Here is a 54,526-nt window from a genome sequence, read left to right on the forward strand (position 1 = left end):
GACCGGGACCTCCCACAAAATAACCCCGTGCCCAAAGTCCTCGTCCCCCTTAAAATAACGGCATTCTTCGATTTGCACCGCCTGAGGCCGTTTCTCCATGTCCGTCACCGCCACTCCTGCCAGCCTCGCGCCGGATCATCACGCCCAGTTCATCGACCTGCTGCAAACCAGCCTTGAGCACAATGCGTTCATCAAACTGGTGCTGGCCAAGTACGCGGGCGATGAAGCGGACCTGCAGCGCATCATCATCAAGCCGGTGACCGTCAAGGCGCAGCCTTGCCTGTCTTTCGTCTACCGCTACAAGACCCGCGATATCACCAAGAACCTGCCGCTGGCCGAAGGCGTGGCGAGCATTGCCGGGTTGCTGCCGGCGTCGTTCAAGAATGCGCATTTGTTGTCGTTGACCGATGAAGCCCAGCTCGAATACAGCAAAAAGGGCAAGTCATCGCTGTTCAAGAGCAAACCCCAGCAATTGCGCGAAGTGCCATCGGCCGAGCACAACCGTGAAAAAAACCGCTTTCTTGACCTGAACCGGCCGTTTCTCGCCGACCTGGGCGTGACCAACAAGCAGCATGAACTGATCCCGGCGATGTCGCGCAAGTGGAAGCAGATCAACAAGTTCATCGAAGTGTTCAGCCATGCGCTGACCTCGTCACCCCTGGCGCTGGACAAGCCGGTGCGTGTGGCGGACTTCGGTTCGGGCAAGGGCTACCTGACCTTCGCCATCCACGATTACCTGCGCAACACCCTGAAGGCCGAAGGCGAGGTGACCGGCGTCGAGCTGCGTGAGGACATGGTCACCCTGTGCAACACCGCTGCCGCCAGGCTTGAACACCCCGGCCTGGTGTTCAAGTGCGGTGACGTGCGCAGCGTGGCGCCGAGCGAGCTGGACGTGATGATCGCCCTGCATGCCTGCGATATCGCGACCGACTATGCGATCCATACCGGCATCCGTTCCGGCGCTTCGATCATCATGTGCTCGCCGTGCTGCCACAAGCAGATCCGCCTGCAAATCCAGAGCCCGGCGCTGCTCAAGCCGATGCTGCAATACGGCTTGCACCTGGGCCAGCAGGCGGAGATGGTCACCGACAGTCTGCGCGCGCTGTTCCTTGAGGCCTGCGGCTACGAGACCAAGGTGTTCGAGTTCATCTCGCTGGACCACACCAACAAGAACAAGATGATCCTGGCGGTCAAGCGCGCCGAGCCGGTGGCCCCGGCCCAGTTGCTGGCGAAGATTCAGGAACTGAAGGACTTCTATCACATCAGCGAGCATTGCCTGGAAACCCTTCTGCGCGCGGACGGTTACCTCTGACCTCCCTGTAGGAGCCGGCTTGCTGGCGATGGCGTCCTCAAAATCGCCATCGCCGGCAAGCCGGCTCCTACAGGGTCAGGCAGTAGCGGTTCGTGCCGGGCGCACTGTGGTTTTGCGCCCGAGCATCACAGTGACGATCACCCCGCCAGCAAACAGCCAGGTAATCGGCTCCACATGTTCTCCGAAAAACAACGCCGAAAAGGCGATGGTGAAGAAGATCTGCAGCAACTGGATCTGACTGACCCGGGCTATGCCGCCCATGGCCAGCCCGGCGTACCAGGCGAAGAAGCCGATGAACTGCGAAAACAGCGAGACATAACCGAAGGCCCACCAGGTCTTGGCGGAAATTTCGCCCTGATGTTGCAGCGCCAGGTACACCACTGGGCCGATCAGCAGCGGCGTCGACAGCACCAGCGCCCAGCAGATCACCTGCCAGCCGCCCATCTCCCTGGCCAACCGGCCCCCCTCGGCGTAGCCCAATCCGCCCACGGCAATGGCGCCGAGCATCAGCAAGTCACCGGCCTGAATGCTGCCGGCGCCGCTGATCAGTGCATAACCGAGCATCAGCGCGCTACCCAGTGCGGCGCAGGCCCAGAAGGCTTTCGAAGGCCGTTCATGGGACAGCCATGCGGCGTACAGCGCCACGCACAGCGGCTGCAGACCGTTGACCAGCGCACCGTGAGACGCCGGCAAGGTTTGCATGGCCCAGGCCGACAACACCGGAAAACCGAGGATCACCCCGGCCATCACCAGCGTCAGGCCTTTTACCTGTTTCCAGGTTGGCCATTTTTCCCGGCGCCAGAGCAACAGCAACGCGGCCGGAACCGCCGCAAACAATGCCCGGCCCAGGCCGTTGAGCAGCGGGTGGAGTTCCTGCACGACGATCCGCGTGAAGGGCAGGGTGAGGCTGAAGATCACAACGCCGAGCAGGCCCAGGGCCATGCCGGTGTTTTCGCGCGAGGACATGATGGCAACCAGAATCGTGGGTGATGGGGGATGTCGTTATATAGCCATAAACCTGGTGAAAGCCGCTGTTACAGCTAGGTGCAGAGTTATCCGTACAGTTTGAGGCCGCCATCGCGGGCAAGCCACGCTCCCACAGGTCCTGTGTTCAGGTAGTAGCCGGTTGTTACCCGCCCAGCTGGATAAGGACTACCTTGAATACTCCTGCACGCCCACTTCCAGAGGAGTCCTCCCCATGGCTGCGAAAAAAATTCTGATGCTGGTCGGTGATTACGTCGAAGACTATGAAGTGATGGTGCCGTTCCAGGCGCTGCTGATGGTCGGCCACACGGTACACGCCGTTTGCCCGGACAAGACCGCCGGCCAGACCGTGCGCACGGCGATCCATGACTTTGAGGGTGACCAGACCTACAGTGAAAAACCCGGTCACCTGTTTGCCCTGAACTTCGATTTCGCCAAGGTCGACGCCGCCGATTATGACGCCGTGCTGATTCCGGGCGGCCGTGCGCCGGAGTACCTGCGCCTGAACGAAAAGGTCCTGGAGCTGGTGCGCGCATTCGACAAGGCCGGCAAACCGATCGCCGCCGTGTGCCATGGCGCGCAGTTGCTGGCGGCAGCGGGTGTTCTCGAAGGTCGTGAATGCAGCGCCTATCCGGCCTGCGCTCCGGAAGTGCGCCTGGCGGGCGGTACGTATATCGAAATCCCGGTGACGGACGGCCATGTTCAGGGCAATCTGGCCACGGCGCCGGCCTGGCCTGCGCACCCGAACTGGCTGGCCGGTTTCCTGGGGTTGCTGGGTACCAAAATCACGTTGTAACGAGGGACATGCCCATGTGCGAGCTGTACGTCAAAGCCGACCCGATTCTGTACGAATCACGCTCGCGCTCACTGCGCATCTGCGGGGTGGTCACCACCCTGCGGCTGGAAAACCAGTTTTGGGACATCCTCAGCGAAATCGCCGAGGTTGATGGCATGACCACCAACCAGTTGATCGCCAAGCTGTATGAAGAGGTGATGGACTATCGCGGCGAGGTGGTCAATTTCGCTTCGTTCCTGCGGGTCAGTTGCACGCGGTACCTGAGTCAGCGGCGCACGTCGGCGCCGGAGTTGTCGGTGGTGCGGGCAGTGGTGAAGTAGTCAAAACTGCGTCGACCCCATCGTCGGAACGCCGCCCGGAGCAAGCCCGCTCCCACAGGGATCACGCTGAACCTGTGGGAGCGGGCTTGCCCGCGATGGGGCCGGTACAGGCGACAGAAACATCAGGCTGGTCTTTACTGTGATGCGCATTACCTCTCAATCGCCAAGGAGAAAACAGCATGTCCGGATGGTATGAAGTGAGCAAAAGCAGCAATGGCCAGTTCAGGTTCGTCCTCAAGGCGGCCAACGCCGAGACCATTCTGACCAGCGAGCTGTACACCACCCACGCCGCCGCCGACAAAGGCATCGCCTCGGTCCAGGCCAACAGCCCGCTGGATGAGCGCTACGAGAAGAAAACCACCAAGGATGGCCATCCGTATTTCAACCTCAAGGCCGGTAACCACGAGATCATCGGCAGCAGCGAGGCCTATGCCTCTGCTGCCGCCATGGAGAAAGGTATCGCCAGCGTGAAGGCCAACGGCTCGACGACGGTGATCAAGGACAAGACCTTGCCGGTGCTTTGAGATCAACACACATCCCCTGTGGGAGCGAGCTTGCTCGCGATGAGGCCACCACATTCAACATCCATGTTGTCTGATAGGCTGCCATCGCGAGCAAGCTCGCTCCCACAGTGTTTTTATATACGGCTGGAGATCAGCGCAGGGCCTTCAACAGATCTTGCAACTGAGCACAACCGGCCTCACTCAACGGGAACACCGGCAGCCGTGGAGCCCCAACCTCCAGCCCGGTCGCCCGCAAACCCGCCTTGATCGTCGCCGGCAAACCACCCTTTAGGATGAAATCCAGCAGCGGCAACTGCCGATAGAACAGCTCGCGTGCCTTGAGCAAATCGTTGGCCAGCACGGCGTCATACAAATCCAGATTGAGCTGCGGGATCAGGTTCGGCGCCGCCGTGCACCAGCCTTTTGCGCCGGCGGCAAAAGCCTCCAGAGCCAGGGGATTGCAGCCGTTGTAGAACGGCACCCGGCCTTCGCCCAGGCGTTGCAGTTGGTGCATGCGCTGGATGTCGCCGGTGCTCTCCTTGACCATGGTCACGTTTTCCACGGCGTTGAAAATGCGCAGGATCAGGTCCACCGACATGTCGGTACCGCTGGTGGCCGGGTTGTTGTAGAGCATGATCGGCACGCCGATGCTGTCGCCGATGGCGCGGTAATGGGCGAGGATTTCCGCTTCGCTGAGCTTCCAGTAGGACGCCGGCAGTACCATCACCACATCGGCACCCTGGGCTTCGGCGAAACGCGCGCGGCGTATCGCCTTGGCGGTGGTCAGGTCCGACACGCTGACGACGGTGGGCACGCGTTTGGCCACGTGCCTGATGCTGAATTCGCTGACCTGATCCCACTCCGCGTCGCTCAGGTAGGCCCCTTCGCCGGTGCTGCCCAGCGGTGCGATGGCGTGCACGCCGCCCTCGATCAGACGGTCGATGGAGCGCCCGAGGGCGTCCAGGTCAACGCCTTCGCCATTGGCGGTAAAAGGCGTGATGGTGTAGCCGATGATGCCGTGAATGTTGGCGGTGGACATGGTGTCTCTCCGTTCTATCAATGGGTTCAGTTCAGGCAATCGGCGTGTTCGCGCAGGATCTGCCGGGTGTAGTAGTTGAAAGCGGCGGCGTGGCGTTTGGGCCGGGCAATCCAGTCATGGGCTTCACGGCCCAGCGCGGGGATGATCGGCTTGATGGTCCCGGCGCTCATCGCCAGCAGTTGCAGTTTCGCGGCGCGTTCGATCAGTTGCGCGATGACACAGGCTTCCTCGATGGAGCTGCCGGTGGACAATTGACCATGGTGCGAAAGCAGGATCGCCCGTTTGTCGCCCAGCGCCCCGGCAATCAGTTCGCCTTCTTCGTTGCCCACCGGCACACCCGGCCAGCCTTCGAGAAACGCGCAGTCGTCATAGAGCGGGCAGAGGTCCATGTGGGAAATCTGCAGCGGCACTTCCAGCATCGACAAGGCCGCAACGTGGGTCGGATGAGTGTGGATGATGCAGTTCACATCCGGGCGGGCGCGGTACACCCAGCTGTGAAAACGATTGGCCGGGTTGGGCATGCCGTGGCCTTCGAGCACCTCCAGGTCTTCGTTGACCAGCAGCAGGTTGCCCGCGCTGATTTCGTCGAAACCCAGGCCCAGTTGTTGAGTGTAGTAAGTGCCGGGTTGCGGACCGCGGGCGGTGATTTGCCCGGCAAGGCCGGAATCGTGGCCGTGCTCGAACAGGATGCGGCAGGCCAGGGCCAGCTTTTGCCGGACGGTCCACGTATTATCCGCCAGGGTATTTTGCATTTGGCTCAGCGCGTGCTTGACCAGTTGCTCTTTGGGCAGTGCTAATGTCTTGGCCATATCGGTGTCCTTTGGGTGATTCAATGCACTTTGCCGCTCACCGGTTCCTCGCAAAGTCGTCGGTGAGTGCAAATGACACTAAAGAGGCTATATGACACTTTGTGTCATTAGCAAGGACAAATCGTCGCCTCCTTGATGGATTAATCGCTCTACATGTCTATCCGTTTGAAATTACTAAGAAAAAAACTTGGCGTGACCTTGGAAGGCTTGGCCGAACAATCCGGCATGACCAAGAGTTACCTGTCGAAAGTCGAGCGCGGGCTGAACACCCCGTCGATTGCTGCCGCCCTGAAACTGGCCAAGGCGCTGAACGTGAAGGTCGAGGAATTGTTCAGCGAAGACAACGTCAGCCTCGACAGCTACAGCCTGGTGCGCAGCCACGAGCGCCAACCTTTGGGCGCCAGCGACAGCAATTCGGGTTACGCGGTGCTGGCCCATCAGGTCAGCGAACGCAGCCTGTTGCCGTTCATCATTTACCCGCCGGCCGAATTCACCGACAAGACCTTCAAGGAGCATTTGGGCGAGGAGTTTCTGTTCGTCCACGAAGGGCGGGTGGAAGTGGACTTCATGAACGAACGCGTGCTGCTCGAGCGTGGCGATGCGCTGCACTTCAATGCACAGAAGCCGCACCGGATTCGTTCGGTGGGGGAGGTTCAGGCGCAGTTGCTGGTGGTGGTGCATAGCACCGAAGAATGAGTTGACCTTAAAAGCTTCGTCGGAACGCCGCCCGGAGCAGGCTCGCTCCCACATTGGAATGCATTACCCCTGTGGGAGCGAGCTTGCTCGCGATAGCGGTAGCCGCGTCGCCGCTAAACCTCGACCGGAACCGTGAGCTTCGGGCCACCCAACGCATGGCTCTTCGAATCAAAAAACCGCAGCTCGACCCCCGTCCCCTCAAACACTTTCGCGTAGTGCCGCTTCTGGTGCTGGATGAACGCCTTGCTGCGCGGGTAGATCGAGATCGCCACTACCTGCGGCTTCGCCAGGCGCAAGGCATGGATGATGTGGCTGTCCTGCTCGCCCAGCGCATGGCCGAAGATGCACAGCGCCTGGCCGTGACCGAGCAGTTGCTCGTAGCAGAACGACAGATAGTCCGAGCTGCGAATGGTCTTGAGCTTGTCCGCGCTCGGCCCTTCGTTGACGAACAGCGGCACGTCGTCGAGGGTCTTGATCGTGTTGTTGATGGCGAAATTGCCCAGCAAGGTGCCCTCGGTCGACATCAGCTTGCGCGCCGTGCCGTCCTGGTTGCGCACCAGGTGCAGACCACCGTGCAGGTACAGCAAGCGGGTCTTGTCGGTGGCCGTGGCGCTCAGGTCGAAAGCCGGTTCGGCACCCTGGAACAGATCGGTGATCGCCTCGGGCTGCTGTTGCACGGCCCAGTAATTGAGCAGGTCGTAATTGGTGGTGAACACCGTGCGATAGCGGGCCAGTTCCTGATTGATCGTCGCCAGCGTCGAAGGCACCACCAGCCGCCACGGGATATGCAGCGCATGCACGCTGTTGATCAGCGCTTCCTTGATCGCGTAGTAGCGATTGCGCGGCGCGGCGGAGCTGACGGCCAGGGCCTTGTTGACCCGGCTGGTGGTTTTCAGGGCGCTCAGTACCTGCTCGAAACTGCGCGTCTGCAGCGCATCGAACACGCTCAGCTCGGACGGGCTCAGGGGTTTTTCTTCAACGGTGCGGGCGTTTTCGAACAGCGACTCGTAGCCGAAATCGTCCCACACCGCGCGGCTGGCGCCGTTGCCCACCAGCAAGCCACTGAACGAAGCGGTGTTGCGCAAGGCGTTCCAGTCTTCAAGTTGGGCGTCGACATCCTGGAAATCGGTCATTGCGGTCTTCGTCTCACGGCAAAAGGTCTGTGGGCGGCGACTTTATCACGACCGGGCGCCCGACCACGGTACGACGCGGGCGAACAACGTTATGCTGCGACTTCGTCCGCGCCGACTTCGCCGAGTACCCGATGCTGCAAAAAAGCCTGATCCGCCGTCTCGACCTGATCACTCTGCAACTGTTCGTCGCCGTCCATGAAGAAGGCACGCTGACCCGTGCCGCCTCGCGCGAAGCGATCGCCGTCTCGGCGGCGAGCAAGCGCCTGATGGAGCTGGAGGAGGCGCTGGGCATCAGCCTGTTTGTGCGCCAGGCCAAGGGCATGTCGCTGACGCCGGCCGGTGAAACCCTGCTGCACCATGCCCGGCAGATGTTGTTCAACGTCGAGAAAATGGGCCTTGAACTGGGTGAGCACAGCCACGGTGTGCGCGGCTATGTGCGGATGCTCGCCAACCTGTCGGCGATCATTCAGTTTTTACCCGAGGACCTGCGGGACTTTTCCGAGCGCCACCCACAGGTCAAGACCGACCTCGAAGAACGCCCCAGCGCAGGGGTGATCCAGGGCGTGCTCGACGGGGTGGCCGACCTCGGCATCTGTTCCATCGACAGTGACATCAAGGGCCTGCACAGCGTGCTGTACCGCCAGGACAAACTGGTGGTGCTGATGCCGCCCGATCATCCATTGGCGAACCGCTCGAGCGTGGCCTTCGCCGATACGCTGCAGAGCGATTACGTCGGGCTGCATGCCGCCAGTTCGATCAACATGCGTACCCATGCGGCGGCCCGCGAAGCCGGCAAGGTGCTGCGGGTGCGCATCCATGTGCCGGGGTTCGATGCCATGTGCCGCATGGTCCAGGCCAACATGGGCATCGGCGTCCTGCCACAGCGGGCCTATGAATTGTTTGGCCGGGCACTGGGTTTGCACGCGGTGCCGTTGACGGACGAATGGTCGGACCGGGCGTTGATCCTGGTGGTGCGCGATGAGGCGTTATTGTCGCCGGTGAGCCGGATGTTGTTTGAGCATTTGCGGGGTTCAGCCTGATAGTTCTCGGCTGAATGGGCTGGCCTCATCGCGGGCAAGCCCGCTCCCACAATGGGTGATGTGAAGCACAAATTGTGCGAACACTGAAGATCCCTGTGGGAGCGGGCTTGCCCGCGATGACGGACTACAGATCGCGATGATCTCCCCGAGCGTTCGCATTTCGCGAACGCCCGTTGCCAACTGAAGGTTGGATTCCCGAGCCCCCCGTCCTCTAGCCTTGGCACATATTCCAAGAACAAGAGGTACCCCGCGATGACTGCCCCCTTGAGTGCGATCAAAGTGATCGAGATCGGCACGCTGATCGCCGCGCCGTTTGCGGCGCGCATGCTGGCCGAGTTCGGCGCCGAGGTGATCAAGATCGAAGCCATGGGCCAGGGTGATCCCCTGCGCAAATGGCGCAAGCTGCACGAAGGCACCTCGCTGTGGTGGTACCTGCAATCGCGCAACAAGAAGTCCCTGGCGCTGAACCTCAAATCCCCCGAAGGGATCGGGCTGGTCAAGCAACTGGCGACCAGCGCCGATGTGCTGATCGAGAACCTGCGCCCCGGCGCCCTGGAGAAACTTGGCCTCGGTTGGGACGTGTTGCACGCGCTCAATCCCAACCTGACGCTGGTGCGGATCTCCGGTTACGGCCAGACCGGCCCGTACCGCGATCGTCCGGGTTTCGGTGCCATAGGCGAGGCCATGGGCGGCATCCGCTACACCACCGGCACGCCCGGTTCGCCGCCGGCTCGGGTCGGCGTGAGCCTCGGCGACTCCCTGGCTTCGCTGCATGCGGTGATCGGTGCACTGATGTCGCTGCTGCGGGTCAAGACCGGGCAGGGCGGCGGGCAGATCGTCGATGTGTCCCTGGCCGAAAGCGTGTTCAACGTCATGGAAAGCCTGGTGCCGGAATACGACATGCTCGGCCATGTGCGTGAACGCAGCGGTGGCGCCTTGCCCGGGATCGCGCCGTCCAACACCTATCTGACCGCCGACGGCGCCTACGTGGTGATTGCCGGCAACAGCGATCCGATCTACAAGCGCCTGATGCACACCATCGGCCGCGCCGATCTGGCCGAGGCCGCGGAATTCGCCCACAACGACGGGCGTGCCGCCAAAAGCAATGTGCTCGACGCCGCCATCACCCACTGGACCAGCAGTTTGCCCATCGACGATGTCCTGGCTGCGCTGGAGGCCGCCGAAGTCCCGGCCGGGCGCATCTACTCGGTGGCCGATATCGTCGCCGACCCGCACTATCAGGCGCGGGACATGCTGCTCAATGCCGAGTTGCCCGGTGGCGCCACGGTGAAGATGCCGGGCATCGTGCCGAAACTCTCCGAGACCCCCGGTGGTGTTAACTGGTCCGGCCCGGGATTAGGCCAGCACACTGACGGTATCCTCGCGCAACTGGGCCTTACCGCTGCCGACATCGAGCGCCTGAAAGTCGAAGGAGTGGTGCAATGATCACCGATTATTCCGACAGCCTGATCGTGCAGGAAGTGTCCCCGCGCGACGGTCTGCAAATCGAGCCGACCTGGGTTGAAACCCACGACAAGATCGCTTTGATCGATCAGCTGTCGCAGGCCGGATTCAGCCGCATCGAAGCCGGTTCGTTCGTGTCGCCCAAGGCCATTCCGGCGCTGCGCGACGGCGAGCTGGTGTTCAAGGGCATCAACCGGCAGCCGGGGGTGATCTACGTCGCGCTGATCCCCAACCTCAAAGGCGCGCAACGGGCACTGGCGTGCAGCGCCGATGAGCTGAACCTGGTGATGTCCGCCAGCCAGACCCACAACCTGGCGAACATGCGCATGCGATGTGAGGATTCATTGGCCGCGTTCGGCGAGATCGTGCAGTTCGTCGGCGATAGCCCTGTACGGCTCAACGCCAGCATCGCCACCACCTTCGGCTGCCCGTTCGAGGGCAAGATCGATGAGGACCGCGTACTGCAAATCGTCGAGGCCTATCAGGAGCTCGGTATCCGGGGCATCACCCTGGCCGACACCACGGGCATGGCCAATCCGCGTCAGGTCGACCGACTGGTTCGCCGGGTGCTGCAACGGGTCTCCCCGACGGACCTGACCCTGCATTTCCACAACACCCGCGGCCTTGGCCTGTGCAACGTGCTGGCCGCCTACGAAGCCGGTGCCCGGCGCTTCGACGCGGCCCTCGGCGGCCTCGGCGGCTGCCCGTTTGCACCGGGGGCGTCGGGCAACATCTGCACCGAGGATCTGGTGAACCTGTGCGATGAAGTCGGGATTCACACGGGCATCGATTTGCCTCTATTGCTGAAACTGGCCCGAGGACTGCCGGCGCTGCTCGGTCACGAAGTACCGGGCCAACTGGCCAAGGCCGGACGCAACTGCGACCTGCACCCCGTGCCTTCCTGACACAACTCAAAAAACTGTGGGAGCGAGCTTGCTCGCGATGGCGGCGGGTCAGTCGACATCGATGCTGGAGGTGACTCAGTCATCGCGAGCAAGCTCGCTCCCACAGTAAAAGTTTTCACATAGCCCCTCTGAACCAGACAACAAAAACAATCGGACACCCACGGGAAGTCCGCCTGGAGAACCGCAATGAGCCTGAATGCACTGGAGGCGAGCGCGAGCCCGTCCGTTAGCCACGACACCGAAAAAGCCCTGGTCAGCAAAGTCGCCTGGCGCCTGATGCCGCTGATCATGGTCTGCTACCTGTTCGCCTTTTTCGACCGCATCAACATCAGCTTCGCCAAGTTTCAGCTGCAGACCGACCTGAGCCTGAGCGACACCGCGTACGGCCTCGGCGCCGGGTTGTTCGTGGTCGGTTATGTGATTTTCGAAGTACCGAGCAACATGATGCTGTACAAGGTCGGCGCCCGGCGCTGGATCGCCCGGATCATGATGTCCTGGGGCCTGGCCACGGCGGCCATGGTGTTCGTCAACAGCGAATGGCAGTTCTACACCCTGCGTTTCGTGATCGGCGCGATGGAGGCGGGTTTCGCTCCGGGCGTGCTGTATTACCTGACCCTGTGGTTCCCGCAGCACTATCGCGGGCGCATCACCTCGATGCTGTTCCTGTCGTCGGCGTTCGCCGGCCTGGTGGGCGCGCCGTTCTCGGGCCTTGTGCTGCAACACCTCGACGGCTTCATGGACATGCGCGGCTGGCACTGGTTGTTCCTGCTCGGCGGTGTGCCCTGCATCGGCCTCGGCCTGCTGGTGTTGACCCTGCTCAAGGACCGCATCGAAGACGCCCATTGGCTGACGTCTTCAGAGAAGACCCTGCTGGCCAGCCGCATCGCCCAGCATGAACCGCACAAGAGCGGTGGTTCGCTGCTCGCCGCGTTGCGGATTCCGGGCTTCCTGACCCTCGGCCTGATCTACTTTCTGATTCAGGTGGCGTCCTACGGCCTGAATTTCTGGGCTCCGCAACTGATCCGCAGCGCCGGCACCGAGAGCCCGGTGATGATCGGCTTGCTGACCGCCATCCCGTACATCTGCGGTGCCATCAGCATGGTGGTGATCGGGCGCCTGTCCGATGCTTCCGGCGAGCGGCGCAAGTATGTCGCCGGCCTGGTAGCGGTCGGTGCGGTCGGGTTCTTCTGCGCGGGGATCTTCGCCAGCCACACGACCTTCCTGATCGTCGCGCTGGGCCTGCTGGGTGCCGGGATCATCGCCTCCATCCCGAGCTTCTGGACCCTGCCGCCGAAACTGCTGGCCGGTGCCGGCGCGGGTGCGGCGGGCGGGATTGCGGTGATCAACACCCTGGGCCAGTTCGGCGGCATCGTCAGCCCGGTGATGGTCGGCCGGATCAAGGACCTGACCGGCAGCACCACGCCGGCGCTGTATGTCATTGGTGTGTGTGCGCTGATTGCGGTGGCGCTGCTGCTGTGGGGGTTGCCGCAGAAGTTGCGCACACTCGACAAGGCTTGATTGCTGCTGCGTCAGATGAATAGCTTTCGCGAGCAGGCTCGCTCCCACAGGGGAATTTGTGTCGGTCACAGATCCAATGTGGGAGCGAGCCTGCTCGCGAAGACTGACTGATAGCCGACATCTGACTTTCGGTTTTCACCTCAACCCGCCGTCGCCAAACCCTTGGCCGGTGCATCAAAAAACTGAATCAACACCACCCCGGCCATCAACAGCACCACCCCGAACACCTTGGGCAACGTGACCTGTCGCTCCATCAAGCCAAACCAGCCGAAGTGATCCAGCAGCAACGACGCCACCACTTGCCCCGCCAGCGCCAATGCCATGAACCCCGCGGCACCGAGCTTGGGCAACAGTACCAATGCCAGGGAAATAAAGATCACCCCAAAAGCGCCACCCGCCCACATCCAGAGCGGCGCCTTGCTGATGAACGCCAGTGACGGCAGCGGCAATCGCATCGCAACGATGATCGGCAATAACACCGCGACACTCACCAGCAACGAGGCGAGCGTCGCCCATAACGGATGGCCCAATCCGCGCCCCAGATTGACGTTGATCGCACTCTGAAACGGCACCACCGCCCCGGCGATCATCGCCAGCCCTATCAGACCGGCCCACTGCAACGTACTCATGATCGATCTCCAACAGGTTTTGCTGGACTCTAGGGTATTCGTCGCGCAGATTTAAATTCCGTTTTGTTATCCAGAACATGCAGCAGATGAATGATCTTCGACGCATCGACCTCAACTTGCTGGTGATCCTCGACGCCTTGCTCGCCGAGCAACACGTGACCCGGGCTGCCGAGCGCCTGCACCTGAGCCAGCCAGCGGTCAGCCATGCGCTGGCGCGGTTGCGCGACCTGCTGGGCGACCCACTGCTGGTGCGCGCCGGTGCCGGTCTGGTACCGACTCCGCGAGCGCTGGAACTGGTGGCACCGCTGGCCGAAGCCCTGGCCCAGGTGCAAGCGCTCCTGGCGCCCAATGCCTTCGATCCCGCGACCACCCGGCGCACCTTTCGCCTGGCGATGTCCGACTACGGCGCCGCCATCGTCCTGCCCGGGCTGATCCGAACCTTGCGCCGGGAAGCGCCGGGCATCGACCTGCAAATCAGCCATGGCAGCCGCGAAAGCATGCTCGAAGGGGTGCTCAACGGCGACATTGATGTCGCCGCCGGCGTGTTCCCGGAAATGCCCAACGAGTTGCGCAGCACGCCGCTGTTCGAGGAGCACTACGCCTGCCTGGTGGACCGCAACAGCCTGCCCGCCGACGGGGTGCTCGACCTGCCGACCTATCTGGCTCGGCCTCATGTGCTGCTGGAGATGCGCGGCAGCGGCACCCCGGAAATCGAGCGGGCGCTGACCGCCTTGCGCGAACGTCGCCGCGTCGCCGTCAGCCTGCCGCATTGGCGCGTGGCCCCGGAATTCATCAGCGGCACCGACCTGATCCTCACCGTCGCGTCCCGAAGCATGCGCGATATCGATCAGCAATCACTGATAGTCGTCCCGCCGCCGTTTCACATTCCATCGTTCACTTTTGTGTTGGCGTGGCATAAACGGCGGGGTGGGGATCAGGCGTTGAACTGGCTGAATGAGCGGATAGTGCAGGGGACCCACCGTTGAAGAATTTCTGTCGCGATCAGGCAGTCGACAGCTGAAGACCTGATATAGACTGGCGACCATTCACCAGACAGTTCAAAAGGACTCCCAATGACCCCATCGTTGCTAATGGCCGTGCTTGCCTCGGGTTTTATCTACGGCATCACCCCGGGGCCGGGTGTGCTGGCGGTGTTCGGTATTGGCGCGGCCCATGGACGGCGGGCGGGGGCGGGGTTTCTGTGCGGGCATTTGCTCGGCGATGTGGTCTGGTGCAGCACCGCGCTGATCGCGATTGTCGGTGCGCGGGAGATCGGCAGTACCGCGTTCGATGTGCTCGGTGTGCTCAGCGGTCTGTACCTGTTCTGGCTCGGCTGGCGTGCGGTGCGCGCCCGTCGTAGCAACGGCGATGCACCGCAGGGCCCGGCGCGGCAACCGTTCTGGCATGGCATTGTGTTTGGCCTGACCAATCCCAAGGCTTATCCGGTGGCGGTGGCGACGTTCACGGCGCTGCTGTCGAGTCGCGCGGAACTGCTCAACTGGTCAATGCTGCCGGCACTGATCGGCCTGAGCTTCGTCGGCGGATTGCTCGCCTACGCTATCCTCATCGGCATCGTTGGGGCTCGGCGAGTGCGCAACGTGTACCAGCGTCATGAACTGGCAATCACCCGGTTGTGCGGGGTGATGTTCATCGGTTTTGCCATCAACGCGCTGGTCCATGCGTTGCCGGGGCTGATACCGAACAAGGCTTGAATGTGATGACAAGGAAGCAAGACCGAACGGGCAGGGATGATTGATGAGCGCAGCATTGTCGGGACACCCACGCTGAACCATGGAAAACCGTAATTCCGCGCCTTTGGCGAGCTACATCGATCTGTTGCTGGATGCCGTTTGTGCGGTGGACAAGCAGGGCCGCTTTGTCTTTGTCAGTGCGGCGTGCGAGCGCATTTTCGGCTATGGCGCCGATGAAATGATCGGTCGGCTGATGATCGATATGGTGCACCCGGGGGATCGTCAGCGCACCCTCGACGCCGCCCGGGAAATCATGGGCGGCGAGCCCAAGCTCAACTTCGAAAACCGCTACCTGCGCAAGGATGGCCGCGTGGTGCACATTCTCTGGTCGGCCCGCTGGTCCGAGGTCGACCAGTTGCGCATCGCCGTGGCGCGCGACATCACCGAGCGCAAGCAGGCCGAATCCCGGCAGGCCGCGTTGTATGCGATTTCTGAAGCGGCCCACGCGGCGGAGGATCTGCTGGCGTTGTTCAAGCGCATCCACATGATCATCGGTGAGTGGCTGCCGGCGCTGAATTTTTCCGTGGCGCTGTACGACGAACACTGCGCGCAGCTGAATTTCCCTTATCACGTCGATGACCATGAGCCACAGCCCGAACAACCCGGATCCATCACCGGGCGGCTGTGCGCCGAAGTGATCCGCACGGGGCAACCGATCCTGTTGACCCCGGACCATCGCACACCGACGGCCGGCTTCGAAGCGCTGATGACCGAGCAGAACGCACCGTGCTGGCTGGGTGTGCCGCTGAACTCGCAAAACGGCACCATCGGCGCATTGATCGTCAAAAGCGTTCCGGGCGGCGAGCGCTACACCGAGCAAGACAAGGAACTGCTGCAATACGTCTGCGCCCAGGTCGCGACGGCCATCGAGCGCAAGCAGTTGCACGCCCGCCTGCAACACATGGCCCAGTACGACCAACTGACCCAGTTGCCCAACCGGGAGCTGTTGCGCGACCGCCTCAAGGCATCACTGCAAGCGGCCCGGATGGACGGCGGGCGCATGGCGCTGCTGTACGTCGACCTCGACCGCTTCAAGCAAGTCAATGACACCCATGGCCACGCGGTCGGCGACATGCTGCTGCAAGCGGTGGCCAACCGGCTCAAGGGCTGTGTGCGAGAAACCGATACCGTGGCCCGGATAGGCGGCGATGAATTCGTGGTGTTGCTGCACAGCATTCATGCTGCAGACGATACCGACATCGTGGTCGGAAAAATCCGACAGGTCCTGGTCCAGCCCCTGCGTCTGGACGGGCACAACCTGAAAATCCAGCCGAGTATCGGCGTCGCCCGGTACCCCGATCACGGCACCGAAGAGAATCAGTTGTTCCGGCATGCCGACGAGGCGATGTATTGCGCCAAACGCGAGCATCACCTGCGGCTGGTCTGACAACCGGGCACCGTTCGTCGTGCTGTCCAAGCAATTTTCTAAACCTTTTGCAGCGCGCAAATTCTGATTCTATGTGGGCGCAAGCTCGCCGCGCTCATCACCAAGAGGAAGAGAATCATGCCTAATTCAAGAAACTCGAACTCGGGAAATTTCGCCAACGATCGAACCAAGGCCACTGAAGCCGGTCGCAAGGGTGGGAAAACCACCACAACGACTGTCGATAAAGAGCCTGCGAAACCCGATATGGGCCGCAAGCCCGGACAGAAATCCAAGTAATGGATGCAGGTGGTTTTGATTGAGAAGCGGGGGCGAAAGCTCCCGTTTGAATTTGAAAAAGGAGGGCGCGACCATGAAACGGATGGCCACCCGATTATGCAACATCAGTTTTGCCACGTTGTTGGGCCTGTTTGCCGGCAACGTCCTTGCCCAGTCCCCCGCCGAATTCATTGACGATGCTTCGGCCCAAGGCATGGCCGACATCGAGGCCAGTCGCCTGGCACACCAGAAATCCGAGTCCAAAGAGGTCAAGGATTACACCATCGTCGTCATCAACGACCGCACCACCGCGAACCAGCACCTGGCGAAAATCGCCAGACAACTGGATTTGCCGGTAGCGCCGCGTGAAGAGATTGTCGAAAAAGCCAAGACCCTGATGCCACAAGTCATGGATGGGGCGACCTTCGATGAGGCCTACGCGGCCAGTCAAGTGAAGACCACGCAGCAAGCCATCGATCAGTTGCAGCAGGTCGCTCAAACCACCGACGTGCCGCAAATCAAGGCGTTCGCCGAAGAAACCCTGCCAAAGCTGCAAAATCATCTGCAGATGGCCAAGGCCCTGCAAGCCAGAAGTTGATCATCAGCAGTTATTCAGGTTTTGCTGGCCTTTTTCCTGGACGACGGTGCCGTCCAGGTCAATGGTCAGGCCTTCGCCAAGGCTGCGGTAGTGCTTTCTCAGGTTCTCCAGCTCCTTGAGGTCCAGCGCTTCAAGCCCGAGCATCGCGTTCTGCGCCTCTTTCGTCACCCGCAGCAACTCATCGACCTTCAGATGCAAAATGTCCGTGTCACGGTTTTGCGTGTTCTGGATCAGGAACACCATCAGGAACGTGATGATGGTGGTCGAGGTGTTGATGATCAGCTGCCACGTATCGTTGAAATGGAAAATCGGCCCGCTCAGCCCCCACAGAAAAATCAGGGTGATCGCCCCCAGGAACGTCTTGGGGCTACCGGTCCAGAGGGCGAGTTTCTGCGCGATTTTGGCGAATTTCATGACCGTGTTCCTTATTGGGAGGGCGCCTGAATTTGTGACAGCGACGGTGGGATGAAAATTCGATGTGATTGAAAGGGTGGTTTTCTGAAACCATTGATGGCGCTGGCCGAGGTATCGTAGCGACCCGAGGACAACACACCGACAGGAGAACGCAATGAGTTGGTCTGCCAAACAGTACGTCGCTTTTGAAGATGAACGCACCCGTCCCGCCCGTGACCTGCTGGCGGCCATCCCCGCCGGGGACGTGCGTTCGGCCATCGATATCGGTTGCGGCCCGGGGAACTCCACGCAGTTGCTGGTCGAGCGTTTTGCCGGCGCCACGGTGCGTGGCCTGGACAGCTCGAGTGACATGATCGACGCCGCGCGCAAGCGCTTGCCGCAGGTGCAGTTCGACATCGCCGGTATCGACACCTGGAACGACAACGGCCCGTTCGACGTGATATTCGCCAATGCGGTGTTGCAGTGGCTGCCTGATCACGCGGTGTTGTTGCCGTCGCTGGTGAGCAAACTTGCGGTCGGAGGCAGTCTCGCCGTCCAGATGCCCGATAATCTGAATGAACACTCGCATCGCTTGATGCGTGAAGTCGCCGCTGATGGCCCATGGGCCGGCAAACTGGCAGGCGTTGCCGGGCAGCGCACGGAAATGGACAGTGCCAGCGGTTACTACTCGATCTTGAAAGCCTGCTGCACCCGCGTCGACGTATGGCGTACCACTTACCACCATCCGCTAGCGGGCGGTGCGTCTGGCGTGGTTGAGTGGTTCAAGGGCAGCGGTTTGCGGCCGTTTCTCGATCCGCTGGACGAGGCGGAACGGGCGCAGTACCTGAAGCAATATCAGGCGGCTATCGAGCAGGCGTATCCGGCCTTGGCCGATGGTTCGGTGCTGCTGCCGTTCCCGCGACTGTTTATCGTCGCGACCCGCTGATGCGATCTCTTGTAGGAGCGAGCCTGCTCGCGATGGTCGTCAACGATAACGCGTGCAAACCGGATAAACGCGGCGCACTTGAGTCCATCGCCGGCAAGCCGGCTCCTACAGGTGGAGGCCACGCGGGCTCTTGTAGGAGCTGGCTTGCCAGCGAATGGTCGTCAACGATAACGCGTGTGATCCGGATAAACGCGGCGCACTTGAGTTCATCGCCGGCAAGCTGAACTGGTCAAGTAATCCCGGACACCGGTTACGGTGTTTATGCCGCTTTTTGCTCCATGGCTATTGGCAACCTGTGGCGAGGGAGCTTGCTCCCGTCGGACTGCGCAGCAGTCCCTGCTTTTAAGCCGAAGAGCGGGGGCTGCTTCGCAACCCAGCGGGAGCAAGCGCCCTCGCCACAATTGCCTGTGCTATTTCGTGATTGGCGCGTTTTTGCCGATATGGCTTCAGGACGGTTCTGCATCCATGCGGCGCGCGATCACATCCAGAACATCACATCCGTCACGCAGGGGCACACAGCACAGCAACGCAAAGTCGCTGAGCACAACGGTGTCAGAGCTCAGATCACCGCGCATCGCCAGGTTTTCAAGAAGCTGCGTCACGGCGCGAATCCTGTAGCTGGCCGTGCTGAGCAGGGAGTGCAGGGGTTGGGTGGTGTTGACGAAGAGGGAGGGGAGGTCGTCGGCGTTGCTGGTTAAAGCCATGTATTCATTCATGAGTGATCACCATGTTGGAGGAGAACGCACCACTCAATTGTCGCCAAACAATAGGGTGGTAGCTGTACGCGGGTTGGCGAACCGGACCATGGTAAAACCGGCAGACCCTAAGGTCTCCCACGCACAGCCACCGAAAAAGCAGCTGAGCATGATCAAAAGTGCTCCGAGATATCCTCGGAGAGGCTGAAATCTGGAGGGAGATCTACGCCATCAGGCAACACCCGCCAGCAAGCTTTCGTAAGGAATCCGCAACCCGTCGTGCAGGCGCTTGATCATCGACAGGCTCAACTTACGTTTGCGGTTCAGCACCTCAGATACCCTTCCGCTCGTACCAATGAAGGGTTCCAGATCGCGAGGGGTCAGGCCTTGCTGGTCCATGCGAAATTTAATTGCCTCAATCGGATCGGAGGGCGGCATCGGGTAATGCTCGTCTTCGTACTTTTCGATGAGCAGCGCCAGAATTTCCAGCTCATCGCCCTCAGGAGAACCCATTTCAGCTCCCCACAATTGTTCCACCCGTGCAAATGCAGCAGTCAGGTCTTCTTGATTGCGAATAGGTTTAATGTCCATCACACGGTCTCCGCGTTGATCTGATCGTACTGGGCGTGGGTGCCAACGAATCGTATGAAACTTAGCTGGCGCTGATAGTCGATTGCCATGATTACCCGGTATTTGTTGCCACCGATGTTGAATACAACCCTGCCGCCCTTAAGGATGCTAGCCGTTCTCAGCTCCGCTTTAACCTCTTGCGGCGTGCCATAAACGGCTTTTTCCATGTGCCGATACCATTCAACCAGTGGTGTTTCAGAGTCAGCATAAGCCGGGCTACTTTCCCAGAACTCCCGCAATGTTCCTTTTGCAATCACACGCACTGCACATCCTCCCGTTTTGGGAGATATTAGTCTGAGTTTTGGAGAGTTGCAATCTCTGATGTCGTTGAGGAAATCCGTTATCGGGACAAGAAAAACGTTAACAAAACCTGGATCTTGCGCTAAAACGCTAATTTTCAGGGCTTGAAGACGCTAACCCAAATCCCGCCCACAAAAAAACCGGCCATCAAGGCCGGTTTTTTCTGTCTCTGCATCCCCCGTCAAAATCACCCTGACGTGAGATCAAAATTCGATTGGAGCGGGTGAAGGGAATCGAACCCTCGTTATCAGCTTGGGAAGCTGGAGTAATGCCATTATACGACACCCGCTCAGAGCGCTGACTTTGTACCAGATACGGCCGGCGATTTGAAGTTTTTCTTTGCGTGGGGCGGGTTTAGCTCTGATGTAACTGAAAAACGGGCACGGCAAGACGGTCGATCGCGGGCAAGCCTCGCGCCTGCGGAATATGTTCAATCCGGCAGGGCGGGGCTTGCTCGCGATGATGCTGTTTCAGATGGACAATGCATGGTGGTCCTGGACGTAGTGGTAACGCGGTCGGCTTTCATGCGGTGCCGGTTTCAGGAAGCCCATCAGTGCATTGCGGCTGTCCCGGCAAGCGGCTTTGTGTTCCATGTCGAGAAAGTGCCCGGTGGCCTGCAAGGTAGTGAAGGTGGCGTGCTGCACGTGATTGGCGAACAACCGGGCGCCTTCGGCGGCGGTGTATTCGTCCCATTCGCCGTTCATGAACAACACCGGTACGTTGATTTTCTGCGCGGCCTTGAAAAAGCACTGGCGATCGCTTTGCAGCAAGTCGTTGATGTGGAAGTGCATCTGCCCGTATTCATGCTCGGCCAGGGAACTGACGTGCCGATAATTGAAGCGTTTGAACAACGTTGGCAGGTGCTTGCCGATGGTGCTGTTCACCAGGTTGCCTACCCGGTCACCGTCCCGGCTGCCGAGGTAATCGACGCCGCGCTCGAGATAATCGAGCATGTGCGAGTTGATTTCCGGGGAGAACGAACTGATCACGGCTTTTTCGATGCGCCGTGGCCGTTGCGACAACGCGACCATGGTCGCCGCGCCGCCCCAGGAAAACGACAGCACGTGTTCGGCGGCGAAGTGGTCGATCAGCTCCAGCAGGATCTGCCCTTCGATTTCCTTGGTGAGCATTTTTTCATGCAGGTTGTGGGCTTTTGACCGGCCCGCATAGGGCTGGTCGTAGCAGACGACGTTGAACTGCGGATGGAGGTTTTTCACGGTTTGTGCAAACGACGCAGTCGTGGCCATCGAGCCGTTGACCAGGATAATGGTCTTCTCTGCGGCGTCTGCGCGATAGAACTCCGTGTAGACCCGATACTGCCCCTGTATATCCAGCACAGCGATTTCTGGCCTCATGTCATAAGACTCCTGGCAAGCGGGTATGCGCGCAAATGAGATTGCACGAGCTTTGTGACAGGTAGGCATACGCCTGGAATTTGAGAGGCCCATGTCGATCCATTGCAGTCCGGTCGACGGGTATTGTTATTGGCGGGCAGTCTGCCGGATGAGGCCGGAACCCTTGGGCTCCTACCGGCAAAAAGTTTCTTAGAAGTATGAAATGACTCGTCGGTCACATTTCGGCCGACGTCCTGATTCAAGCAGGGCTCAGGTCATCGCGCAAGTGCCTTTGGTAAATTGTTCGACAACTTCTGCTGAGCGGTCGGTGGCTTAGATCAATCCGATCTCATCATCGGTCAGCGGGCGGTATTCGCCCGGTTTCAACGCGTCGTCGAGCACCAGCGGTCCCATGCGTTCGCGGTGCAGGCGCATCACCTTGTTGTTGAAGTGGCCGAACATGCGCTTGACCTGGTGATAGCGGCCTTCGACGATGCTCAGGCGCGCGCATTTCGGCCCGAGCAGCTCTAGCCCGGCCGGTTGCGTGGTGAGGTCTTCGAAGGCGAAGTACAGGCCTTCGCTGAACTTGATCGCGTATTCAGGGCCGATGTCCTGCTCGGTTTCGACGTAATAGACCTTGGGCAGCTTGGTCTGCGGTTGGGTCAGGCGTCGCGACCAGCTGCCGTCGTTGGTGATCAACATCAGGCCGGTGGTGTTGAAGTCCAGGCGTCCGGCGATGTGCAGTTCGTCCTTGTTCGGCTCATGGATCAGATCGAGCACGGTCGGGTGCTGCGGGTCTTGCGTGGCGCTGACGCATCCGGCGGGCTTGTGCAGCATGAAATGGCGCAGGGGTTTGCCGGCTTGCAGCACCTCGTTGTCGACTTCGACGCGGCTGAATTCACGGACTTCGCTGTGCGGGTCGCTGACGATCTGTCCGTCAACCCTGACGCGTTTTTCCACCAGCAACAGGCGCACCTGCTTGCGGTTGAAGCACGGCAGGTTGCTGAGGAATCGGTCGACACGCATGACTTACGGATCTGTGAAGAAAGGGCCGCGCATCTTACTTGATCGATTCGGCCGCTGCTTGCAACTGCGCTTCGACCTCGGCGCAGCGCGGGCACAGGCAGGAGGCGTTGCGCAGTTCCACCGGCAGCGCCTGGAGCACGGCCGGGTCGATGCTGACGCCGAAGCACCAGCAGGCGCGGTCGGCGGTTCGCGGGTCGGCCAGGGTGCAGTCGTTGGGCGCGCCGCAGGCGGGGCAGAGGTCAGGCGGGTTCATGGACGGAGTGAGACATTTCCACGCAGGTTCGGTTACGGCCACTTTGCTTGGCCCGGTACATCGCATGATCCGCCCGCGACAGCAGGCTGTGCAAGGTGTCATCGGGCTGCAGGGTGGTGAGGCCGATGCTGACGGTCACCTGCAAGGCCTGGCCGTTGTAGGCGTAGCGCTGCTGTTCGACGTGCTGGCGAATTTTCTCGGCGATCATCAGGCCCGTCTTGCCGTCGGTGTCCTTGAGCAGCACGATGAACTCTTCACCGCCCCAGCGGCAGACTATGTCGGAGTGCCGCAGGCAACTTTCCAGATCCCGGGCGAAACCGATCAGCACCTGGTCGCCGGCCAGATGGCCGTAGGTGTCGTTCAGCACCTTGAAGTGGTCGAGGTCCAGCAGCAGGGCGGTCAGCGGTTGTGGTTCGCGCTGGGCTTCGTGCATGGCCTGTGCAGCGAGCAGGTCGAAGCCGCGGCGGTTGGGCAGTTCGGTCAGGCTGTCGAGGATGGCCTGGGTCTGGATCTTGTCCTGGAAACGTTTGATCACCCGGTTGAGCAGCGCCAGCACGATCAGCGTGACCAACAGGCAGATCAACAGGTTGAGGTACAGCGACTGGCGGATTTCGCCCAGGGCGCTGTCTTCGCGTTTGTCGACGAACAGGTACCAGTTCAGCTCGGGGATAAACCGCACGTTGAGGAAATGTCCCTGGCCTTGCACGGAGTATTCGTAGCTGCCGCTGTGGGGTTTGGGCAGTTGGTTGATCAACTCTTTCATGCTGTCGAGCTCACCGAGCTTCTGCCCGATGTGCGCGCCCTGCGGACCTCCTTCGGCGCCGGTGAGCACCAGGCGTCCGAAGTTGTCGACGAAATAAACGCTGCGCTGATAACGCTGCTGGTACTTGTCGATCAGCTTGATCACGGCGTCGACGGTCAGGCCGACCCCGGCCGCGCCGATGAACCGGCTGTTGTAGTCGTAGACCTTGTAGTTGATGAAGAAGGTCAGGTTGTCCTTGTTGGCGAGGTCCGGGTCGACGTTGATCTCGTACGGATCCTGCATGTCGCGCACGCGGAAATACCAGGCGTCACGGGGTTCGGTGGCCTTGACCTGCTTGAGCACACCCTTGGCGTGGTAGTAGGTCAGGCTGGTGTTGGAGACGAAGAACGCGGTGTAGGCGCCGTAGTGGGTCATGACCTCGTTGAGGTAACGGGTCATCTGGTCGGAATCCTTTTCACCGTTGACCACCCAGTCGCGCATGAAGGTGTCGCGGGCCATCATCGAGGAAATCAGGATCGGCCTGACCAGGTCTTTCTGGATTTCCGAGTAGACCGTGTCCGACGTCAGCGGCAGTTCGGTGTTGACGATGTTGTCGCGGATCGAGGCCCGGGAGGCGTAGTAACTGAGAAAGGAGGTGGCGAGAAAGCCTGCGCCCAGCAATGCGACCAGCGTGAGCACCAACGAACGTTGAGAGTACAGCGGCGAGCGAAGCGGCATGGCAGTTCCATTGGCAGTCATCCGATGGTCGCATTCTAATGGCACTGCGAGGAAATAACTGCTGGATTCGTAGGGTATATCGGTAGGTATCAGGTATGGCGGTGCCTGGGCTGACGCCATCGCTGGCAAGCCAGCTCCTACAGGGACAACACGGAACTTGTAGGAGCTGGCTTGCCAGCGATTCGAGAGATCACCGCAGGTTTTTCAGGTACTCACGCCATCCGCCCAAATGACTGATATTCACCGCCCCTTCCAGCCCATACGCCTCGCAGATAAACCCGCTCTCCCAGCGACCGTCCGCCAGTTGCACCTTGCCCAACCCCAGCGGTGCCGGTATCCCGGTGAGGAACGAGCCCAGTTCACGGCTGGGCAACTCCCAGACTTCCAGCGCAATCGCCACGCCGCCATCCTTGACGCGGACCATGCCCGGACGAAACGGCGGGCCGCCGGCCAGGGCGTAGAGTTGATAGTCCGGCGAGCTGAAGGTCGATTCCAGCAAGCGGGCGCCGCGCTGCTTGAGTTGCCAGTTCAGCGCCAGGCCGTCCAGATGCGCGCCGCAGACCACTAGCCGCGCCCGATCATGCCGTGCCACCGTCGCCGGTGCTGGCGCGGCGAGGTCTCGCTGACGCTGCAAGGCATCCGCCACGCTCAACAGATACTGATCGGTAAAGGCCCGGCCAAACAGCGTCACGCCCCATGGCAGGCCGTTGTCCATGAAGGCGCTGGGCACGGCGACGGCCGCGTAGTCGAGCAGGTTCATGAAGTTGGTGTAGTAGCCCAGTTCCGAATTGCGCAGCACCGGTTCGGCCTTGAGCTGCGCCAGCGTCACCGGGCGGCCGATGGTTGGCGTGACCACGCAATCGAGGCCTTCCAGCGCGTTGTCGCACAGGGCCTTGAGCGCTTGCAGGCGGTATTGGGCGCGGAAGGTTTGTACGCCGTCGACGGAAGGCGCCTTGGCCAATACGGCGCGAATCACCGGCAACACGGCCTCGGGGTTTTGCGCCAGCAACTCGCCGGCCACGCTGTAGCGCTCGGCCACCCAGGGGCCTTCATAGAGCAAGCGTGCGGCCTCGAGAAACGGCGACAAATCCAGTTCCACCGCTTCGCCGCCCAATGCCTTGAGGTGGTCGACGGCATCACCGAACAACAGCGGGCCTTCAGGGCAGCCGAAGAATTGCAGGTCCTGCGCACGCGGTACGCCGAACCGGAACGGGCGCGGTGTACCGAACGCCGAGCCGTCGTTCCACAACGGGTTGCTGCGGCTGTATTCGTCCCGTGGGTCGAGGCGTGCGGTGAGCGCCAGCAACTGACTGGCCTCCCGCGCCGTGGCGGTGAAGGTGGTGACGCAATCGAGCGTGCGACAGGCCGGTACCACGCCGGCCGTGGAAATCAGGCCCTTGGTGGCTTTCAGGCCGACCAGATTGTTCAACGCCGCCGGCACGCGTCCTGAACCGGCGGTGTCGGTGCCCAGGGAAAAACTCGCCACACCGAGCGCCACCGCCAGCGAAGAACCGGCGCTGGAACCGCCCGACGGATACTCCGGCAACACGCTGTTGGGGCACGCGCCATAGGGTGAGCGGCTGCCGTTGAGGCCGGTGGCGAACTGGTCGAGGTTGGTCTTGCCCAGCGGAATCGCACCCAGGGCCAGCAGTTGTTCGACGATGGTCGCCGAACGCTGCGGCACGTAGGCAAAGGCCGGGCACGCCGCCGTGGTCGGGATGCCCGCAAGGTCGATGTTGTCCTTGATCGCGAACGGCACGCCGTACAGCGGCAGGCTGTCAATGTCGCGACCGTCGAGGGCGGCGAGGTAGGGTTCCAGCTCTTTGGCGCTGAGCAAGTGGATGAACAGGTGATAGTCCGGGTTCAGCGCGGCGGCTTTGTCCCGCAGCTTCGGCAGCAATTGCCGAGGCGTGAGGCTGCCGTCGCGGTAGGCGCTGCGCAGGGCGTCGAGTTGCAGATCGATGTTCATGGCGTGAGTCCTTTTCAAATTGGGTTCAGTCGAGTTCCAGCACCACGACGCGCTGTCCGGCACGCACCGGCGAACCGGGTTGCACGCGAATCTCGCGGACCACGCCGGCCATTGGCGCGAGCAGGGGGATTTCCATCTTCATCGACTCCAGGATCACCAGCACATCACCGGCCTCGACGCGGCTGCCAGCCTCGACCTGGACCTGCCAGAGGTTACCGGCGATGTGGCTGTCGACGCTTTGTTGACCGCTGGCCAACGGTGCCTCTTCGCCCGCCTCCAGGGCCGGTTCTTCGCTGTCGAAATGCGCCTGGCCACTGGCGATCCAGCGCTCGCGTTCAGCGTTGAACGCCCCTTGTTGCTGCGCACGAAAAGCGCCGATGGATTCGGCTTCCCGGGCCAGGAACGCCTGGTAATCCGCCAGGTTCAACTGACTGTGTTCGATGTTCAGGTCGAAGCGCCCGAGGGGGAAATCCCGGCGGATGCGCAGCAGTTCATCGGCGCTGACCGGGTAGAAACGGATCTGGTCGAAAAAACGCAGCAACCACGGTTTGCCATCGAACGCGGCGACCTCGCGGTAGCGGTTCCACATCTGCAGCGTGCGCCCGACGAACTGATAACCGCCGGGGCCTTCCATGCCGTAGACGCACATGTAGGCGCCACCGATGCCCACCGAATTCTCGGCGGTCCAGGTGCGCGCCGGGTTGTACTTGGTGGTGACCAGGCGATGACGGGGGTCGAGCGGGGTGGCGACCGGCGCGCCGAGGTAGACGTCGCCCAGCCCCATCACCAGGTAACTGGCGTCGAACACCGTGCGTTGCACTTCATCGAGGTTCGGCAGGTCGTTGATGCGGCGGATGAACTCCAGGTTGCTCGGGCACCATGGGGCGTCCTTGCGCACGGTGGTCATGTATTTCTCGATGGCCAGCTGACAGGCCGGGTCGTCCCAGGACAGCGGCAGGTGGACAATGCGCGAGGGCACCTGCAGGTCCTTGGCGGCGCACACGGCGTCCCATTCGCCGGCGACGATGCCGAGCAGGTCGGACAGCGGCAGTTGTTCGGGTTGGTAGTGCACTTGCAGAGAGCGGATGCCCGGCGTCAGGTCGATCACGCCGTGCAGGTGTTTGCCTTCCAGCGCCTGCATGAGGGCGTGGGCGCGAAAGCGCAGGACCAGGTCGAGTTCCGGGGCGCCGATTTCCAGCAGCAGGTGGGTGTCGCCGGAGAGTCTCGCCACCAGTTTCGTGTCTCCCTGACCCAACTCCAAAACAACAGGCGACATAAGACCCTGTGGGAGCTGGCTTGCCAGCGATGAAGTTGATTCGGTGTCTGGTCGGGCCCCATCGCTGGCAAGCCAGCTCCCACAGGTACCCCAGTTGCAGGCGAGGTCGCGGGCGGTCTGGAGATTGACGGGCAGGAACTGCACCTTGTCCCCGGCCTTGAGCTGCCCCAGCTGCCAAAGATCCGCCTCGATCACCGTCACCGGGCACACGAACCCGCCGAGGCTTGGGCCATCCGGGCCGAGGATCACCGGCATGTCGCCGGTAAAATCCACCGCACCGATCGCATACGGATTGTCGTGGATGTTCGACGGATGCAGCCCGGCCTCGCCGCCGTCGGCGCGCACCCATTGCGGCTTCGGCCCGATCAGGCGTACGCCCGTGCGGCTGGAGTTGAAATGCACTTCCCACTGGGTGGCGAAGAAGGTGCCGATGTAGTTTTCCGTGAAGTATTCCGGCGCACCGTGGGGGCCGTAGATCACACGGATCTGCCGAACCGCAGGGAGCTCGGTGAGCTGCTCTTGCGCCAGTCGCTGACCGGCGCTGCGGTCATTCAGCGCTGGCAGGTGCAACACGTCACCGGCGCGCAAGGCGCGGCCGCCGTGCCCACCAAACTGCCCCAGGGTGAAGGTGCTTTTGCTGCCCAGATAGTCCGGAACCTGCAGGCCGCCACGCAGGCACAGGTAGCTGCGCGCGCCAGCGCCGGCAATGGTGCCGAGGCTCAAGGTGGCGCCTGCGGCAATCATCAGCGCAGTGTTCATCGGCACGGCTTCACCGTTGAGCAGTAATGGAATCACCGCCCCGGTCACCGCCACCACCGCGTCGCAATTGAAGCGCAGCAATGGCCCGCTCATGGTGATTTCCAGCGCCGCCGCGCCTTCGTCATTGCCCAGCAAACGGTTGCCCAGGCGCAGCGCGCGACTGTCCATCGGCCCCGAGGGCGGCACGCCGACCGCCCAGTAACCGAGGCGCCCGGGATAGTCCTGGACGCTGGTCTGGGTGCCGGCACTGAGCACCTCGAACGTAGTGGCCTGATAGACCAGGCCTTCCAGGCAACGGGTCCACGGCTGGCCGCTGGCGAAGGGTGCGTCGAGCAGAATCTGGCGCAGGTAGTCGCGGTTGGTTTCCACGCCGTAGAGCAGGCTGTCACCCAGCGCCTGATGCAGATCGGCAGTGGCCTCTTCACGAGTCGGCGCCCAGCTGATGACCTTGGCGATCATCGGGTCGAAGTAGGGCGGGATCTCGCAGCCAGCCTCGACCCAGGTGTCGATGCGCAATTGCTTGCCATCGGCGGCGGGGAATTTCACCGCAGTGAGCAAACCGGGGCTCGGCTGGAAATCGCGACCCGGATCTTCGGCATACAACCGCGCCTGAATCGCATGACCCTGCGGTTTCAGACCCTTCGCGAGATCGCCCAGCGGCGGCAGGTCACCGGCCGCCAGTTGCACCATCCAGCGCACCAGATCCACACCCCACACCTGTTCGGTAACGCCATGCTCCACCTGCAAACGGGTGTTTACCTCAAGGAAATAGGAGCGCCGGGCGTCGCTGTCGAACACGAACTCCACGGTGCCGGCACTGCGGTAGTTCACCGCTTTGGCCAGTTTGATCGCCGCCGCACATAGCTCATCGGCCATGCCGGCGGGGAGGTTCGGCGCCGGGGTTTCCTCGAGGACTTTCTGGTTGCGGCGCTGCACCGAGCAGTCGCGCACGCCGAGGGCGATTACCTCGCCGCGACCGTCGCCGAACACCTGCACTTCCAGGTGCCGGGCGCGCTGGATGTACTTCTCGATGAACACCCCGGCGTCGCTGAAATTGTTCTGGCCCAGGCGCTTGACCGCTTCGAAGGATTCGCTCAACTCGGCCGCGCTGCGGCACACGCGCATGCCGATGCCGCCACCGCCGGCGGTGCTCTTGAGCATCACCGGGTAGCCGACCTGTTCACCGGCCAGCAGCGCGGCGTCGAGGCTGTCGAGCAGTTCGGTGCCTTCGAGCATCGGCACGCCGTGTTGTTTGGCCAGGGCGCGCGCGGTGTGCTTGAGGCCGAACACCCGCAGTTGCTCGGGCGTCGGGCCGATGAAGGCGATGTCGGCGGCCTCGCAGGCTTCGGCGAACGCGGCGTTTTCCGAGAGAAAGCCGTAGCCGGGATGGATCGCCGTGGCGCCGGTGGATTTGGCGATGGCGAGGATTTTATCGACCGCCAGGTACGTGCCGGCGGCTGCGCCCTCGCCGAGGCTGTGGGCCTCGTCGGCCTGCAGGATGTGCAGGCTGGCGGCATCGGCTTCGGAATACACGGCAACACCCTGCACTTGCAGGTCGCGCAGGGTGCGCAGGATGCGGCAGGCAATGGCGCCACGGTTGGCAATCAGGACTTTTTCGAACATGGCATAACCCCTGATGGGGATGCGGGCCGTCCCGCAGTTTTTCGATGAGCGCCGGGGTCGTCCCCGACGGCAGAATCAGTTCTCTTCAGATCGCCATCGAACCCTGTGGGAGCTGGCTTGCCAGCGATGAGGCCAGGACATTCAACATTGCGGTTGTCTGATACACCGCCATCGCGGGCAAGCCCGCTCCCACAGGGTTTAGTGGTGCTTGGACGGTTTGAGGCACTGGCCTGAACGGGCCTGGCACAAGGCAAACAACCAGCGGCGCAATCTCGGGAATTTCAGTTCCATACCAGCAGCTCCGCAGGGGTCGGGTTGTAGGCGTTGCACGGGTTGTTCAGTTGCGGGCAGTTGGAGATCAGCACGATCACGTCCATCTCGGCGCGCAGGTCGACGTACTTGCCCGGTGCCGAGATGCCGTCTTCGAAAGTCAGCCCGCCGTCTGCGGTGACCGGTACGTTCATGAAGAAGTTGATGTTCGGCCCGATGTCGCCTTTGCCCAGGCGGCCGTCGTGAGCGCAGGCGCGCAGGTAGTTGTCGCGGCAGCTGTGCATGTAGCGTTTTTCCAGGGCGTAGCGCACGGTGTTGCTCTCTTGCGCGCAGGCGCCGCCGAGGGTGTCGTGGCGCCCGCAGGTGTCGGCGACGATGGTCAGCATCGGCTTGCCGAGGTTGGAATACAGTACGCTGCCGGTGCTCAGGTACACGCTGTTCTGCCGGCGCAGGGTGCGCTGTACGTCGTAGCGCTCCTTGGGATTGGCGACGCTGTAGAACAGCGTATCGACGGCCTGATTGCCTTCCAGGTCGAGGATGCGCAGGGTCTGGCCGGCCCTGACCTCCATCAGCCAGGGTTCGCCGGCGGGGATGGTGGCGCGGTAGACCGCTGTTTCAGGCAACTGTGGTGCAGTGGCGATGGCGAGTGACATGGCAGCGATCCTCAGGCGAACAGACGGTCGGTGTTGATGAAGCCGCGCTCGTTTTCCGGGCGCGAGGTGCGGCAGTGTTCGGCGACGCTGGCGTCGGCGTTCATCCAGCTCAGCTTCAAGGGTTTTGGTGCGTACTCGGGCGCCGGGTCCATCGGGTGTTGCAGGGCGGTGAGCACCACCAGCGTGTCCATCGGTGCGTACAACTCGATGTAGTCACCGGCCCTTGAATTGCCTTCGACGAAGTGGAAGCGACCGGCGTCGTCGACGTTCACACGGCTGAACAGGTTGAGTGTCATCAGCAGGTCGGACAGACCCAGGCCCCACTTGCCCAGCTCCACCAACAGGTTGTCGGTACCGTTGCGGAAGAAGCCGTTGCGCAGTTCCTGGTAGCGGCCGGCGCCGTATTTTTCTGCCACCTCTTCAGCGCAGAGCACGCCGCCCAGGCTATCGCTCCAGCCGCAGGTGTCGGCGGTGATGGCGGCCAGCACGCGGCCCATGTCCGAGTACAGGCAGTGGCCGGTGGTGAGCTTGGCGGTGTGTTGGCACTTGAGGCTGTCGGGCAGGTTCAGGCGCTCGGTTTTTTCATTGGCGTTGAGCAGCGTCAGGCTGACGTTGGCGCCGCCGCGAATGTCGGTCAGGCGCAGCAGTTGGCCGCGCTTCAACACGAAGGAACGATGGCCGCCGCCGGGGAGCGTTTCTTCGGCGAAGGGCGGGAACAGTCGGGTCGAATCTGTCATTTGCAAAATTCCTCTAAGCGATACGAAGCGTGCCCGCCAGTTGCACCGGCAAGGCGTCGACGGCGGCACGGGTGGCGCGGCGGTCGCTGTTCAAAGGGATGTCGTAGGTGATGCGCGCGCCATAGGCGCCGGGGGCGTGCGGGTCGAGGCGGACCTTGTCGAACACCAGCAGCCGCGTGCCGAGGCTGAAGCCTTCGGACAGGTCATGGGTGACCATGAACACCGTCAATTGCGTCTCGCGCCACAGCTCCAGCAGCAAGGCGTGCATGTCTTTGCGGATGCCCGGATCGAGGGCGCCGAACGGTTCGTCGAGCAGCAACACCCGCGGCTTCATGATCAGCGCCTGGGCGATGGCCAGGCGTTGCTGCATGCCGCCGGAGAGCTGCGCCGGGTACTTGTCCAGCGAGTGACCGAGGCCGACCTTGTGCAGCAGCATCGAGGCCTGTTCGCGGGCGTCTTTTTTGGCCCTGCCGAACAGGCGCCCGAGCAAGGGCGAGCGCGGCAGTTCGAGACCCAGGGCAACGTTGTCCAGCACGCTCAGGTGCGGGAACACCGAGTAGCGCTGGAACACCACGCCACGGCTGGCATCCGGCTCACCGGCCAGGGGCTGGCCGTCGAGCAGGATCTCGCCGCGACTGGCGCGTTCCTGGCCGAGCAGCAGGCGCAGGAAGGTCGATTTGCCGCAACCGGATGCACCGACAAGCGTGCAGAACTCACCCTCGTTGACGTTCAGGTTCAGGCCTTCGAGCACCACCTGGTTGGCGTATTGCTGCCAGACGTTTTTTACCGTGATGAAGCTCATGCCCGTGCTCCTTCGTACCAAGGGAACGCACCTTGGGTCAGGCGCTTCAGGCCCCAATCCATCAGCCAGGCGAGCAGGGTGATCCACACCACGTACGGCAGGATCACGTCCATCGCCAGGTAGCGGCGCACCAGGAAGATCCGGTAGCCAAGGCCATCGGTGGACGCGATGGCTTCGGCGGCGATCAGGAACAGCCACGCCGAGCCGAGCATCAGCCGCAGCGAAATCAACAGGCGCGGAAGCAATTGCGGCAGCACCACCCGCAGCATCAGTGTCCAGGTGGACGCGCCGAGGGTCTGGGCCTTGATCAGCAGTTCCACGGGAATCTCCCGGGCGCGCTGTTCAAGATCCCGGGCCAGCGCCGGGGTGATGCCGATCACGATCAGCATCACCTTCGATAACTCGCCCAAACCGAAAACGATGAACAGGATCGGCAGGATCGCCAGCGGCGGCACCATCGACAGCACCGTCAGCAAGGGCGACAACGGCGCGCCGAACAACGGCAGGGTGCCGGCGGCGATACCCAGGCAAAGCCCCGCCAGTGCGCTGATGCCCAGGCCGATGGCCAGGCGGCGCAGACTGGAGGCGCTGTCTTGCCAGAGCAGGTATTCGCCGGTGCGGCTGTCGGCGACAAAGGCCAGGCGTTTGACCGCATCGCTCATCTGCACGGCGCTGGGCAGGAGCTTGTCGTTGGGGTTATCCGCCAGTCGCTCGGCCGAGCCCATCAAGTAGGCAAACAGCACCAGGGCGAACGGCAGGATCACCAGCAGCAGGCGACTCGGGCGATCCGGGTGACGGTTGATCAGGCGCATGGCCAAGTCCTCTTCTTACAACTTGGCGTCGGCGGCCATCTGCACGTAGCTCGGGTCGAAGCGCAACTTGAGGTTGCCCTTGTCGCCGCTGGTCACGCCATTGGCGAAGGCCATGCCGACCGCGCTGGTGTCCTTGGCGCCTTCACCCAGCAAGCCATGCTGGAAGGAGAATTCGGCGACCTTGCGCATGGTTTCCGGCAGTTGCTTGCTGGTACTGAACGCCAGGGCTTCTTTCGGGGAGGCGAACAATTTGGTGGTGTCCAGTTGCGCCTGGAAACCTGCCAGGTCAGTGCCAGAGGCCTTGGCCATGTGTTCGAGTGCGGCTTGGCTGGCGGCGTTTTTCGCGTTCATCAACTCGACCACTTCAAACCAGGCGCCGGTCAGCGCTTTGCCCAGGGCCGGGTTGTCTTTGAGGGTGGCGCTGTTGACCACCATCATGTCCATGATCTCGCCGGGGATCTGGCTGGAGTTGAACACCTCGGTCACCGCAGGCTTGGCCTTGATGTCCGAGAGCATCGGGTTCCAGGTCGTGACGGCGTTGACCTGTTCGGTGTTGAAGGCAGCCGAGATATCGGCGTCGGAGGTGTTGACCACTTTCAGGTCTTTCTCGGTGAGGTCCACCGAGTCCAGCGCCCGGGCCAGCAGGTAATGGGACACCGAGAGCTCCACCAGGTTGACGTCCATGCCCTTGAGGTCGGCAACTTTCTTGCCTTCGCCCTTGAGCACGATGCCGTCGTTGCCGTTGGAGAAATCGCTGACGATCAGCGCCGTGCTGTCGACGCCGCCGGCGGCCGGGATGGTCAGCGCGTCCATGTTGGTCATGGTGCAGCCATCGAACTGGCCGGCGGTGTACTGATTGATCGATTCGACATAGTCATTGAGCTGCACCACATCGATCTTGATGCCGTACTTCTTCGCCCATTTGTCGACGATGCCCTGGCTGCCGGCGTATTCCCACGGCATCCAGCCGGCGTAGATGGTCCAGCACACGCTGAAGTGGTCTTTCTGGGCGGCCTGGGACGAGATGCTTACGAGGGCTGCGAAAGCAGCGGCAAGCAGGGCGGGTAAACGAAGCTGGGACATGGTGGTTCTCCAGTTGATCAGGGACGGACAGGAAGGCAGCGGCACCGCTAGCGGTGGCTTGTCTCCCGGGCTTTTGTCCCGCCGTGTAACCTCAACTGGAGGTCGCCAACTCTCGGACCAGCCACTCGCGATAGCGAGCCGGAACCCTAGTCGGCCATTTTCAAATTGTGGTGCCGCGAACCTGTAGTGACTCCTGCACGGGGTTGTTAAAGCGAGAGGCGTGCCAAGTCGGCGCGAGCGCTCTAGCGTGGGCAACTGGGTGGTCAGCGGGATTGATCAGGAGGGCAGGCTGCCTTGTGATGGTGCGCAGGTGCACCGCATTGGAACGTATTCGCCACTGATCCGAAGGTGGGCGCGGCATAGCACTTGGTGCAGGTTTACCAGTCAAAACAGATGTCAGCCGGTCTGTGCCGACTGCTGTCACTGGTCTTTACGGAGGCCGCCATGTTACGTCGATTGTTGTTGGGTGCAGTGCTCGGTTTCGGGTTGTCTGGCTGCTACTACTACGACGGTCCTGCCGACGTCTACGGGGGATCTTATTACTACCCCGGTTACTACTCGCCTTATTACTACGGTTACTACGGCCCACGTTATTACGGTGGTTATCGTTCCTATTATTACGGTGGGCATGGTTACTACCGTGGCCACGGGTATTACGGCGGTCACGGCGGCGGTCACGGCGGTGGGCATCACGGTGGTCACCGTTGATCAGCGTTCGAATAGATGAAAAACCTTTCATCGGGTAGATGTTTCTACTTGTTTCATGGGCGCACCAGATTCCGAATTCGATGTCTGATCTTTCGACAGTCACCGAATATTTGACTGTCGCCTGCCAGCGTCGCTGGTGTGGCTCACCCGCGGTCCAGGAGGCCGCCATGCTCTGTCAAAAAAACCTGCGGCGAATTCTTCTGCTTGCTGTATTGAGCTTGTCACTGGGTGGATGCGTGCCTTATTACGATGAAGGAGGCAGTTACTACAGTTCCGAGGTCTATACCTCGCCGGCGCCCTCGTATTACGCAGGGGGCAGTTCCTATTATTCCAATGGTGGTGGCTACTACACGCCGCCGCCTCGGTATTACGCACCGCCAGCGCGGTATTACCAGCCGACTCCGCGCTATTACTCGCAGCCGAGGATCTATCAACCGTCCCCGCGCTATTACCAGTCGGCCCCTCGTTACCATCAGTCTTCGCGGGGCGACTACCGCGCGCATCAGAACCATGGCTGGGACGGCCGTAACCGCGGGGGCTGGAACAACGACTATCGCGGTCAGGACGGACGCGGTAATCGTGGCAATCGCGGTGATCACAACGGACGGGGTAATCACCGCTGATCACTCGGTCAAATCCAAAAACCTGTGGGAGCAAGCTTGCTCCCACTTTTTTATGTCCGGACTTCAATACCCGGACAAATCCGCCAGCGGATGCCGACCTTCCCAAGCCTTGTGGAAATGCGCCTCTACCACCGCATCCGGTACGTTGTTGATGTCCGGCCAGTGCCAGTGCGGCTTCTGATCCTTGTCGATCAACCGGGCACGCACGCCTTCGCTGAACTCCGGATGACGACAGCAATTGAGGCTCAGGGTGTATTCCATCTGGAAGACTTCGGACAGCGACAGGTGCCGCGCCCGGATGATCTGTTCCCATACCAGACGAGCGGTCAGCGGCGCGCCTTCACTCATGGTCCTGGCCGCGCGGCCGAGCAACGGATCGCTGTGATCGCGCAGGGCACTGATGGCCTTCCAGGCGCAACGCACATCGCTGACATCCAGCAACTCGTCGATCTGCCGACGACGTGGCAGCCACTGGGCTTCGGGCATCTGCGCCACGGCTTCCTGCTGCAAGGCCTTGAGCAGGCTGTTGAGCTGCATCGGTGTCTGTTCCTGCCAGTTCAATTGCAACAGACCTTCGATCAAATCCGGCTGCTGCTCATCGAGCAGAAAACGATCGGCCAGGTCCAGGTCGATGGCATCGCGGCCGTTCATGTGCGCGCCGGTCAGGCCCAGGAACAACCCGAGCTTGCCCGGCAGGCGCGACAGGAACCAACTGGCGCCAACGTCCGGGTACAGGCCGATGCTGATCTCGGGCATGGCCAACCGGCTGCTCGGCGTGACGATGCGGATGCCCGCGCCTTGCAACAAGCCCATGCCACCGCCAAGCACATAACCGTGTCCCCAACAGATCAACGGTTTGGGGTAGGTGTGCAGTTTGAAGTCCAGGCGATATTCCGCCGCGAAAAACTGTGCAGCCAGGGGCGGCACTTCACCCGGATGGTCGCGACAGGCTTCCACCAGGCTGCGCACTTCGCCGCCGGCGCAAAAGGCCTTGGCGCCGTTGCCGCGCAACAGGACGCAGACGATTTGCGGGTCCTTGGCCCAGGCGTCCATGCGGTCGCGCAGGGCGTTGATCATCGGCAGGGACAGGGCGTTCAGGGTTTTTTCGGCATCCAGGCTGGCGACACCGATGCGTGCGCCGTCGGTGCCGGTGAGCTCTTCGAAGTGCAGATTCATCGTGACCTCGATCGGAAATTTGAAGGTTAAGTATGATCGCTGTGTGGGAAAGTGCCGGATCTGCGTCAGATCAATTGACAAGCGTGATGCGCTTTCCTAGGGTTCGCCCCATTGTTTTTGCCGGATGTAACCATGACTGCTGACGACCGTATCAAACTCGAACCGAGCTGGAAGGAGGCCTTGCGTGCCGAATTCGACCAGCCCTACATGACAGAGTTGCGAAACTTTCTGCAACAGGAACGGGCGGCCGGCAAGGAGATCTATCCGCCGGGGCCGATGATCTTCAACGCGCTCAATTCCACGCCGCTGGACAAGGTCAAAGTGGTGATCCTCGGCCAGGATCCTTATCACGGCCCGGGCCAGGCCCATGGCTTGTGCTTCTCGGTGCAACCCGGCGTGCCGGCGCCACCTTCGCTGGTGAACATCTACAAAGAGCTCAAGCGCGACCTGAACATCGACATTCCCAACCATGGCTACCTGCAGAGCTGGGCCGATCAGGGCGTGCTGATGCTCAACACCACCATGACCGTCGAGCGCGCCAACGCCAATGCACACAAGGACAAAGGCTGGCAGTTTTTCACCGATCGGGTCATTGAAGTGGTCAGCCAGCAGCAGCCGCACCTGGTGTTCATGCTGTGGGGCGCGCATGCGCAGAGCAAGCAGAAGCTGATCGATGCCACAAAGCACCTGGTGTTGACCTCGGTGCACCCGTCACCGCTGTCGGCCTATCGCGGCTTCCTCGGTTGCGGGCACTTCGGCCGGACCAACAAGTTTCTGGAACAGAATGGCGAGACGCCGATCGAGTGGCGGTTGCCACCGGTTTGAGCGAGTGGACCGAGTCACGCCCATCGCGGGCAAGCCCGCTCCCACAGTGACTGGTGTCGTACACACATTTTGTGTGCAACTCAGAACCCTGTGGGAGCGGGCTTGCCCGCGATGGGCGCAAAGCGGTTTTTTCAGACTGAATCCGGATTACGGTTCCAGTACTTGAACAACGGCTCCGCCAGAAACAGCACAAACAACAGCCGCATCACCTGCATCGCCGTCACCAGCGGTACCGACAGTTGCAGGGTCTCCGCCGTCAGGCTCATCTCGGCAATCCCGCCGGGCATCATGCCCAAAGTCAGTGAACGCAGGTCCAGATGGGTCAGCGCACTCAAGCCCAATGCCGCCGCCGTGGCGATCAACATGGTCAGCACCGTACCGATCAGGGTCCGCCCCATGAACGATGGCGCACGCCGGAAAAACTGCCGATTGAAGTGACAGCCCAACCCGCTGCCGATCAGCCACTGGCCGATCTGGCTGCCGCCGTTGGGCAAGCCGATGTGCAGGTCCCAGCCGATGCTGACTGCCGCGCTGACCAGCAGCGGGCCGAACAGCCAGGGGTTGGGTTGACGCAGGCGTTCCCAGATCCAGGCGGCCAATGCGCCAGCAGGAAACAGCACCGCGAGCCAGCGCCAATCGATGCTGCCCGCGTGGGAAATCGGCGCGCCGTCACCCAGCAGATACTTGAAGGCCGCCGGCACGCACAGCACCACCACCAACACCCGCAAACTCTGTCCCGCCGCGACACGGCTGAGCACCGCGCCATTACGCGCGCCGAGGTTGACCATCTCCCCGGAACCGCCGGGCATGCTCGAGAAAAAAGCGGTGGCGCGATCTTCACCGGTGCGGCGCATCAGCCATACGCCGACCACCGCCGACAGGCTGGTGACCAACGCACCGAAGAAGATCAGGCCGAAATGACTCAGCACCTGCTCCATCACCACTGGCGTGAAATGCAGGCCGATACCGATGCCGACGATCCACTGGCCGCACTTGCGGCCGCCAGGGATTTCCGCCAATTGCCAGGGTGTCAGGCAGCGTACGAGGATGATCGCCAACAACGAGCCGACCATCCACGGCAAAGGCCAGCCGACCTGGCTGGCGAGGTAACCGCCCAGCAGGCCGACCAGCGGAGTTCCCCACCAGTTTTTGAAGGGGACCCGATCAGACATCGGCGATAGCGCGTTGCGCGGCCGAACGTTTGCGCCAGATGCGGATCAGCGGCATCAGCAGCATGATCGCCGTCAGGACCCAGCAACCGAAGGTGATCGGGCTCGACCAGAGGATTTCCAGCGCACCGTTGGAAATCGACAGGGCGCGGCGCAGGTTTTGTTCCATCAATCCTCCCAGGATGAAGCCCAGCAATACCGGTGACAGCGGGAAGTCCAGCTTGCGCAGGATATAACCGAAGATGCCGATGCCGATCATCAGGAACAGGTCGAACGTTGTCGCGTGCACCGCGTAGACACCAATCCCGGTAATGATCGCGATCACCGGCACCAGCGCCCAGTTCGGCACGGCGAGGATACGGGTGAAGATGCGGATCATCGGAATGTTAAGGATCACCAGCATCACGTTGGCGATGAACAACGAGGCGATCAGGCCCCAGACGATGTCCGGTTGCTGTTGGAACAGCAGTGGGCCCGGGGTGATGTTGTACAGCGACAGGGCGCCAATCATCACCGCCGTGGTACCCGAACCTGGAACGCCGAGGGTCAGCATCGGCACCAGCGCACCGCAGGCCGCACCACCGATGGCGGTTTCCGGCGCCGCGAGGCCGCGCATGTCGCCCTGGCCGAAAGTACCCTTGGCACCCGCCATGCGTTTTTCGGTCATGTAGGCCACGGCACTGGCCAGGGTCGCACCGGCACCCGGCAACACGCCCATGATGAAGCCCAGTACGCCGCAACGGATGTTCACCACGAACACCGAGGCCGCTTCCTTGAAGTTGAACATCATGCGGCCGGTGGCTTTCACCGCTTCCTGGCCGTGGTGGGTTTTTTCCAGCAGCAGGAGGATTTCGCTGATGGAGAACAGGCCCAGCACCAGCACGACGAACTGGATGCCGTCAGTCAGGTGGATGTTGTCCCCGGTGAAGCGATACACACCGCTGTTGGCGTCGATGCCTACGGTCGACAGGAACAGGCCGATCAGCGCCGCGATGAACGTCTTCAGCGGACGATCACCGGCCATGCCGCCGAGGCAGACAATCGCAAAGACCATCAGTACGAAGTATTCCGCCGGGCCGAAGGCAATCGCCCATTTCGCCAGCAGCGGGGCGAACAGCACCATGCCGCAAGTGGCGATAAAGGCACCGATGAACGAGCTCCATGCCGACAGCGACAGCGCTACACCGGCCAGGCCTTTGCGGGCCATCGGGTAACCGTCGAGGGTGGTCATCACGGTGGACGCTTCGCCCGGGATGTTCAGCAGGATCGAGCTGATCCGGCCGCCGTATTCGCAACCCAGGTACACCGCCGCCAGCAGGATCAGTGCCGACTCCGGTGGCAGGCCGAGGGCGAATGCGATCGGGATCAACAGTGCCACGCCGTTGATCGGGCCCAGGCCCGGCAACAGGCCGACGACGGTGCCGATCAGGGTGCCGCACAACGCGGTCACCAGGTTGTACGGGCTCAGCGCGACGCCGAAACCCTGACCCAAATAGCCAAGAGTATCCATATCAGTTCTCCAGAACGTCGAGCACGCCAAGTGGCAGCGGCACGTCCATCAACTTGTCGAACAGCAGGTAGAGGCCGACGGCCATCAGGCTGATGATCACGATGCTGGGTACCCAGCGGCCGCCATACAGGCGCGCCATCGGTACACCGATGATGATGCTGGCGACGATGAAGCCCAGGGGCTCGAAAGTGCCGGCGAACACCAGCAACAGTGCGACGCAGATGCCGATTTTGGTCAGGGTTTCGCGGTCCAGTGGCGGCTCGTCATCGCTGTGTTTGATTGGCGCGGGGCGAAACACCATGTACAGCAGGGCCGAACCCATCAGGCCGAGCATCAGCAATGGAAAGGCCCGAGGCCCCACCGGTTCGTAGGAAAAAGCCGCTTGATACGGCCACGCCATCAGTGCCAGGCCGAGACAGACCAGCAACAGCACCGAAGCAAAAATGCGTTGTAAGAGCATGAGGAACTCCTGTGCCGCGACTCCGCCGAACGGAGTCGCAGCCGCTAGACAGAGACGATCACTGGATCAGGCCGAACTCTTTGGCCAGCACTTTGTAGTCCGCAACCTGCTTCTTCACGTAGGTGTCCAGTTCCGGGCCGGTCATGGCGAACGGGAACAGTTCACGCTGATCGCGCAGCTTGGCGAACTCGGGCGAGGCCAACAGTTTGTCGAAGGAGTCTTTCCACCAGGCGTAGTCTTCATCGCTGACTTTCGGCCCGAGGTAGAAGCCGCGCACCACCGGCCAGACGATGTCGTAGCCTTGTTCGCGAGCGGTCGGAATGTCCTTCATTTCCGGCTCGTCCAGACGCTTGTCGGAGAACACCGCCAGCAGGCGCATGTCGCCGCTCTGGATGTGCGGCATGGAGTCGGAGATGTCGGTGCTGCCGACCTGGATATGACCGCCGAGCAGGGCGGTGGCAATTTCACCACCGCCTTCGAGGGCCACGTAGCGCAGATCACGCGGGTTGATCCCGGCGGCCTTGGCGATCAGCGCGGTCTGCATCCAGTCCTGGCTGCCGACGGTACCGCCGGAGCCGATCACCACTTTGCTCGGATCTTTCTTCAATGCCTGAACGAGGTCGTCGAGGGTCTTGTAGGGCGAATCGCTCTTCACGGCGATGGCGCCGTAGCTGGTGCCAACCGCGGCCAACCAGCGCACGTTGGTTTCATCGAAACGACCGAACTTGCCCTGGGCCAGGTTCAGCAACGAACCACTGGACCAGGCCACCAACGTACCGGCATCGGCCGGACGCTGGGCGACCACCGCGTTGTACGCCACCGCGCCGACGCCCCCGGGCATGTAGGTCACGCGCATCGGTTTGGTCAGCAGCTTTTCGTTGACCAGCGCGCTTTGCGCCAGTTTGCAGGTCAGGTCGAAACCACCGCCGGGCGAGGCCGGGGCGATGCATTCCGGGCGTTTTGGCTCGGCCATGAGTTGGCCGGCGAACAGCACACAGCTGGCGGCGAGGGCGAAACGGCGCATTGAACGGCTCATTTTTGTCTCCATTGGAGTTTTTGTTTTTCGGGATGATTCAGGTGCGACGATTTCGCACGGTGCTGGCGCGTTCGAATCCGTACGGACTGAACGACGAGCAGCCGGCTTCGGCGCTGGCAAGCGTAAACATCGGGGAGCGAGAGAAAGGGCGGGGCGGGCAAGCCTGAAGCTGTATGGACAGCATGGTGCGATACCTCGTTTATTGTTCTTATTGGCGAAAACGCTTCGAGGCGTTTTTCGGTAGTTACATGTCAAGGCACGTTTTCAAACTACGATTCGATGGTCGGCAGTCGAAACCATCCGTGGGCCGACTCTAACGTCCCAACCTTTCGCTAACCTTTCAGCGGGCTTTCACGGTTTTTCGGGCTTCACAGCGGCGATTGCGGCTGTAAACTCCGCGCCAAAGAATGGCGTCGGCCATCCCTGAACGAGGTAAAGATCCATGCGTGTCCTGCTCGTCGAAGACCATCTGCAACTCGCCGAAAGTGTTGCCCAGGCACTCAAGAGCACCGGTTTGACCGTGGACGTGTTGCACGATGGCGTGGCCGCCGACCTGGCGCTGGGCAGCGAGGACTACGCCATGGCGATCCTCGACGTCGGCTTGCCGCGCATGGATGGTTTCGAAGTGCTGGCGCGCCTGCGGGCGCGGGGCAAGAACCTGCCGGTGTTGATGCTGACCGCGCGCAGCGACGTCAAGGATCGGGTTCACGGCCTGAACCTCGGCGCCGACGATTACCTGGCCAAGCCGTTCGAACTGACCGAGCTAGAAGCGCGGGTCAAAGCCTTGCTACGCCGCAGTGTGCTGGGCGGTGAACGCATCCAGCGTTGCGGTGTGCTGGCCTATGACCTGGAAACCCGGCGCTTCACCCTCGGTGAAGAATTGCTGACCCTGACTTCCCGCGAGCAAGCGGTACTCGAAGCCCTGATCGCACGTCCCGGTCGGGTGATGAGCAAGGAGCAACTGGCGTCGCAAGTATTCGGTCTCGATGAAGAGGCCAGCCCCGATGCCATCGAGATCTACGTGCACCGCCTGCGCAAGAAGCTCGACGGCCAGCCGGTCGCCATCGTGACCTTCCGCGGCCTCGGTTACTTGCTGGAAAGCCGCGATGCATAAGCCCAGCAGCCTGCGCTGGCGGTTGCTGTGGAACCTGGCGCTGCTGCTGGTGGTGTTGATGCTGGCCAGTGGTTTGAGCGCCTACTGGAACGGCCGCGAAGCCGCCGACACGGCCTATGACCGGACCTTGCTGGCCTCGGCGCGGACCATCGCCGCCGGCGTTTCCCAGCGTGACGGCACCTTGAGTGCCGACGTGCCCTACGTGGCCCTCGATACCTTTGCCTACGACAGTGCGGGGCGGATTTTCTACCTGGTCAACGACATCAATCAGAAGCTGATTTCCGGGTACGAAAACCTGCCCGCGCCGCCGCCGGGAACGCCGCGCACCGATGACTATCCGGCGCTGGCGCGTTTCTACAACGCGCAGTACCGCGGGCAGAACGTGCGCGTGGTGAGCCTGCTCAAGCCGGTGAGCGAACCGAACATGAACGGCATGGCGGAAATCCGCGTGGCGGAAACCGATGAAGCGCGGGTCAGCATGGCCCGCAGCCTGGCGGCCGACACCTTGCTGCGCCTGGGCATGCTGGCCATCGGTGCGTTGATGCTGGTGTGGTTTGCGGTGAGTGCCGCATTGCGCCCGCTGGAGCGCTTGCGCACGGCGGTGGAGGAGCGCCAGCCGGACGATCTGCGCCCCTTGCCGTTGGTGGAAGTGCAGCGCGAGTTGTGGCCGCTGGTGCGCGCACTCAATCACTTTACCGAGCGTCTGCGTGGCCAGTTCGAGAAGCAGGCGCAGTTCATCGCCGATGCTGCCCACGAGTTGCGCACGCCACTGGCGGCGCTCAAGGCGCGACTGGAACTGGACATGCGTTCCGCCGAGCCCGAGACCTGGCGCAGCACACTGGAGACCGCCGCCCAGGGCACCGATCGCTTGACCCATCTGGCCAATCAGTTGCTGTCCTTGGCGCGGGTCGAAAACGGTGCCCGGGCGATTGCCGAGGGCGGCGCGCAATTACTCGACCTGAGTCAGTTGGCGCGGGAGCTGGGCATGGCCATGGCACCACTGGCCCATAAACGCGGGATCGCGCTGGCGCTGGAAGCCGATGAACCTGTCTGGTTGCGGGGCGAGCCGACGCTGTTGAACGAGCTGTTGAGCAATCTGGTGGATAACGCCCTGGCTCACACGCCACCGGGCGGCAACGTGATTTTGCGCGTAGCGGCGCCCGCCGTGCTGGAAGTCGAAGATGATGGCCCTGGTATTCCACTTGAGGAACGCGATCGGGTGTTCGAGCGCTTTTACCGACGCAATCAGCAAGTGGCCGGTTCCGGGTTGGGGTTGGCGATTGTCGGTGAAATCTGCCGCGCGCATCTGGCACAGATCAGCCTGCATGATGGTGAGCACGCGGGGTTGAAGGTGCGGGTGAGTTTTGTGGCGGGGGATTGAATATTCCCATTGTGGCGAGGGGGCTTGCCCCCTCGCCACAATGATCAGTAAAACATCGTGCGTGTTTCTTCGAGGTCGGCGCACATCGCCTCGTTGTCGAGGTCGATTCCCAGGGCCCTGAAGGCGGGTACGCTCAAGGGGTCGATCCGGCCGATCGGGTGGTCGGTGTCCTTGTAGCAATACAGGCTGGCCACTTGCACCAGATCGGCATAATCGACCTGCGCAGTCTGGCGGTTGAAGTTCAGACAGACCCGAGGCACCTGCACCAGCATGTCGGGAAACTCCCAGACCCTGAGCAATTTTTCGCCGATAAGCGGATGAATCTGGTCGATCACATGGTTGAGGCTGACCGGGTCGGACAGCAGTTCATAGTGATCTTCGGCGTAGGTCAGGATCGGCAGTACACCGATCTGATGCACCAGCCCGCCAAGGGCTGCCTGATCGGGCTTGAGTCGGGTGTAGTTGCGGCACAAGGCGTAGCTGACGCCGGCGATTTCCAGGCTTTTGCGCCAGACTTCGCGCATCTTCTGTTCCACCACGTCGGAGCGGGCGTGGAAAATCTGCTCCATCACCAGGCCGATCGCCAGGTTGCAGCTGTAGTTGATGCCCAGGCGCGTGATCGCGGTATGCAGGTCGGTCACTTCCTGAGTCGCGCGCAACAGCGGGCTGTTGACCACTTTGATCAGACGCGCCGACAGCGCGGTATCACGACCGATCACTTTGCTCAGGGTACTGACGCTGACTTCCGGGTTTTCCGCGGCCTTGCGAATTTGCAGGGCCACTTCCGGCAATGTTGGCAGAACCAGGTCATCGTTATTGATGGCCTCAACCAAATCCTGTTGGACCTTTTCCGCCAGCTTGCTCATTTAATCTCTCTGGGTGTCGCGCCAAGTGCTGCCGTTATTGCTGGATTTCGCGATCGCGGTCCAGTTCATAAGGCAGGTCGAGCAGCTGCAGGGACGGCCCTTCGAGCGCGCCCAGGTGGATGTCGCCACCCTCTGCTGCTTCGGCTTGCAACACCGCCAGAAGCTCAATCTCTTGCCCGGTGCGGGCAGCCAGCACCACCTCGCCGATGGCGCTGCCGTGGGTCGGGGAAAACAGCGCGGTACCCGGCTCCGGCAGCTCGTCGGCGGCCAGTTGCAGGCGATACAGGCGGCGCTTGAGTTTGCCCAGGTACTGCATCCGCGCGACGATTTCCTGCCCGGTGTAGCAACCTTTCTTGAAGCTCACGCCGCCGATTGCTTGCAGGTTGAGCATCTGCGGGATGAACAACTCACGGGTGCCGGCCATGACCTGGCCGATCCCGGCGCGAACCTGGCCCAGCAGCCATTGATTCAGGTCACCTTCGCTCAGCACAGCCGCCAGCTTGCCTTTGACCGCATCGGCTTGAGCGGTGGCAACCCACAACTCGGCGCGTTGCGGCGAGACGCGGATGGCGATCAGCCCATCGTTACGCACGACGCTGTCGGTTTCTGCCGGCAGGTCCAGGGCGAGGCGGGCCAGAGCAGCGTCGCCATGATCAACACCGAAGCGCACCCAGGCGGCACTTTCGTCGGTCAGTTTCGACTTGGAAAACACCGCGTACTTTTTCAGGTCCGCCAGTTGTGGTTCGAGCAGTTCGGTGGCCATGGCCAGGAGTACGCCATCACCCTCGAGCAGGATGCGAAAACTCGATTGCATCCGGCCTTTTTGCGTGCAGCGCGCACCAAGGCTGGCCCGGGAATCGCTCAGGTAGTTGAGATTGCAGGTCAGTTGGCCTTGCAGGAATTTGCTGGCGTCCGCGCCGCGGACCGCGAGAACGCCTTCATGAGAAAGCGTGCAGAAAAAAGCAGAATCGGCCATGGGTCATCGCAGGGTAAAGAGTCTGGCTGACATCATAAGGGGGCGCCTTCGAAATGGGTAGTTCACAAAGGATCGCCGGTGCCCGACCAAAGCCGACTGTTCGACCGGGCGCGGGCCTGTATACTTGCGGCCTATTTGAGGAGCGCTCCATGGTCGAAGATGTTGAACTGAACCGCCTCTTTTGGCACAGCCGCCGTGGCATGCTTGAACTTGACGTGTTGCTGGTGCCGTTCACGAAAGAGGTTTACGCAACGCTCAACGAGGTGGATCGCGCGTTGTACGTCCGACTGCTGACGTGTGAGGATCAGGACATGTTCGGCTGGTTCATGGAACGCAGTGAATCGGAAGATCCCGAGCTGCAACGCATGGTCCGCATCATCCTGGACCGTGTCCAGCCAAAGTAACGGCTTCGAATGCCGCTGGCATGCCTCACGGCAGCTGCTGGCGGCGTATCTCCTGGCCCAGCTGTTCGCGCTGGGTTCGTTGTTCTTGCTGTCTATTCCTGTCTGGGCCGGTTTGCTCGGCGTTGCGCTGTGCGTGGCTCACGGAATCTGGCTGTTGCCCCGGCAGATTTTGCTGACGCACCCGCAGGCATTTTGCGGCCTGCGACGCGATGCCGATGGCTGGCAGTTGTGGAGTCGGGCCAAGGGTTGGCAGCCCGTGCAACTAAGGCCGGACAGCCTGGCACTGCCATTGATGGTGGTCTTGCGTTTTCGTCTGCGCGGCGAGCGTCGGATCAGGGCCATTTGCGTGCCCCGGGATGCGCAGGCGGCGGATGTGCACCGACGCCTGCGGGTCCGGCTCAAATTCAGCCGACGTAGGTGGGCGGCACCAGAATAGTGTCCAGCGCGACCGGCAACATGTCCGGATAGTCGAGGGTGTAATGCAGCCCGCGGCTTTCCTTGCGCTCCATGGCTGACAGAATCATCAGCTCGGCCACTTGGGCCAGGTTGCGCAGCTCGATCAAATCGCGGCTGACCTTGTAGTTGCTGTAGAACTCGTCGATTTCATCGAGCAACAGTTGCACGCGGTGCTGCGCCCGTTGCAGACGCTTGTTGGTGCGCACGATGCCGACGTAGTCCCACATGAACCGCCGCAGCTCATCCCAGTTGTGCGCAATGATCACGTCTTCATCGGAATCGGTGACCTGGCTCGCATCCCAGGCGGGAAGGGGGGCGGGCATCGGAATTCGTGGCAGCTGTTCGAGAATGTCCGCGGCCGCCGAGCGGGCGTAGACGAAGCATTCGAGCAGCGAGTTGCTGGCCATGCGGTTGGCGCCGTGCAGGCCGGTGAAGCTGGTTTCACCGATGGCGTACAGGCCTGGCACATCGGTGCGGCCCTGTTGATCGACCATCACGCCGCCGCAGGTGTAGTGCGCAGCCGGAACCACCGGAATCGGTTGTTTGGTGATGTCGATGGAAAATTCCAGGCAGCGTTCGTACACCGTCGGGAAGTGCATCTTGATGAAGGCTTCGGGTTTGTGGCTGATGTCCAGATAGACGCAGTCGATGCCCAGGCGCTTCATTTCATGGTCGATGGCCCGGGCGACGATGTCCCGGGGCGCGAGCTCTGCCCGTGGATCGAAGCGCGGCATGAAGCGCTCGCCATTGGGCAGCTTTAGGTGGGCACCTTCGCCGCGCAGCGCTTCGGTGACCAGGAAGCTCTTGGCTTGCGGGTGATACAGGCAAGTGGGGTGGAACTGGTTGAACTCCAGGTTCGCCACCCGGCAGCCCGAACGCCAGGCCATGGCAATGCCATCACCGCAGGCGCCGTCCGGGTTACTGGTGTAGAGATAAACCTTGGCCGCACCACCGGAGGCGAGGATCACAAAACGCGCGCCGTAGGTGTCGACTTCGCCGGTGCCGCGATTGAGCACATAAGCGCCGAGGCAGCGATCGCCTTCGAGTCCCAGGCGTTTTTCCGTGATCAGGTCAACCGCCACCCGCTGTTCCAGCAGTTCGATGTTCGGGCGTTTCCTGGCCTGGTCGAGCAGGGTTGTGAAAATGGCAGCGCCCGTGGCATCGGCGGCGTGGATGATGCGCCGATGGCTGTGGCCGCCCTCGCGGGTCAGGTGGAACTCGAATCCGCCATCTTCGTTGTTCGAGTGCTCATCGCGGGTAAAGGGCACGCCCTGGTCGATCAGCCATTGAATCGCTTCCTTGCTGTGCTCGACGGTAAAGCGCACGGCGTCCTCATGGCACAGGCCGCCGCCGGCATTGAGGGTGTCATCGACATGGGATTCAACGGTATCGGTGTCATCCAGCACGGCGGCGACACCGCCCTGGGCCCAGAAAGTCGAGCCATTGGCGAGGTTGCCCTTGCTCAGAACGGCAATGCGCAAATGACCGGGCAAGGTCAGCGCAAGGCTCAAGCCGGCAGCACCGCTGCCAATTACCAGAACATCGTGTTGAAACTGTTGGCTCATTTCAGGATTCCGCTCAAAGCGACCCGGGTCGGGGGTGGCGCAGCTGGCTGGCGAGTCAGGTCAGCCGCACAGCCCACTAGTATATAGAGGGGGGGAGCGGCACAATACCCGAGCCAGCATGGCATTGTGAAACTACTGTGACGCAAAATACCGGACGCTTCGTCGGATGTTTTTCTGCCCGTTTGGCGCGAGAATGTCTGTATCGCCGATTTAACAGTGTTTTTCACCTCACGGTTGCACAATGTCGGTTCGGCGCAGCTATAAATATTTGGAACTTTTGCCAAAGGGCCAAGATCAATAGACCAATGCCTGAAACAAGGGACAGTGTCGGCTTCAGTGCGGGATTGCAGTTTGATCCTTGCCGAAGAATCCGATGACAAGATTATTCGCGCAGCCGGGTCAACTCGCGCTGCGCTTTTCGTGCGTGCCAAATCAGAGCCCGCAGGAAACTTGCCTGGAGGGGGAGAACTTTTGCGAAAAGCCCGAGTCTATGTTTGCAAGTCTGGTGGTTTACTTCTGCAAGCCTCCTCCGAGCTCATCGAGGAGTGTTCATGCTAACCCAGGAAGAGGATCAGCAACTGGTCGAACGCGTTCAGCGCGGCGACAAGCGTGCTTTCGATCTGCTAGTGCTGAAATACCAGCACAAAATTCTCGGGTTGATCGTGCGTTTCGTGCACGACACCCATGAAGCCCAGGATGTGGCACAAGAAGCCTTTATCAAGGCATACCGTGCACTTGGAAATTTTCGCGGAGACAGCGCGTTTTATACGTGGCTTTACCGCATCGCCATCAACACGGCGAAAAACTATCTGGTTTCACGCGGCCGTCGGCCGCCGGATAGCGATGTCAGTTCCGAGGATGCAGAGTTCTACGATGGCGATCATGGCCTCAAGGATCTCGAGTCGCCAGAACGGGCCTTGCTGCGGGATGAGATCGAAGGCACCGTCCATCGAACCATTCAGCAACTGCCGGAAGATTTGCGTACGGCTTTAACTTTACGTGAGTTTGATGGTCTGAGTTACGAGGACATTGCGAGTGTCATGCAATGTCCGGTAGGCACCGTGCGCTCCCGGATCTTCCGCGCCCGGGAGGCCATCGATAAAGCCCTGCAGCCATTGTTGCAGGAAAACTAAAGACAGCGGCGACAGCCAAGAGAGGAACGCCATGAGTCGTGAAGCCCTGCAGGAATCGCTGTCCGCAGTGATGGATAACGAAGCGGACGAATTGGAATTGCGTCGGGTATTGAATGCCTGCGACGATGTTGAAACCCGTGAAACCTGGGCTCGTTATCAGATCGCTCGGGCAGTGATGCACAAGGATCTGCTGCTTCCACGTCTGGACATCGCCGCGGCCGTTTCTGCTGCCCTGGCTGACGAAGCCGTGCCGGCTAAAGCTTCCCGCGGTCCATGGCGCAGCCTGGGTCGTCTGGCGGTCGCAGCTTCCGTGACCCTGGCCGTGCTGGCCGGTGTGCGTCTGTACAACCAGGATGAGATCGCCGGTGTCGAACTGGCCCAGCACTCCACTCAACCTGCGCTGGCCGTTCCTCAAGTAAAAGGCCCTGCTGTTCTGGCAGGCTACAATGAGAGTTCGGAAGCTACCGGCCCAATGGCCAATGGCGTTTTGCAAGGTCAACCAGGCTGGCACGATCAGCGTCTGCCAGGCTACTTGCGCCAACACGCACAACAGGCTGCACTGAAAGGTACTGAGAGCGCTCTGCCTTACGCTCGTGCGGCAAGTCTGGAAAACCGTTAAGGAGGATCATGCGCGCCATACCTCTACTTTCGCTTCTGCTCAGTGGCTGGTTCATCGTTCCAGCCCAGGCCGATGATGCCCAGGACTGGTTGACCCGCCTGGGCCAGGCAGAGCAAACGCAAAGCTTTCAGGGTACTTTCGTCTACGAGCGTAACGGTAGTTTTTCTACCCATAACATCTGGCACCGGGTCCAGGATGGAAAGGTCCGCGAGCGTTTGATCCAGCTCGACGGTTCTGCCCAGGAAGTCGTTCGCATTGATGGGCATACTCAATGCGTCAGCGGCAAACTGATCGCAGGGCTTGGGGACTCTCCCAATTCCGCTGCCCGTGCACTCGATCCCCAAAAGCTCAAGAATTGGTATGACCTTGCCGTCATTGGCAAGTCACGTGTTGCCGGGCGTCCGGCGGTCATCGTGTCGCTGACACCCCGCGATCAACACCGCTACGGTTTTGAATTGCACCTGGACAAAGAAACCGGCCTGCCTCTGAAGTCTTTGCTGTTGGACGACAAGGGGCGGTTGCTGGAGCGCTTCCAGTTCACGCAACTGGATACGGCTGACGTTCCTTCCGAAAACGATCTGCAGGCCAGCAACGATTGCAAGCCGGTCAATCTCGACAGTGACAAGGCTTCTGCCGTCAAGTCTGCCCAGGTCTGGCGTTCCGACTGGTTGCCACCCGGCTTCGAGTTGACCAGCAGCACCGCTCGCAAGGATCCGCAGACCAAGACCCAGGTCAACAGCCTGATGTATGACGATGGCCTGGCGCGTTTTTCGGTATTCCTCGAGCCGTTGAATGGCGCAACCGTCACCGACACCCGTACTCAGTTGGGGCCGACCGTTGCAGTGTCCCGGCGCCTGACCACGGCACAGGGTGAGATGATGGTGACCGTCGTTGGCGAGATACCGGTCGGTACTGCCGAGCGAATAGCGCTTTCGATGCGCACCGACGCCGCTGCATCCACGCAGTGAGCCGAATTCGAAATGTTTCGTGAGCATTTCAATTTGCAAAAACTCCTTAAATTTTCTATAGGTCAGAGCCCCTCGGCTCTGGCCTTGTTTGTTGTTCCCGGAACAAAAATACCGGCGTATTGTTCCCGGTGTTCCTTGCTCCATATCGCTTAACCATGCTCGTCGTAACGGGAGCCGTATGTCGATACCACGCTTGAAGTCCTACCTTTCCATTATTGCTACCGTGCTGGTGCTCGGTCAGGCGGTCACCGCCCAAGCGGTCGAATTGCCTGACTTTACGCAACTGGTCGAACAGGCCTCGCCTGCGGTCGTGAACATCAGTACCACGCAAAAGCTGCCGGATCGCAAAGTCAACCAGCAGATGCCCGATCTCGAAGGCCTGCCGCCAATGCTGCGCGAGTTCTTCGAGCGGGGCATGCCGCCGCAATCGCGCTCACCTCGTGACCGTCAACGCGAGGCAACCTCCCTGGGCTCGGGTTTCATCATCTCTCCTGATGGCTACATCCTGACCAATAACCATGTGATCGCCGATGCTGACGAAATCCTCGTTCGCCTGGCCGATCGCAGCGAAATGAAAGCCAAGCTGGTCGGTACCGATCCACGTTCCGACGTGGCGCTGCTGAAAATCGAAGGCAAGGATCTGCCGGTGCTCAAGCTCGGTAAATCCCAGGACCTGAAGGCCGGCCAGTGGGTGGTCGCTATCGGCTCGCCCTTCGGTTTTGACCACACCGTGACCCAGGGCATCGTCAGCGCCGTCGGTCGCAGCCTGCCGAACGAAAACTACGTGCCGTTCATCCAGACCGACGTGCCGATCAACCCGGGTAACTCGGGCGGCCCGCTGTTCAACCTGAACGGTGAGGTGGTCGGGATCAACTCGCAGATCTATACCCGCTCCGGTGGTTTCATGGGTGTGTCGTTCGCGATTCCGATCGACGTGGCCATGGATGTTTCCAATCAGCTGAAATCCGGTGGCAAGGTCAGCCGTGGCTGGCTGGGCGTGGTGATTCAGGAAGTGAGCAAGGACCTGGCCGAGTCGTTCGGTCTGGAGAAGCCGGCCGGTGCGCTGGTTGCCCAGATCCAGGATGACGGCCCGGCTGCCAAGGGTGGCCTGCAGGTTGGCGACGTAATCCTGAGCATGAACGGTCAGCCAATCGTCATGTCGGCCGACCTGCCACACCTCGTTGGTGCATTGAAGTCCGGTGCCAAGGCCAATCTGGAAGTGGTTCGCGACGGCAAGCGCAAGAATGTGGAGCTGACCGTCGGTACAATTCCGGATGAAGGCGCGGAGATGGATGCGTTGCCAAAATCCAGCATCGAGCGCAGCAGCAACCGCCTCGGTGTATCCGTGGTCGAGCTGACTGACGAGCAAAAGAAAACCTACGACCTCAAGGGTGGTGTGCTGATCAAGGAAGTGCAGGACGGTCCTGCCGCCATGATCGGCTTGCAGCCGGGTGATGTGATCACCCACCTGAACAACCAGGCCATCGGTTCCACCAAGGAGTTCGCGGAAATCGCCAAGGCGTTGCCAAAGAACCGCTCGGTGTCGATGCGGGTATTGCGTCAAGGTCGTGCAAGCTTCATCACTTTCAAGCTGGCTGAATAACCGGTTTGACGGGTGAATAAAAAACCGCCTCGAAAGAGGCGGTTTTTTTGTGTCCGGACTTTTGGTCTGCGAGGGCGTCAGCCCATCATGTCCTTGATCATGCGCTCCTGTTCCATCAGTTCGCGTTGCCGCGCATCGATCCGCGAAGATAGCGGGAAGTTGCTGCCGGCCTTGCGTTTGGCGAAGTCCAGTTGCTGGATGGCCTGCCTGTAGTCCCCGACCAGCGCAAAATATTCGGCGCGCGCCTGATGCAGGCCGATGATATTGCCCGACAGGCCACGCGTCTCGGCAACCTGATACCAAACGTCCGGGTCATCCGGACGCGATTTGAGCAGGCCTTCGAAGGCTTTCTCCGCATCCGCGGTGCGGTTTTGCTTGAGTAGCAGGTCGACGCGCATCTGGTTCAGCGGGTAGTTGCCAGGGAACTGGGTAATCAACCGGTCAACCCGGGACTGTGCGTCCGGCAGGCGATTGTTGGTGATGTCCAGGTCGACCTGGGCCAGGTTGTAGATGATTTCGTTGGGGGCCTTGGCCAGCAACTGCTTGAGGTTTTCCCGCGCTTCGTTCAGTTGACCACCCTTGATCTGGGCGATCGCCAGGCCGTAGCGTGCCACGTCGTTTTTCGGGCTCTCCTCGAGCTGGGCGCGGAAGCGTTTGGCGCCGAGCCCCGGGGTTTCCTCATAGATCAGCTGTACGCGTGCGCGGATCAACTGGTAGCGCATGCTGTCTTCGATACCGCCGATTGGAAACTGTTCGGCGCGGTTGCGGGTGTCGGCGATACGCGATTCGGTGACCGGGTGAGTCAGCAGGAATTCCGGTGGCTTGGCATCGTAGCGATACTGACGCCCCAGGCGCTCGAACATGGTGGGCATCGAGCGAGGATCGTAACCGGCCTTTTCCAGATTGAGGAGGCCGATACGGTCGGCTTCCTGTTCGTTCTGGCGGGAGAACCGCCGTTGTTCCTGGATGGCCGCTGCCTGTGTGCCGGCAATGGCCGCGATCCCGGCGTCACCCCCGCCTGCGGCTGCAATCACGATGCCGGCCAGCAATGCAGCCATCATCGGGACTTGCATGCGTTGTTGCGCTTCGACACCCCGGGCAAAGTGGCGCTGCGACAAGTGAGCCAATTCGTGCGCCAGTACCGAGGCATATTCGCCTTCGGTCTGGGCGTTGAGGAACAAGCCGCCGTTGACCCCGACGATCCCGCCCGGCGCCGCAAAGGCGTTGAGCTGCGGGCTGTTGATCAGGATGAACTCCAGGCGCCGGTCTGTGACCTGGCTGGTCTCCACCAGGCGGTAAACGCTGGATTCGACGTAATCCTTGAGCTGCGGATCGTTGAGTTGCGCAACCTGACTGCGCAGCATGGCCAGCCAGGCGCGGCCGAGCTGGTATTCCTGTTGTGGCGAGACAATGGCAGAACTGGCGTCGCCGAGTGACGGCAGGTCGTCGGCGAAGCCCGGTGAGGCGAGCAGGCAAGCGAGCGTCAGCAGGGTGGGGCGCAGAAATGTCATGCACAAAGCCTTAGTCGACAAAGACCTTACTGTAGCCGGACACCGGCGTTGCGACCAGATATTCTAGGCAGCTCAACCACCTGACCCGGAGTGAAGCAATGACCGACGCTGTAGAGCATGACGTTGAACTGGACGCCAGCGGCCTGAATTGTCCCTTGCCATTGCTCAAGGCCAAGATGGAGCTCAACAAGTTGGCCAGTGGTGCGGTGCTCAAGGTCATTGCCACAGATGCCGGTTCGCAGC

General features: G+C 61.4%; 56 protein-coding genes, 1 tRNA gene and 1 riboswitch (1 of these 58 running past the window's edge). Of the genes, 27 read left to right on the top strand and 30 right to left on the bottom strand.

Going from position 1 to position 54,526, the window contains the following annotated elements; translation table 11 throughout:
* The first annotated feature begins 97 nt into the window (after positions 1-97).
* The gene (locus tag EI969_RS18695) at positions 98-1,312 is read left to right on the top strand and encodes an SAM-dependent methyltransferase (protein WP_160389097.1); all 1,215 of its coding nucleotides are present in this window, start codon (positions 98-100) and stop codon (positions 1,310-1,312) included.
* A gap of 75 nt (positions 1,313-1,387) precedes the next feature.
* On the opposite strand, the gene EI969_RS18700 is transcribed toward EI969_RS18695, so the two are convergent.
* The gene (locus tag EI969_RS18700; protein WP_160389098.1) at positions 1,388-2,278 is read right to left on the bottom strand and encodes a DMT family transporter; all 891 of its coding nucleotides are present in this window, start codon (positions 2,276-2,278) and stop codon (positions 1,388-1,390) included.
* 232 nt (positions 2,279-2,510) lie between these two features.
* On the opposite strand from EI969_RS18700, the gene EI969_RS18705 reads away from it, so the two are divergent.
* The 3 genes from EI969_RS18705 (at position 2,511) to EI969_RS18715 (ending at position 3,936) form a co-directional block, all read left to right on the top strand.
* Positions 2,511-3,092 carry a DJ-1/PfpI family protein gene (locus EI969_RS18705; protein ID WP_160389099.1) on the top strand — a complete coding sequence of 194 codons (582 nt, stop codon included), beginning with the start codon at positions 2,511-2,513 and terminating at the stop codon, positions 3,090-3,092.
* 14 nt (positions 3,093-3,106) lie between these two features.
* On the top strand, positions 3,107-3,412 hold the full coding sequence (locus EI969_RS18710; protein WP_008051823.1) for a ribbon-helix-helix domain-containing protein: 306 nt from the start codon (positions 3,107-3,109) through the stop codon (positions 3,410-3,412).
* A 179-nt stretch (positions 3,413-3,591) separates the two neighbouring features.
* A complete protein-coding gene (locus EI969_RS18715) occupies positions 3,592-3,936 on the top strand; it encodes a YegP family protein (protein ID WP_160389100.1) in 345 nt (114 codons plus the stop codon).
* 130 nt (positions 3,937-4,066) lie between these two features.
* Here the strand turns inward: EI969_RS18715 and EI969_RS18720 are convergent, their stop codons facing one another.
* Both EI969_RS18720 and EI969_RS18725 read right to left on the bottom strand, forming a co-directional pair.
* Complete coding sequence (locus EI969_RS18720) at positions 4,067-4,954, bottom strand: dihydrodipicolinate synthase family protein (RefSeq protein ID WP_160389101.1); 888 nt, start codon at positions 4,952-4,954, stop codon at positions 4,067-4,069.
* Positions 4,955-4,980: 26 nt separating this feature from the next.
* A complete protein-coding gene (locus EI969_RS18725) occupies positions 4,981-5,763 on the bottom strand; it encodes an aldolase (protein ID WP_160389102.1) in 783 nt (260 codons plus the stop codon).
* Between the two features lie 153 nt (positions 5,764-5,916).
* On the opposite strand from EI969_RS18725, the gene EI969_RS18730 reads away from it, so the two are divergent.
* Positions 5,917-6,459, top strand: a complete 543-nt coding sequence (locus EI969_RS18730) for a helix-turn-helix domain-containing protein (protein ID WP_160389103.1) — start codon at positions 5,917-5,919, stop codon at positions 6,457-6,459.
* A gap of 113 nt (positions 6,460-6,572) precedes the next feature.
* Here EI969_RS18730 and EI969_RS18735 read toward each other — a convergent pair whose 3' ends face one another.
* The gene (locus EI969_RS18735; RefSeq protein ID WP_160389104.1) at positions 6,573-7,592 is read right to left on the bottom strand and encodes a DUF4917 family protein; all 1,020 of its coding nucleotides are present in this window, start codon (positions 7,590-7,592) and stop codon (positions 6,573-6,575) included.
* A 131-nt stretch (positions 7,593-7,723) separates the two neighbouring features.
* On the opposite strand from EI969_RS18735, the gene EI969_RS18740 reads away from it, so the two are divergent.
* The 4 genes from EI969_RS18740 to EI969_RS18755 all read left to right on the top strand — a co-directional run bounded on the left by EI969_RS18740 (position 7,724) and on the right by EI969_RS18755 (position 12,519).
* On the top strand, positions 7,724-8,632 hold the full coding sequence (locus EI969_RS18740; protein ID WP_160389172.1) for a LysR family transcriptional regulator: 909 nt from the start codon (positions 7,724-7,726) through the stop codon (positions 8,630-8,632).
* 252 nt (positions 8,633-8,884) lie between these two features.
* Positions 8,885-10,078: a CaiB/BaiF CoA-transferase family protein gene (locus tag EI969_RS18745; protein WP_160389105.1), complete on the top strand. Its 1,194-nt coding sequence runs from the start codon at positions 8,885-8,887 to the stop codon at positions 10,076-10,078.
* A complete protein-coding gene (locus EI969_RS18750; protein WP_160389106.1) occupies positions 10,075-11,001 on the top strand; it encodes a hydroxymethylglutaryl-CoA lyase in 927 nt (308 codons plus the stop codon). The genes EI969_RS18745 and EI969_RS18750 overlap by 4 nt, the downstream gene beginning before the upstream one ends.
* Positions 11,002-11,187: 186 nt before the next feature.
* Positions 11,188-12,519 (top strand): MFS transporter, encoded by a 1,332-nt coding sequence (locus EI969_RS18755; RefSeq protein ID WP_160389107.1) that lies wholly within the window; start codon positions 11,188-11,190, stop codon positions 12,517-12,519.
* A 140-nt stretch (positions 12,520-12,659) separates the two neighbouring features.
* Here EI969_RS18755 and EI969_RS18760 read toward each other — a convergent pair whose 3' ends face one another.
* Positions 12,660-13,148 (bottom strand): DMT family transporter, encoded by a 489-nt coding sequence (locus EI969_RS18760; RefSeq protein WP_160389108.1) that lies wholly within the window; start codon positions 13,146-13,148, stop codon positions 12,660-12,662.
* A 77-nt stretch (positions 13,149-13,225) separates the two neighbouring features.
* Between EI969_RS18760 and EI969_RS18765 the strand changes: the two genes are divergently transcribed.
* The 5 genes from EI969_RS18765 to EI969_RS18785 all read left to right on the top strand — a co-directional run bounded on the left by EI969_RS18765 (position 13,226) and on the right by EI969_RS18785 (position 17,139).
* Positions 13,226-14,134 carry a LysR family transcriptional regulator gene (locus tag EI969_RS18765; RefSeq protein ID WP_160389109.1) on the top strand — a complete coding sequence of 303 codons (909 nt, stop codon included), beginning with the start codon at positions 13,226-13,228 and terminating at the stop codon, positions 14,132-14,134.
* 87 nt (positions 14,135-14,221) lie between these two features.
* The gene (locus EI969_RS18770) at positions 14,222-14,860 is read left to right on the top strand and encodes a LysE family translocator (RefSeq protein WP_160389110.1); all 639 of its coding nucleotides are present in this window, start codon (positions 14,222-14,224) and stop codon (positions 14,858-14,860) included.
* Between the two features lie 79 nt (positions 14,861-14,939).
* A complete protein-coding gene (locus EI969_RS18775; RefSeq protein ID WP_160389111.1) occupies positions 14,940-16,286 on the top strand; it encodes a bifunctional diguanylate cyclase/phosphodiesterase in 1,347 nt (448 codons plus the stop codon).
* A gap of 117 nt (positions 16,287-16,403) precedes the next feature.
* A complete protein-coding gene (locus tag EI969_RS18780) occupies positions 16,404-16,562 on the top strand; it encodes a KGG domain-containing protein (protein WP_111280024.1) in 159 nt (52 codons plus the stop codon).
* 73 nt (positions 16,563-16,635) lie between these two features.
* On the top strand, positions 16,636-17,139 hold the full coding sequence (locus EI969_RS18785) for a DUF4142 domain-containing protein (RefSeq protein ID WP_160389112.1): 504 nt from the start codon (positions 16,636-16,638) through the stop codon (positions 17,137-17,139).
* 3 nt (positions 17,140-17,142) lie between these two features.
* Here EI969_RS18785 and EI969_RS18790 read toward each other — a convergent pair whose 3' ends face one another.
* The gene (locus EI969_RS18790; RefSeq protein ID WP_160389113.1) at positions 17,143-17,553 is read right to left on the bottom strand and encodes a low affinity iron permease family protein; all 411 of its coding nucleotides are present in this window, start codon (positions 17,551-17,553) and stop codon (positions 17,143-17,145) included.
* A 154-nt stretch (positions 17,554-17,707) separates the two neighbouring features.
* On the opposite strand from EI969_RS18790, the gene tam reads away from it, so the two are divergent.
* Positions 17,708-18,478, top strand: coding sequence for a trans-aconitate 2-methyltransferase (gene tam, locus EI969_RS18795; RefSeq protein ID WP_160389114.1), 771 nt, complete (start codon positions 17,708-17,710; stop codon positions 18,476-18,478).
* 446 nt (positions 18,479-18,924) lie between these two features.
* On the opposite strand, the gene EI969_RS18800 is transcribed toward tam, so the two are convergent.
* From EI969_RS18800 to EI969_RS18870, 15 genes are all read right to left on the bottom strand, one after another.
* A complete protein-coding gene (locus tag EI969_RS18800; protein WP_160389115.1) occupies positions 18,925-19,194 on the bottom strand; it encodes a short-chain dehydrogenase in 270 nt (89 codons plus the stop codon).
* A gap of 210 nt (positions 19,195-19,404) precedes the next feature.
* Positions 19,405-19,764 carry a type II toxin-antitoxin system HigA family antitoxin gene (locus tag EI969_RS18805; RefSeq protein WP_160389116.1) on the bottom strand — a complete coding sequence of 120 codons (360 nt, stop codon included), beginning with the start codon at positions 19,762-19,764 and terminating at the stop codon, positions 19,405-19,407.
* The gene (locus EI969_RS18810; protein WP_160389117.1) at positions 19,764-20,066 is read right to left on the bottom strand and encodes a type II toxin-antitoxin system HigB family toxin; all 303 of its coding nucleotides are present in this window, start codon (positions 20,064-20,066) and stop codon (positions 19,764-19,766) included. Before EI969_RS18810 ends, EI969_RS18805 begins: the two co-directional genes overlap by 1 nt.
* A 252-nt stretch (positions 20,067-20,318) precedes the next feature.
* Positions 20,319-20,392: transfer RNA gene (locus EI969_RS18815), tRNA-Gly, on the bottom strand.
* A 181-nt stretch (positions 20,393-20,573) separates the two neighbouring features.
* Positions 20,574-21,458: an alpha/beta fold hydrolase gene (locus tag EI969_RS18820; protein WP_160389118.1), complete on the bottom strand. Its 885-nt coding sequence runs from the start codon at positions 21,456-21,458 to the stop codon at positions 20,574-20,576.
* A 312-nt stretch (positions 21,459-21,770) separates the two neighbouring features.
* Positions 21,771-22,463 (bottom strand): pseudouridine synthase, encoded by a 693-nt coding sequence (locus EI969_RS18825; protein WP_160389119.1) that lies wholly within the window; start codon positions 22,461-22,463, stop codon positions 21,771-21,773.
* Between the two features lie 34 nt (positions 22,464-22,497).
* The gene (locus EI969_RS18830; RefSeq protein WP_110662853.1) at positions 22,498-22,716 is read right to left on the bottom strand and encodes a cysteine-rich CWC family protein; all 219 of its coding nucleotides are present in this window, start codon (positions 22,714-22,716) and stop codon (positions 22,498-22,500) included.
* Positions 22,703-24,196 carry a sensor domain-containing diguanylate cyclase gene (locus tag EI969_RS18835; protein WP_160389120.1) on the bottom strand — a complete coding sequence of 498 codons (1,494 nt, stop codon included), beginning with the start codon at positions 24,194-24,196 and terminating at the stop codon, positions 22,703-22,705. The genes EI969_RS18830 and EI969_RS18835 overlap by 14 nt, the downstream gene beginning before the upstream one ends.
* Before the next feature lie 190 nt (positions 24,197-24,386).
* Positions 24,387-26,165, bottom strand: a complete 1,779-nt coding sequence (atzF, locus tag EI969_RS18840; protein ID WP_160389121.1) for an allophanate hydrolase — start codon at positions 26,163-26,165, stop codon at positions 24,387-24,389.
* Positions 26,166-26,190: 25 nt separating this feature from the next.
* Positions 26,191-29,823: an urea carboxylase gene (gene uca, locus EI969_RS18845; protein WP_160389122.1), complete on the bottom strand. Its 3,633-nt coding sequence runs from the start codon at positions 29,821-29,823 to the stop codon at positions 26,191-26,193.
* Between the two features lie 281 nt (positions 29,824-30,104).
* Positions 30,105-30,746, bottom strand: coding sequence for an urea amidolyase associated protein UAAP2 (locus EI969_RS18850; RefSeq protein WP_160389123.1), 642 nt, complete (start codon positions 30,744-30,746; stop codon positions 30,105-30,107).
* An 11-nt stretch (positions 30,747-30,757) separates the two neighbouring features.
* A complete protein-coding gene (locus EI969_RS18855) occupies positions 30,758-31,483 on the bottom strand; it encodes an urea amidolyase associated protein UAAP1 (protein WP_160389124.1) in 726 nt (241 codons plus the stop codon).
* Between the two features lie 13 nt (positions 31,484-31,496).
* Positions 31,497-32,285 carry an ABC transporter ATP-binding protein gene (locus EI969_RS18860; protein ID WP_160389125.1) on the bottom strand — a complete coding sequence of 263 codons (789 nt, stop codon included), beginning with the start codon at positions 32,283-32,285 and terminating at the stop codon, positions 31,497-31,499.
* Positions 32,282-33,097 carry an ABC transporter permease gene (locus tag EI969_RS18865; RefSeq protein WP_160389126.1) on the bottom strand — a complete coding sequence of 272 codons (816 nt, stop codon included), beginning with the start codon at positions 33,095-33,097 and terminating at the stop codon, positions 32,282-32,284. Before EI969_RS18865 ends, EI969_RS18860 begins: the two co-directional genes overlap by 4 nt.
* A 15-nt stretch (positions 33,098-33,112) precedes the next feature.
* Complete coding sequence (locus tag EI969_RS18870; protein WP_160389127.1) at positions 33,113-34,180, bottom strand: putative urea ABC transporter substrate-binding protein; 1,068 nt, start codon at positions 34,178-34,180, stop codon at positions 33,113-33,115.
* A gap of 60 nt (positions 34,181-34,240) precedes the next feature.
* A riboswitch (guanidine-I (ykkC/yxkD leader) is annotated at positions 34,241-34,341 on the bottom strand.
* A 283-nt stretch (positions 34,342-34,624) separates the two neighbouring features.
* Here EI969_RS18870 and EI969_RS18875 point away from each other — a divergent pair.
* On the top strand, positions 34,625-34,888 hold the full coding sequence (locus EI969_RS18875; protein WP_160389128.1) for a hypothetical protein: 264 nt from the start codon (positions 34,625-34,627) through the stop codon (positions 34,886-34,888).
* A gap of 167 nt (positions 34,889-35,055) precedes the next feature.
* Positions 35,056-35,511: a hypothetical protein gene (locus tag EI969_RS18880; RefSeq protein WP_160389129.1), complete on the top strand. Its 456-nt coding sequence runs from the start codon at positions 35,056-35,058 to the stop codon at positions 35,509-35,511.
* A gap of 63 nt (positions 35,512-35,574) precedes the next feature.
* On the opposite strand, the gene EI969_RS18885 is transcribed toward EI969_RS18880, so the two are convergent.
* The gene (locus EI969_RS18885) at positions 35,575-36,687 is read right to left on the bottom strand and encodes an enoyl-CoA hydratase/isomerase family protein (protein WP_160389130.1); all 1,113 of its coding nucleotides are present in this window, start codon (positions 36,685-36,687) and stop codon (positions 35,575-35,577) included.
* 132 nt (positions 36,688-36,819) lie between these two features.
* Between EI969_RS18885 and ung the strand changes: the two genes are divergently transcribed.
* Positions 36,820-37,512, top strand: a complete 693-nt coding sequence (ung, locus tag EI969_RS18890) for a uracil-DNA glycosylase (protein WP_103394563.1) — start codon at positions 36,820-36,822, stop codon at positions 37,510-37,512.
* Between the two features lie 131 nt (positions 37,513-37,643).
* On the opposite strand, the gene EI969_RS18895 is transcribed toward ung, so the two are convergent.
* The 4 genes from EI969_RS18895 to EI969_RS18910 are packed head-to-tail and all read right to left on the bottom strand — an operon-like array spanning position 37,644 to position 41,687.
* A complete protein-coding gene (locus EI969_RS18895) occupies positions 37,644-38,684 on the bottom strand; it encodes an AbrB family transcriptional regulator (protein WP_160389131.1) in 1,041 nt (346 codons plus the stop codon).
* On the bottom strand, positions 38,677-40,191 hold the full coding sequence (locus EI969_RS18900) for a tripartite tricarboxylate transporter permease (protein ID WP_075947502.1): 1,515 nt from the start codon (positions 40,189-40,191) through the stop codon (positions 38,677-38,679). Before EI969_RS18900 ends, EI969_RS18895 begins: the two co-directional genes overlap by 8 nt.
* A gap of 1 nt (position 40,192) precedes the next feature.
* The gene (locus EI969_RS18905; RefSeq protein ID WP_160389132.1) at positions 40,193-40,651 is read right to left on the bottom strand and encodes a tripartite tricarboxylate transporter TctB family protein; all 459 of its coding nucleotides are present in this window, start codon (positions 40,649-40,651) and stop codon (positions 40,193-40,195) included.
* A 58-nt stretch (positions 40,652-40,709) separates the two neighbouring features.
* Positions 40,710-41,687 carry a tripartite tricarboxylate transporter substrate binding protein gene (locus EI969_RS18910; RefSeq protein WP_150727537.1) on the bottom strand — a complete coding sequence of 326 codons (978 nt, stop codon included), beginning with the start codon at positions 41,685-41,687 and terminating at the stop codon, positions 40,710-40,712.
* 442 nt (positions 41,688-42,129) lie between these two features.
* On the opposite strand from EI969_RS18910, the gene EI969_RS18915 reads away from it, so the two are divergent.
* Positions 42,130-42,801 (top strand): response regulator, encoded by a 672-nt coding sequence (locus EI969_RS18915; RefSeq protein WP_150717781.1) that lies wholly within the window; start codon positions 42,130-42,132, stop codon positions 42,799-42,801.
* Positions 42,794-44,182 (top strand): sensor histidine kinase, encoded by a 1,389-nt coding sequence (locus EI969_RS18920; protein ID WP_160389133.1) that lies wholly within the window; start codon positions 42,794-42,796, stop codon positions 44,180-44,182. Before EI969_RS18915 ends, EI969_RS18920 begins: the two co-directional genes overlap by 8 nt.
* Positions 44,183-44,226: 44 nt before the next feature.
* Here the strand turns inward: EI969_RS18920 and EI969_RS18925 are convergent, their stop codons facing one another.
* Together EI969_RS18925 and EI969_RS18930 are read right to left on the bottom strand one after the other, a co-directional pair.
* Positions 44,227-45,048 carry an HDOD domain-containing protein gene (locus tag EI969_RS18925; RefSeq protein ID WP_160389134.1) on the bottom strand — a complete coding sequence of 274 codons (822 nt, stop codon included), beginning with the start codon at positions 45,046-45,048 and terminating at the stop codon, positions 44,227-44,229.
* 34 nt (positions 45,049-45,082) lie between these two features.
* Positions 45,083-46,024, bottom strand: a complete 942-nt coding sequence (locus tag EI969_RS18930) for a folate-binding protein YgfZ (protein ID WP_160389135.1) — start codon at positions 46,022-46,024, stop codon at positions 45,083-45,085.
* 149 nt (positions 46,025-46,173) lie between these two features.
* Here EI969_RS18930 and EI969_RS18935 point away from each other — a divergent pair, with 149 nt between their 5' ends.
* Both EI969_RS18935 and EI969_RS18940 read left to right on the top strand, forming a co-directional pair.
* Complete coding sequence (locus EI969_RS18935; protein ID WP_150717785.1) at positions 46,174-46,428, top strand: succinate dehydrogenase assembly factor 2; 255 nt, start codon at positions 46,174-46,176, stop codon at positions 46,426-46,428.
* The gene (locus EI969_RS18940) at positions 46,412-46,864 is read left to right on the top strand and encodes a protein YgfX (protein ID WP_160389136.1); all 453 of its coding nucleotides are present in this window, start codon (positions 46,412-46,414) and stop codon (positions 46,862-46,864) included. The genes EI969_RS18935 and EI969_RS18940 overlap by 17 nt, the downstream gene beginning before the upstream one ends.
* On the opposite strand, the gene nadB is transcribed toward EI969_RS18940, so the two are convergent.
* Positions 46,833-48,449, bottom strand: coding sequence for an L-aspartate oxidase (gene nadB / locus EI969_RS18945; protein WP_160389137.1), 1,617 nt, complete (start codon positions 48,447-48,449; stop codon positions 46,833-46,835). The genes EI969_RS18940 and nadB overlap by 32 nt on opposite strands.
* 551 nt (positions 48,450-49,000) lie before the next feature.
* On the opposite strand from nadB, the gene rpoE reads away from it, so the two are divergent.
* The 4 genes from rpoE (at position 49,001) to EI969_RS18965 (ending at position 52,772) form a co-directional block, all read left to right on the top strand.
* On the top strand, positions 49,001-49,582 hold the full coding sequence (gene rpoE / locus EI969_RS18950) for an RNA polymerase sigma factor RpoE (RefSeq protein WP_003172477.1): 582 nt from the start codon (positions 49,001-49,003) through the stop codon (positions 49,580-49,582).
* Positions 49,583-49,613: 31 nt separating this feature from the next.
* A complete protein-coding gene (locus tag EI969_RS18955; RefSeq protein ID WP_160389138.1) occupies positions 49,614-50,201 on the top strand; it encodes a sigma-E factor negative regulatory protein in 588 nt (195 codons plus the stop codon).
* A gap of 8 nt (positions 50,202-50,209) precedes the next feature.
* A complete protein-coding gene (locus EI969_RS18960) occupies positions 50,210-51,169 on the top strand; it encodes a MucB/RseB C-terminal domain-containing protein (RefSeq protein WP_160389139.1) in 960 nt (319 codons plus the stop codon).
* 178 nt (positions 51,170-51,347) lie between these two features.
* On the top strand, positions 51,348-52,772 hold the full coding sequence (locus EI969_RS18965) for a DegQ family serine endoprotease (protein WP_160389140.1): 1,425 nt from the start codon (positions 51,348-51,350) through the stop codon (positions 52,770-52,772).
* A 77-nt stretch (positions 52,773-52,849) separates the two neighbouring features.
* Here EI969_RS18965 and EI969_RS18970 read toward each other — a convergent pair whose 3' ends face one another.
* A complete protein-coding gene (locus EI969_RS18970; protein WP_160389141.1) occupies positions 52,850-54,283 on the bottom strand; it encodes a M48 family metalloprotease in 1,434 nt (477 codons plus the stop codon).
* A 98-nt stretch (positions 54,284-54,381) separates the two neighbouring features.
* Between EI969_RS18970 and EI969_RS18975 the strand changes: the two genes are divergently transcribed.
* On the top strand, positions 54,382-54,526 hold the 5' portion of the coding sequence (locus tag EI969_RS18975; RefSeq protein WP_160389142.1) for a sulfurtransferase TusA family protein. Its footprint extends 95 nt past the window's final position; only the first 145 of its 240 coding nucleotides appear in the window; its start codon is at positions 54,382-54,384; the stop codon falls past the right edge of the window.

The sequence above is a fragment of the Pseudomonas sp. PB101 genome (assembly GCF_009764265.1).
Classification (GTDB): Bacteria; Pseudomonadota; Gammaproteobacteria; order Pseudomonadales; family Pseudomonadaceae; genus Aquipseudomonas.

What these genes read in the sequence shown, in the direction of transcription:
- EI969_RS18805 (WP_160389116.1), bottom strand. Translation starts at nt 19,764, where the DNA reads ATGGACATTAAACCTATTCGCAATCAAGAAGACCTGACTGCTGCATTT.
- EI969_RS18930 (WP_160389135.1), bottom strand. Translation starts at nt 46,024, where the DNA reads ATGGCCGATTCTGCTTTTTTCTGCACGCTTTCTCATGAAGGCGTTCTC.
- EI969_RS18935 (WP_150717785.1), top strand. Translation starts at nt 46,174, where the DNA reads ATGGTCGAAGATGTTGAACTGAACCGCCTCTTTTGGCACAGCCGCCGT.
- EI969_RS18725 (WP_160389102.1), bottom strand. Translation starts at nt 5,763, where the DNA reads ATGGCCAAGACATTAGCACTGCCCAAAGAGCAACTGGTCAAGCACGCG.
- EI969_RS18825 (WP_160389119.1), bottom strand. Translation starts at nt 22,463, where the DNA reads ATGCGTGTCGACCGATTCCTCAGCAACCTGCCGTGCTTCAACCGCAAG.
- EI969_RS18760 (WP_160389108.1), bottom strand. Translation starts at nt 13,148, where the DNA reads ATGAGTACGTTGCAGTGGGCCGGTCTGATAGGGCTGGCGATGATCGCC.
- EI969_RS18770 (WP_160389110.1), top strand. Translation starts at nt 14,222, where the DNA reads ATGACCCCATCGTTGCTAATGGCCGTGCTTGCCTCGGGTTTTATCTAC.
- EI969_RS18960 (WP_160389139.1), top strand. Translation starts at nt 50,210, where the DNA reads ATGCGCGCCATACCTCTACTTTCGCTTCTGCTCAGTGGCTGGTTCATC.
- EI969_RS18775 (WP_160389111.1), top strand. Translation starts at nt 14,940, where the DNA reads ATGGAAAACCGTAATTCCGCGCCTTTGGCGAGCTACATCGATCTGTTG.
- EI969_RS18730 (WP_160389103.1), top strand. Translation starts at nt 5,917, where the DNA reads ATGTCTATCCGTTTGAAATTACTAAGAAAAAAACTTGGCGTGACCTTG.
- EI969_RS18750 (WP_160389106.1), top strand. Translation starts at nt 10,075, where the DNA reads ATGATCACCGATTATTCCGACAGCCTGATCGTGCAGGAAGTGTCCCCG.
- EI969_RS18880 (WP_160389129.1), top strand. Translation starts at nt 35,056, where the DNA reads ATGCTCTGTCAAAAAAACCTGCGGCGAATTCTTCTGCTTGCTGTATTG.
- EI969_RS18830 (WP_110662853.1), bottom strand. Translation starts at nt 22,716, where the DNA reads ATGAACCCGCCTGACCTCTGCCCCGCCTGCGGCGCGCCCAACGACTGC.
- EI969_RS18785 (WP_160389112.1), top strand. Translation starts at nt 16,636, where the DNA reads ATGAAACGGATGGCCACCCGATTATGCAACATCAGTTTTGCCACGTTG.
- EI969_RS18765 (WP_160389109.1), top strand. Translation starts at nt 13,226, where the DNA reads ATGCAGCAGATGAATGATCTTCGACGCATCGACCTCAACTTGCTGGTG.
- EI969_RS18790 (WP_160389113.1), bottom strand. Translation starts at nt 17,553, where the DNA reads ATGAAATTCGCCAAAATCGCGCAGAAACTCGCCCTCTGGACCGGTAGC.
- EI969_RS18895 (WP_160389131.1), bottom strand. Translation starts at nt 38,684, where the DNA reads ATGTCTGATCGGGTCCCCTTCAAAAACTGGTGGGGAACTCCGCTGGTC.
- EI969_RS18715 (WP_160389100.1), top strand. Translation starts at nt 3,592, where the DNA reads ATGTCCGGATGGTATGAAGTGAGCAAAAGCAGCAATGGCCAGTTCAGG.
- EI969_RS18905 (WP_160389132.1), bottom strand. Translation starts at nt 40,651, where the DNA reads ATGCTCTTACAACGCATTTTTGCTTCGGTGCTGTTGCTGGTCTGTCTC.
- atzF (WP_160389121.1), bottom strand. Translation starts at nt 26,165, where the DNA reads ATGAACATCGATCTGCAACTCGACGCCCTGCGCAGCGCCTACCGCGAC.
- EI969_RS18710 (WP_008051823.1), top strand. Translation starts at nt 3,107, where the DNA reads ATGTGCGAGCTGTACGTCAAAGCCGACCCGATTCTGTACGAATCACGC.
- EI969_RS18920 (WP_160389133.1), top strand. Translation starts at nt 42,794, where the DNA reads ATGCATAAGCCCAGCAGCCTGCGCTGGCGGTTGCTGTGGAACCTGGCG.
- rpoE (WP_003172477.1), top strand. Translation starts at nt 49,001, where the DNA reads ATGCTAACCCAGGAAGAGGATCAGCAACTGGTCGAACGCGTTCAGCGC.
- EI969_RS18850 (WP_160389123.1), bottom strand. Translation starts at nt 30,746, where the DNA reads ATGTCACTCGCCATCGCCACTGCACCACAGTTGCCTGAAACAGCGGTC.
- EI969_RS18925 (WP_160389134.1), bottom strand. Translation starts at nt 45,048, where the DNA reads ATGAGCAAGCTGGCGGAAAAGGTCCAACAGGATTTGGTTGAGGCCATC.
- EI969_RS18885 (WP_160389130.1), bottom strand. Translation starts at nt 36,687, where the DNA reads ATGAATCTGCACTTCGAAGAGCTCACCGGCACCGACGGCGCACGCATC.
- EI969_RS18800 (WP_160389115.1), bottom strand. Translation starts at nt 19,194, where the DNA reads ATGAATGAATACATGGCTTTAACCAGCAACGCCGACGACCTCCCCTCC.
- EI969_RS18720 (WP_160389101.1), bottom strand. Translation starts at nt 4,954, where the DNA reads ATGTCCACCGCCAACATTCACGGCATCATCGGCTACACCATCACGCCT.
- EI969_RS18780 (WP_111280024.1), top strand. Translation starts at nt 16,404, where the DNA reads ATGCCTAATTCAAGAAACTCGAACTCGGGAAATTTCGCCAACGATCGA.
- nadB (WP_160389137.1), bottom strand. Translation starts at nt 48,449, where the DNA reads ATGAGCCAACAGTTTCAACACGATGTTCTGGTAATTGGCAGCGGTGCT.
- EI969_RS18835 (WP_160389120.1), bottom strand. Translation starts at nt 24,196, where the DNA reads ATGCCGCTTCGCTCGCCGCTGTACTCTCAACGTTCGTTGGTGCTCACG.
- EI969_RS18740 (WP_160389172.1), top strand. Translation starts at nt 7,724, where the DNA reads ATGCTGCAAAAAAGCCTGATCCGCCGTCTCGACCTGATCACTCTGCAA.
- EI969_RS18735 (WP_160389104.1), bottom strand. Translation starts at nt 7,592, where the DNA reads ATGACCGATTTCCAGGATGTCGACGCCCAACTTGAAGACTGGAACGCC.
- EI969_RS18745 (WP_160389105.1), top strand. Translation starts at nt 8,885, where the DNA reads ATGACTGCCCCCTTGAGTGCGATCAAAGTGATCGAGATCGGCACGCTG.
- EI969_RS18855 (WP_160389124.1), bottom strand. Translation starts at nt 31,483, where the DNA reads ATGACAGATTCGACCCGACTGTTCCCGCCCTTCGCCGAAGAAACGCTC.
- tam (WP_160389114.1), top strand. Translation starts at nt 17,708, where the DNA reads ATGAGTTGGTCTGCCAAACAGTACGTCGCTTTTGAAGATGAACGCACC.
- EI969_RS18700 (WP_160389098.1), bottom strand. Translation starts at nt 2,278, where the DNA reads ATGTCCTCGCGCGAAAACACCGGCATGGCCCTGGGCCTGCTCGGCGTT.
- EI969_RS18705 (WP_160389099.1), top strand. Translation starts at nt 2,511, where the DNA reads ATGGCTGCGAAAAAAATTCTGATGCTGGTCGGTGATTACGTCGAAGAC.
- ung (WP_103394563.1), top strand. Translation starts at nt 36,820, where the DNA reads ATGACTGCTGACGACCGTATCAAACTCGAACCGAGCTGGAAGGAGGCC.
- EI969_RS18870 (WP_160389127.1), bottom strand. Translation starts at nt 34,180, where the DNA reads ATGTCCCAGCTTCGTTTACCCGCCCTGCTTGCCGCTGCTTTCGCAGCC.
- EI969_RS18900 (WP_075947502.1), bottom strand. Translation starts at nt 40,191, where the DNA reads ATGGATACTCTTGGCTATTTGGGTCAGGGTTTCGGCGTCGCGCTGAGC.
- EI969_RS18820 (WP_160389118.1), bottom strand. Translation starts at nt 21,458, where the DNA reads ATGAGGCCAGAAATCGCTGTGCTGGATATACAGGGGCAGTATCGGGTC.
- EI969_RS18915 (WP_150717781.1), top strand. Translation starts at nt 42,130, where the DNA reads ATGCGTGTCCTGCTCGTCGAAGACCATCTGCAACTCGCCGAAAGTGTT.
- EI969_RS18755 (WP_160389107.1), top strand. Translation starts at nt 11,188, where the DNA reads ATGAGCCTGAATGCACTGGAGGCGAGCGCGAGCCCGTCCGTTAGCCAC.
- EI969_RS18865 (WP_160389126.1), bottom strand. Translation starts at nt 33,097, where the DNA reads ATGCGCCTGATCAACCGTCACCCGGATCGCCCGAGTCGCCTGCTGCTG.
- EI969_RS18860 (WP_160389125.1), bottom strand. Translation starts at nt 32,285, where the DNA reads ATGAGCTTCATCACGGTAAAAAACGTCTGGCAGCAATACGCCAACCAG.
- EI969_RS18875 (WP_160389128.1), top strand. Translation starts at nt 34,625, where the DNA reads ATGTTACGTCGATTGTTGTTGGGTGCAGTGCTCGGTTTCGGGTTGTCT.
- EI969_RS18955 (WP_160389138.1), top strand. Translation starts at nt 49,614, where the DNA reads ATGAGTCGTGAAGCCCTGCAGGAATCGCTGTCCGCAGTGATGGATAAC.
- EI969_RS18970 (WP_160389141.1), bottom strand. Translation starts at nt 54,283, where the DNA reads ATGACATTTCTGCGCCCCACCCTGCTGACGCTCGCTTGCCTGCTCGCC.
- uca (WP_160389122.1), bottom strand. Translation starts at nt 29,823, where the DNA reads ATGTTCGAAAAAGTCCTGATTGCCAACCGTGGCGCCATTGCCTGCCGC.
- EI969_RS18910 (WP_150727537.1), bottom strand. Translation starts at nt 41,687, where the DNA reads ATGAGCCGTTCAATGCGCCGTTTCGCCCTCGCCGCCAGCTGTGTGCTG.
- EI969_RS18965 (WP_160389140.1), top strand. Translation starts at nt 51,348, where the DNA reads ATGTCGATACCACGCTTGAAGTCCTACCTTTCCATTATTGCTACCGTG.
- EI969_RS18695 (WP_160389097.1), top strand. Translation starts at nt 98, where the DNA reads ATGTCCGTCACCGCCACTCCTGCCAGCCTCGCGCCGGATCATCACGCC.